Below are 53731 nucleotides of genomic sequence, written 5' to 3'. Positions count from 1 at the left end.
CCTGTGGCTCCTGCGGAGCCACCACCTGAACGGGCGTAGTCCCGGTCACGCGCCAGGCTCGAGCACCCGGATCCGGACGGCGCGGAAGCGCTGGGGCGTCTCCTGGAGGACGGCCAGCCTGGGGTCGGGGACGTCGAGGAAGGGGCCGGTCTCCAGGGCGAACACCCCGGCGAGCCTGCGGTCCGCGCGAAGCGCGTCGACCGCCCTGCGGTCCCCGCCGAACACGACGGCGGCCAGCGTCCCCACCTCCGGGACGAGCACCCGTACGGCGACGTCCGCCGCCGCCTGCGACGCCTCGCTCGCCTGCTTCTCCCTGCGCCGCGCGAAGCGGTGCTGGGACCAGCCGCCCGCCGCGCTGCGCCCGTGGACGAGCCGTGAGCCCACCTTGGAGGCGACCAGCCGTCCCCCCTCGAACACGCCCGCCGCGTGCCCTCCCAGCCGTACCAGGAGCACCCCCACCCGGCGATCCGTCCCCGCGTGCCCGACCAGCGCCGCCGCGAGCCCCTCGGCGGCGGTGAGCGGGGGGAACGGCACGTGACACTCGGCCACGGAGCCGTCCTCGGCGCGCAACCGTACGACGTCGCCGCTCAGGGCCGCCTCCACCGGGCCGTGCCGGTCCTGGAACCTGCGCAGCCAGCCTTCGAGGCGCTCCGGCTCGACCGACACCCATCGGCCCCCGCCCGCCGCCGGTCGTGACGTCATACCCGGCGACAGTACCGGACCGCCCCCACCTCGACACCGGCCGCCGCGGCCGCCCCTCCGCCTTGTGCTAGCCCCCACCGCAGTGGCGCATATCGCCCCCGGCCGGGATCGTTCATGCGGGGAGGGCGTCTCCGGGGAAGCCGTGGCACGGGTGGACCTCACAGCGGATCATCCCGGCCCGCACGCAGGGGTCCCCGGCCATGATCTCCGCGGCCTCTCCGGCCGGCACGGTCATGATCGCGACGCCGGCCACGGTGTCGGAGGCGACCGGGCACAGGATCGCGATCACCCCCTCGGCGCGCAGCGACACCATGCGCCGCTGGTGTTCGAGTTCGATCGCGCCCGCGCCTTCCATGGTCCGCTGCGGCCCCCAGTGAAGGAGCGCCAGGCTGTAGGGCTTCGCGGTCGCGGCCAGAGCCCGGATCTGTTCGTCGGTCACGGTCGTGCTCATGACGTCTCCCTACTTCTCGATGCGCTCGGCCAGCGAGACGATGATGCCTTCGGGCCCGCGGACGTAGGCCATCCGCCACACGCCCTCGTATTCGCCGACGCCTCCCACCAGGCCGTAACCACCGGCCGCGGCGTGACCGACCGCGGCGTGGAGGTCGTGCACCTCGAAGGCGACGTTGCGCAGGCCCAGCTCGTTGGCCGGCGCGGCGGGCGAACCCGGGAGGTGGTCCGGCCGCGTGAAGCTGGAGAGCTCCAGCGTCGTGCCTCCGCCGGGCGGCCGCAGCATGACGATCTCGGTGCGGGCGCCGGTCGTGCCGATCACCGTGTCCAGGAACTCGCCTTCGACGGCCATCTTCCGGTCGGCCTCCAGACCGAGGCCGACGAAGAACGCCGTCACGGCGTCGAGGTCGGCGACGGTGATGCCGACGTGGTCGAAGCGTCTTATGAATGTCATCGGATCCCCTTCGAGGTTTCTTTAAGAGACGCTGTGGAAGCTAGCACCCCCGGGTTCCGTAAGGGAACCCCACTTGCTAGATTGCTGCCATGCAGCGAACGCGGTTCGGGGAGATGGCGTGTTCCATCGCGCGCACCTTGGACGTGATCGGCGAGCCCTGGTCGCCGCTGATCCTGCGCGACGTGTGGGCCGGGGTGCGCCGCTTCGACCACATCCAGGCCGACCTCGGGATCTCCCGCAAGGTACTCACCGAGCGGCTCAACCACCTGGTCGAACAGGGCGTGCTCGAACGGCTGCCCTACGACGCCCGCCCCCGCCACGAGTACCACCTCACCGCCAAGGGCGCCGACCTCGTCGAGATGCTCATGGTGATGGCGCGGTGGGGTGACCGCTGGCTCGCCGGCGAGGCCGGGCCTCCCGTCCTGTACCGCCACCACGCCTGCGGGCAAATCGGCCACGTCGACCCGCGCTGCAGTCATTGCGGAGAGCCGATGCACGCCGACGACGTCGACCTTCTCCCAGGCCCGGGTTCGGCCTGATGACCATAGGCCGTGACGCCGGCTTCCATCGGCGCCTTATTGACGCGCGAGGATCGACGTCGCGCTCAGCACCACGATGAGGGAAGACGCCTTCGCATGCACGAAGGCGTCCAACGACGACCATCGCCCCAGGCCCGGCGTCGTTTCAGTCAGATTCCCCCTACCGTCCTGTCACGTTCCCGTGTCCGGTTCCCATGGAGGAAACCCCCCATCCAACAGACCGGGAAATGTCGGTGAACTTCATTCCGCCTGAGCGCTATAAAGCCTGATCAAGCAGCACAATCCCTACGTGACGGTCCCCCGACCCGCTCCCCCGGCCACCCCGCTCCCCGCGCCGGCCGCCCCCTTCCCCCGATCCCCCGAAGGCCCTCCCGGCTCCGGGGGACCCGCGACCTTCCTGCCCATCGTCGACCTCGACAGCGGCGGCGTGATCGCCGTCGAGGCCACCGCCGAGCCGTCCCCCACCGGCATGTCCCGGGACATCTCGCCGACGATCGCCGCCGCGTACGCGGCCGCGCGCGAAGAGGCGCTTCTTCCTCTCGTCCTGACCGTGGCCTCGGGGGTCGTGATCCAGGGCCTGGCCGCGCTGGCACCGCTCCACGAGGCGATGCGGGCCACGAGCCGGCGGCCCCGCGAGGTGATCCTGGTCATCTCCGGCGACTTCGCCTCCGAGGACCGCCGGGCGCTGCTCACCGGCATCGACGGCCTGCGCACCATCGGCTACCTGGTGGCCATGGGCGGCCTCGGCACCTCGCACGTGCCCCTCGACCTGATCGCCGACGCCGCGCCGTACGCGGTGGTCCTGTCGCCCGAACTGGTGGAACGCATCCCGCGCGACCCAAGACGCAACGCGCTCGCCGAGGCCGTCGCGCACATGTCCAGAGGCATGGGCGTGCACGTCCTGGCCCCGCAGGTGCGGAACGAGGCGCAGCTCAGCGCGCTGCGCGGGTGGGGCGTCCGGCTGGCCCAGGGCCCGCTGCTGGCCCCGCTCGACTGGCGCCCCTCACACGGCCGCGTCCACGTCCCCCTGCCCGTCCCCTCGGAACCCGAGCCGGCGGCGATCGACCTCGGCCCGCGCGTGCAGGAGTTCCTCATGCCCGCCGTGACACTGGCCATGGGGGCCACGGCCGAGCACGTCGTCGACGCCCTCGGCACCGAACCGTCCATCACCAGCGTCGTCCTGGTCGACGAGTACCAGCGCCCGCGCGGCAGCGTCGAACGCAGCCGCTTCCTGCTGTCCATCGCCGGACCGTACGGGCACGCGCTGCACGCCAAGAAGCCCGCGCACCGCCTCGCCGACCCGCCGCGCGTCGTCCCCAAGACGACCCCGGCCATCGCCGCCATGCAACTCGCGGGCAAGGACGCCGCACGCGTGTACGACGACCTGGTCGTGGTCGACGAGGTGGGCCGCTGCATGGGCGTCGTCCACGTCAGCGACCTCATCCGCCACGTCGCCGACCTCAGATCGACTCCCCGCTGACCTGAGGCCGATGGGGGTCTGTCTGGGTGTGCTGGTGGGGTCGGGGCTTGGGTCGGTGGGCGAGTCGGTGCCACCCACCCGTTGCCGGGTTGGGTGGGCCAGAAGGTGTTGCCCACCCAACCCCGTAAGTCGCCAGGGGCGGTGGGTGTGGTTCGCCAGCAGTGGTGGGTGCGGTTCGCCAGGGGCGGTGGGGTGTGGTTCGCCGGGGGTGGTGGGTTGGGTTGCGGGCCCGGCCGGGTCACGGGCGCGGGCACAGGGCGCCCCCGCCGGGATCAGTGGTCGAGTCGGGTGCCCCCACCCGTTGCCGGATTCGGTGGGCCAGAAGGTGTTGCCCACCCAACCCCGTGAGTCGCCGGGGGGTGGCGGGGGTGTGGTTCGCCGGGGATGGTCGGTTAGGTTGCGGGCGCGGCCGGGTGGCGGGTGTGGTTCGCCGGGGATGGTCGGTTAGGTCGCGGGCCTGGCCGGGGTGGTGGATGTGGTTCGCCGGGGGTGGTGGGTTAGGTCGCGGGCCTGGCCGGGGTGGTGGATGTGGTTCGCCGAGGGTGGTGGGTTAGGTTGCGCACGGCATTCCCAGGTCATGGGTTCCCCGGCAGGCGCATCTCCCTCCGGTGAGGGGGAGCGGGCCGTGGCGGAATGTCGAAGTAGGTACCTATGTTGTGTCGCCTGCAAGTTCTGGTCTGAGAAACGGATGCGGCATGCGTGGATTCATCACCGACCCGGGCGGGCGCGCCGGACTGCGGCTGGCCGACGATCTGCCGGAGCCGTCGCCGGGACCTCATGAGGCCGTGGTCGAGGTGCGGGCGTACGCCGTGAACCACGACGAGCTCAATCTCATCGCCCGTCGTCCGGACGGCTGGCGGCCGGGGCAGGACGTGGCGGGTGTCGTCGTCCGGGCCGCCGCCGACGGCGGCGGCCCGGTCGCGGGCACCAGGGTGGCCGGTTATCTGGACTGGGAGGGCTGGTCAGAGCGGATCTCGGTACCCGCTCACTGCCTGGCCGCCCTCGACGACCGCGTCTCCTTCGAGGAGGCGGCTACCCTGCCCATCGCCGGGCTGACCGCGCTGCGAGCCCTGCGCGTGGGCGGTGCGGTGCTCGGCCGCAAGGTGCTGGTCACCGGCGCCACCGGGGGGGTCGGGCAGTTCGCGGTGCAGCTCGCCGTCGCGGCGGGGGCCCACGTCACGGCCCAGGTCAGTGACCCGGAGCGGGAGGCCGAGGCACATGCGTTGGGTGCCCATCAGGTGGTCACCTCCCTGGAGGACGACACGCTCGGCCCCTTCCACCTGGTTCTGGACGGCATCGGTGGCCCGCTCACCGCGCAGGCCGTACGGCGGATCGCCCCCGGTGGACATCTCGCCTGGTACGGCAACATCGGCGGCGCGGCCGAGCTGCGCCTGGCCGACTTCTACGCCCAGGGCTGGAACGCGCACATCGTCGGCTTCATCAGCCCGGTACCGGAGGAGACCAAGGGCGAGGACCTGGCCATCCTCACCGCCCTTGTCGCCGACGGGCGGCTCACCCCCCGGATCGGCCTGGCCCTCCCCTGGGAGAAGACCCCCGACGCGCTCGACGCCCTGGCCCGCCGCGAGATACGCGGCAAGGCCGTATTGACCGTGGGAGACGGCCGGTAGGGCTCCTGCCTCCAAGGTCGGGAGAGCTGCGACGCGGAAGGCCGCGCCTGCTACAACGCCGTCGTCATCGCTGAGCAGGTTCGAGCATGATCCACGTCCTGACGTCCAACACCGGGAACAAGCGGTAAGCACGCTCCATCACAGCTTCATGGACACGGTAAGCACGCCATCACCGCTTCATGGAGCTTTGCGACAACCTCCACCCCCCTGACCACCTCGACTCCGGCCGGCCCTTGACCCTCTAGGGTGGTGTCCCGCGAACGCTGACGGGTCCTCGCCGTCGTTCCGCCGTGACGCTCCTTGACGCTCCTTTAGAAGGCGCCAACGCGGTGGGGTGGGAAACGGCGACGTCGGCGCCTTGTGCGGCGGGAAGCCGGTGAACGTTCGCGGGCCCTGCAGCAAGCCGTCCGGTCACCACCCCCGGCCCGGACGATCGCTCGACATCCGGGAGCCTTGATGATCAAGGTCGTGCTCGCCGAGGACCAGGCGATGGTCCGGGGCGCGCTCGCGTCCCTGCTCGGGCTGGAGCCGGACATCGAGGTCGTGGGTGAGGCGTCCACCGGCGAGGAGGCCCTGGCCGTGGTGCTCTCCGTGCGGCCCGACATCGCCCTCCTCGACATCGAGATGCCGGTGATGGACGGCATCACCGCGGCGGCCCGCATCTCCAAGGAGGCGCCGGGCTGCCGCGTCATGATCCTCACCACCTTCGGCAGGCCCGGCTACCTGCGGCGGGCCATGGAGGCGGGCGCCACGGCCTTCATGGTCAAGGACAGCCCCGCCCGTGAGCTGGCCGCCGCTATCAGGCGCGTCCTCGCGGGCGAACGCGTCATCGATCCGGCTCTGGCCGCCGCCGCGCTGAGCGCCGGGCCGAACCCGCTGTCCGTGCGCGAGCGAGACGTCCTGGACGCCGCCGCCGACGGCTCCACCATCGGCGACATCGCCCGGCGGCTCCACCTGTCGGAGGGCACCGTCCGCAACTACCTCTCCTCGGCCATCGGAAAGACCCACGCCCGCAACCGCATAGAAGCAGTCCAACGCGCCCAAGCCCAAGGCTGGCTCTGACCCCGCCCCGAACGACGTACTACCGGGCTCCTGAATGGCGTGCTACCGGCCCCTCACGCTGTCCAGAAAGACGGCCCATTCACCGGGTCCGAAGACGAGCACGGGCCCACCCGGCCACTTGGAGTCCCGCACGGCCACGGCCCCCGGCAGGTTGGTGGCCACTTCGACGCACATACCCCCGTCATCCCCCGACCGACGCGCCTTCCGCCACCTGGCCTGGCTCAGATCCATTTCCGCACCGCTTCCTCGATCATCTTCAAAGATAGGGACTGGGAGTGGGCCTCGCCCCGGATGGCGTCATACCGATTCACGATCTTTGTGATCAGGCTTCGCTCGTCGATCGTCCGTCCGTGTGGTTGACTCTCCACATAAACGGTATAAGGGATGCCTCGCATTTCCGCTATACCGAAGGCACCTAGAAGCCCTGCTCCGGCTCTAGCGCCGTATGGAACGACTTGAATGGTGACCTTGGGATGGCGTGCCATCTCAACAAGATGTTCTAGTTGCTCGCGCACGATTGACGTGCTTCCGACCGGTCTGCACAGAACGCCCTCGTCGATGACGGACCAGACCATAGGTGGATCATCGCCAAAAAGTGCTCTCTTGCGCTGCATTCTGCTGGATACACGTTGGTCCACCTCCTCAGAGGTGATGCCAGGGGCGCACTCGATGATCCATCGCGCGTACGTCTCAGTCTGGAAGAGGCCCGGGATGAGGAGGGGATCCCACAGACGGAGTGTGGTGGCTCGTAGTTCTTCGGCCGCCCAGTCACGGAAGTGCTCGGGAACCGGTGGAGGGGGTGGCCAGGCCTCTTTATAGAGCCCATATAGGACGCCGTCCAGGCGGAAGACACGGTCGCACAGGCGAGCGAAGCCCTCGGTGGGTTCACGTTTGAGCGTCTCGACCATGCCGATCATGCTTTCGGAGAATCCGATCCTGCGCCCAACCTGCCCCTGGGTAAGCCCGGCCATCAGGCGGTGTCGCCTGAGCTCGTACGCGAACCGTGCCGCCGCGGACGCTTCCGGGTCGATATCGACCATTTTCCCCATGTGATCTCCCGTGTCCCGTCACGCGAGTCCAGTCCCACAGACCCACTGGCAGCCCACCGGGACGGTGTAATTCCGTGCGGCGGACCGAACACTCAACGTAGTCGGACGCGTACACGATGGGGGATGAAATTCAGGATCCGGCAGGCCGGCGATAAGGGTCACCATCGATACGGCATGCCTGGGACCGGGAGCGAATCAGACGCGGATTACGGAGGCAGGGCATGGCGGGCGTCAGGGCGCGGGAGTTGTACGTGGAGATTCCGGCTCGGCTCGACGCCGCGTCCCTGGCGCGAGCGCATGTCAGGAGGGTCCTCTTGAAATGGCGGTGGGAAGAGCTCTCCGATCTCGCCGAGCTGGTTGTCTCGGAACTGGTGACGAACGCGGTCAAGGCCACAATGGAATCGAGAGGATCCGCAGTAATGGGAACGCGGAACGCGGGCGCCGGTCATATCTCAGTCGACGTGTACCGGGTCGCGGGACTTGTCGTGATCGAGGTGGGAGATACCTGCCGCACGCCCCCGATGCTCAAGGCCGCCGGTCCTGAGGACGAGGGCGGGCGTGGCCTCCAGTTGGTGGATGCGGTCGCGACAAGATGGGGGTATCGCCGGCCGGCCTCCGGCGGCAAGGTTGTCTGGTGCGCACTTCATCGCCCATCGAGAACGCGACGGTACGCGTCTGAGTGAGCCAAGTCCGGCTCCGGCACACTCGGATCGGGACATGCCGGAAACCGACTCGTCCCTCTGGCGACGGCCCCATGCCCTGGGTGGGGCGTATTTCCGGCCCGCTACCCCGTCACGGTAGAGCTTGCGGGGGGACGCCCCAAGCCTGGGACCCAGCCGGAACCGCGACATGACCCACCATCCCCAGCCAAGTACGGGGTTGGGTGGGCAACACCTCCTCGCCCACCCAACCCGGCAACGGGTGGGCAACACCGACACGCCCACCGACCCCAACCCCCGCACCCCAGACGCGGAAACGAGGACCGAAAGACCAAACGGCGGACACCGGGCAAGTAAGAATAGGTCGAGGTGGCGATGGATCACACGACCCCAGCGGGATCACCGCGCAGCCCGGCACGAGTGGGCTCGCGGGACACACCAAGCCCGCGACCCGGCAGCGACCGCAACCTGACCAACCGCCCCCGGCCACGCACGGGGTCGGGTGGGCAACACCACCTCGCCCACCCAACCCGGCAACGGGTGGGGAACACCGACAAGCCCACCGACCCCAACCCCGACACCACCAGCACACCAAACCAACCCAGAAGGCGGACGGCCAGGTTAAGGACGGGAGGGCTGAGGCGGGTCAGGGACGGGTTGGGAGGAAGGGGGCGAAGAGGCCGGAACGGCCGGGGAGGTGGGGCGAGGATAGGGGACGTCGATGCGGAGCTGGAAGCCCGGAGCCGAGTCAGGCTGCGGCCCGGAGCGTACGGTGCCGCCGGCGGCTTCGACGCGTTCGGTCAGGCCGGTGAGGCCGCTGCCGGGGATGTACGGGCCGGCGTTGCGGCCGTTGTCGGCGACGCTCAGGCTCGCGACGCCGTCCTCGCAGGTCACCGTGATGTCGCACCGGCTCGCCTTGGCGTGCCGCATGACGTTGGTGACCCCTTCGCGTACGGCCCAGCCGAACAGGCCGTCGAGGGCGTCAGGGAGCGGGGTGCCGGACGTGCGGACGGTGACGGTGACGCTGGCGGCGCTCAGCGCGGCGCGCGCGTTGTCGAGTTCTTCGGTGAGGCCGCGCTGGCGGTAGCCGGTGACGGCCTCGCGGACCTCCTGGAGCGCGAGGCGGGCCACCGACTCGATGTCGCGGATCTCGTCGCCCGCCTTGGCGGAGCCCTGTTCGAAGAACCGCCCGGCGAGCTCGCTCTTGAGCACGATGAGCGACAGGCTGTGCCCGAGCAGGTCGTGCAGGTCGCGCGCGATGCGCAGGCGTTCCTCGCCGGCCGCCAGCCGGGCCACCTCGCCTTGGGCTTCGCGCAGTTCGGTGTTCAGGGTGCGGGTGTTGCGAACGGTCATGAACAGGATCCCGAGGGTGACGACCTGCAGGACCAGCAGCCAGATGGTGGTCTCGTCGGCGTCGATGAGCATCCCGTCGCCGAACACGACCGCGGCCATCACCACGATCCCGGCCACCGCCGCCCTCGGCGGCAGGGCCATGCTGATCACGACGGTGACGTAGATGGGGAGCGCCAGCCAGCCGCCGCCGAACAGCAACGGGAAGATCGCGGACATCAGGGCCGTGGCCCCGAGCAGCGGGAGCGTCCACGGGCCGCGCTCCCCTTCGCTGCGGGGGCTCAGCGCGGTGGCGACGTAGGTCGCGACGAAGGCCAGCAGGGCGGCGACCTCCGCGTACGCCTTCGGCCCGGTGACCGACCCGGAGAGCAGGTCGGTCACCGGGGAGAACAGGTAGACCAGCCCGACGGACATGCCCGCCAGGCGCCGCCAGCGGTTCACCCCGCCGTCGGGCCCGCCGAAGGTGAAGACGTTGCGCAGGCGGCTCATGGCGTCAGGCCCGGACCGTGGCCCGGCGGTAAGCGAACAGCGCCAGGGCGCCGAGGGCCACCGCCCAGGCGAGGAGCCCGGCGACCGCGGACGCCGGTGGGGTGTGCCCGGCGACGATCTCCCAGCCGATGTCGGCGTAGTCGTAGGACGGCAGGGCGTGGGCGATGGTCTGCATGGTCTGGGGCAGCATGGAGACGGGGAACCACAGGCCGCCGAGGAGCGCCAGGCCGAACATGCTGATCATGGCGAGCGGCTGTGCGGTGTCCGGCGGCACGAGCGAGCCGATCATGAGGCCGAGGGCGGCGAACGGGATCGTGCCGATCCACATGATCGGGATGAGCGTGGCCCACTGACCGGCGCCGAGCGAGACGTGCTGGGTGACCACGGCGGCGAGGACGACCAGCAGCAGGGACGGCAGGACCAGCAGCAGCGACGCGATCAGCTTCGTCAGGATGATCATCCAGCTCGGCAGCGGCGTGATCTGGAGCTGGCGCAGCCAGCCGGTCTGCCGCTCCTGCGACCAGGGCACCGACGTCGACATGAGCGAGGCGGCCAGCGCGCCGTAGGCGGCCATGGAGACCATGAGGATGACGGTGGCCTTCACGCCGGTGCCGTCGTCGACCTGGTCGCCCCACAGGTTGGAGTACAGCAGGTAGAAGGCGACGGGGAAGGCCACCACGAAGATGATGTACCGCTTGTTGCGCAGCATCCGCTTGGCTTCGAACGTGATGTAGTTCAGCATGGTTCAGGCCTCCGCGGGCTGGGTCAGGGCGAGGAAGGCGTCCTCCAGGTCGGCCCCGTTGATCTGGAGATCGCGCACCTCCAGCGACGTTCCTCGGTAGAGCGCGGCGACGGTGGCGTCGGGGTCGGCGGTGCGCAGCGTCACCGATCCGGCGAGGATCTCGACCGCGGTGACCCCCGGCAGCGCGTCGAGACCGGCCGACGACTGCTCGCCGAGCGAGAAGCCCACGACGCTCCCGCCGACGCCCGCCTTGATCTCCGCGGCCGTGCCGTCGGCGACGACCTTGCCCCGGGCGACGACGATCACCCGGTCGGAGTTCTCGTCGGCCTCTTCGAGGTAGTGGGTGGCGAACAGGACCGTGCGGCCCTGCGCCGAGTAGTTCCGCATGTTCGCCCAGAAGGCCCGGCGCGACTCGACGTCCATGGCGGCGGTCGGCTCGTCCAGGACCAGCAGCGCGGGCGCCCCGGCGATGGCCAGGGCGAACCTGACGCGCTGGGCCTGCCCGCCGGACAGTTTGCCGGCCCGGCGCCCGGCCAGGGCGGTCAGGTCCGCCATCTGCAGGACCTCGTCGAGCGGCAGCGGCTCGGGGTAGAGGCGGCGGATGAAGTCGACCAGCTCGCGCACGGTCATCTCGGGGATCAGCGTCCCCTCCTGGAGCATCGCGCCGATCTCCCCGCGCCGCACCGCCTCGTCGGGGGTGTGCCCGAGGACGCGGATGTCCCCGGCGGTCGGCCGGACCAGACCGAGCAGCATGTTGATCGTCGTGGACTTGCCCGCCCCGTTGGGGCCGAGCAGGGCGACGGTGCGCCCCCGCTCCATGGTGAGGCTCAGGCCGTCGACGGCCAGGACCTCTCCGTAGCTCTTGCTCACGGCGCTGAGCGTGATGGCGTTCATGCGACCAACGGTAGGGAGACGTGCGGAAGATCCTCAGTGCCGCTCGTCCGGCCTTGCCGGTGACATTTGTCATCGGGCCCGGCCCCGGCGCGCCGGACGCGGGGACGTTCGCGAACGCCCCCGCGCACTCCGGCCGCCGGGACGGTCACACGCGGCAGGCGAAGATGGCGGTGGCCAGGACGGCCTTGGCGCCGATCTCCCAGAGCTGGTCCATGATCTGCTGGTGTCCCTTGCGGGGGACCATGGCGCGGACGGCGACCCAGCCCTCGCGGTGCAGCGGGGACACCGTGGGCCCCTCCATGCCGGGAGTGATCGCGATGGCCTCGTCGATGCGCTCGGCCCGGATGTCGTAGTCGATCATGACGTAGTCGCGGGCCACCAGCACGCCCTGCAGGCGCCGGATGAGCTGCTGGACGCCGTTGGCCTCCTTGGCCCCCACCTGCTTGATCAGGGCGGCCTGGGAGTGGGCGATCGGGTCGCCGAAGACCTCCAGGCCGACGTTGCGCAGGGTGGTGCCGGTCTCCACGACGTCGGCCACGGCGTCGGCGACGCCGAGGTGGATCGCGGTCTCGACGGCGCCGTCGAGCTTGATCACCCTGGCCTCGACGCCCATGTCGGCGAGGTGCTTGCCGAGCAGGCCCGCGTAGGAGGTGGCGACGCGCATGCCCTGGAGGTCCTTGACGGAGGTGAACGTGCCGGCCCTGGCCGCGAAGCGGAAGGTGGAGGCGCCGAACCCCAGCGGCATGATCTCCTCGGCGGGGGCGCCGGAGTCGGCGAGCATGTCGAGGCCGGTGATGCCCACGTCCAGCGTGCCCTCGCCGACGTAGACGGCGATGTCGCGGGGGCGCAGGAAGAACAGCTCGCAGGAGTTGTCGGGGTCGACGACCACGAGCTCCTTGGAGTCCTTGCGCGGGCGGTAGCCCGCTTCCCTCAGTATGGTCTGGGCGGCCTCGGTGAGGGCGCCCTTGTTCGGTACGGCGAGGCGGATCATGGTGTCGGTCCTTCTGATCGGAGCGGAACGAGGCCGGCGAGGCCGGGAGGCCCGGCCTAAAGATGCTTGTAGACCTCGTCGAGCCCGATGCCACGGGCGATCATGAGAACCTGCACGTGGTAGAGGAGCTGGGAGATCTCTTCGGCCGCCCGGTCGGTGGACTCGTGCTCGGCCGCCATCCAGCTCTCGGCGGCCTCCTCCACGACCTTCTTGCCGATGGAGTGGACGCCGGCGTCCAGGGCCGCGACGGTGCCCGAACCCGCGGGGCGGGTGCGCGCCTTGTCGGACAGCTCGGCGAACAGCTCTTCGAAGGTCTTCATGGTCTCTCTCACGTCGGTGTGCCTGCCCGTCAAGCGTAGTCGGCCATCGACGGGACACGTGCTAAGCACCCACTTCGCCGGATCGCGCCGTTCGCCGGGTTGACGAACGGCGTCCCCGATCACCTGGTTCAGCGGCGTCCCCCGGGGTCCGCCGCGCGCCTCACCGCCCGGCCTCGTTGACGCAGCGCAGCACCGGGTAGGCGGTCAGCGCGGCCAGGTCCAGCTCGCCCGGCGACCGGACCAGGAAGGTCGCCGCGGCACCCGGGAGCAGGGTCACCAGCATGTCGTCCACCTCGGCGGCCGGGTCGAGCCGGTCGGGGAACAGCGCCAGCTCGCGGACGAGCGTCCGCGCGGTCACCGTCACCCGCGCCCCGCCGGGGACCGGCTCGGCCGCCACGTCGAACTCCGCCTCGGGGAACGCCACCTGGGTGTCCTCGGCGTAGAACCGCAGGGCGGTCTCCTCGCCGAGGCGGGCCGTCAGGACCTCCCGGGCGGGGTCCCCGGCCTCGGCCAGCGAGGCGGGCAGCGGCACGGGCAGGGTGCCGCGCGCCGGGACGCTCACCGGGAAGGTGCCCTTGGCCAGCGGTTCCCCCGCCAGGCTCAGCCGGGCCACCGACAGCTCGCCGGTCCATTCGGCGCCGGTGTCGTTGACGACGACGACCGCCGCGTCCTGGACGGTCAGCAGCCGGTCGGCGTACACGCGGCGCAGCGCGTACCACAGGGGTTTGCGCCGCCCGTCGCCGTCGACGGCCGCCCAGGAGACGACGGGCCAGCAGTCGTTGAGCTGCCACATGATCGTGCCCATGCAGTACGGCGCGAGCGAGCGGAAGCGCTCGATGCCGAACGCGACGGCGCGGGCCTGGTTGAGCTGGGTCAGGTAGTGCCAGTCGTCGAACGTCGTGGGCGCGGGCAGGTGGGCGCCGAGGCCGCGCAGCAGCTTGGCGTCGCCGTCGGCCGCCTTCTGGTGGTGCGCCAGGGCCGGCGAGCCGACGGCCGGCGGCCCGCCGGTGAGCGCGCGGCGCAGGGTGGCGTACGCGGGCGGGCCCTGGAAGCCGAACTCCGCGACGAACCGGGGACGGTACTCGCCGTAGCGCAGGTAGTCCTCGCGGTTCCACACGTCCCAGATGTGGATGGTGCCCCGCGCGGGGTCGTTCGGCGGCAGGCCGGGCGCCCCGGAGTACGGGCTGCCCGCCCAGTAGGGCCGGGCCGGGTCGAGCTCGGCCACCACCCGGGGCAGCAGGTCGTAGTAGAACCCGGCGCCCCAGGTGCGCTCGCCGAGCTCCTCCCGCCAGCCCCAGTCGGCGTGACCCTCGATGTTCTCGTTGTTGCCGTTCCACAGCACCAGGCTCGGGTGCGGCGCCAGGCGGGTGACCGCCTCGCGCGCCTCGGCCTCGACCTCGGAGGCGAACGGCTCCTCCTCGGGGTAGGCGGCGCAGGCGAACGGGAAGTCCTGCCACACCAGCAGCCCGCGCCGGTCGCACCGGTCGTAGAAGTCGGTGCTCTCGTACAGGCCGCCGCCCCAGACGCGCAGCAGGTTGATCCCCGCATCGCACGCCTGGCCGAGCCGGTCGTCCAGCCGGGCGCCGGTGACCCGCGCGGGGAAGCAGTCGTCGGGGATCCAGTTGGCGCCCCTGACGAAGACCGGGACGTCGTTGACGACGATCGTGAAGCCCTCGCCGGTGCGGTCGAGCCGGACCGAGCGGAACCCGATGTCCCTGGTCCAGGTGTCGGCGACCGCGCCGTCGTCCTGCCCCAGGCGCACCTCCAGCGGGTACAGCGGCTGCCCGCCGTACCCCCGGGGCCACCACGGGTCGGGGCCCGGGACCTCCAGTGTCAGCACCGCCTCGTGCTCCCCGGGGCCCAGGCGCGTCTCGGCGAAGACGCCCGCGACAGACGCGGTCACCACCAGGGGGTCCTCGGACCGGCCCGCGCGCTCCACGGTGACGTGCGCCTCCACCCGGCCCCGGCCCCCGTCGAGGGTCACCACCGGGCGTACCGCCGCGACACGGGCGCCGCTCCAGGAGTGCAGGCCGATCGGGCGCCAGATGCCGGAGGTGACCAGCGTCGGCCCCCAGTCCCAGCCGAAGTTGCACGCCATCTTGCGGATGAACTGGTAGGGCTCGTCGTAGGGGCCGGGCCGGGGGCCGAGTTCGGCCTTCCGCTCCTCGGCGTAGGCGTACGGCGAGCCGAAGCGGACCTGGAGGGTGTTGGCGCCCTCGCGCAGCAGGTCGCGCACGGGGAACCGGTAGGAGCGGTGCATGTTGGCGGTGGCGGCCACCTCGGTGCCGTTGAGCACCACGGTCGCCACGGTGTCCAGCCCGTCGCACACCAGGTCGGCGCGGTCGGCGCCGTCCCCGGCCGCGTGCCAGGTGAAGGACGTCTCGTAGGCCCAGGTGGTACGGCCGATCCAGGTGAGCCGGGTCTCGTTGTCGTCCAGGTAGGGGTCGTCGATGAGCCCGGCCGCCAGCAGGTCGGTGTGCACGCATCCGGGGACGGTGGCCGGGACGCCGGCGATGCCCCGCTCGTCCGATACGGCGGTCACGGTCCAGCCGTCGTGCAGCGGACGGTACAAGCTCACGTGTGTCTCCTTCGAGGTCGGCCCTCGCGGCCGTGCCGCGCGACTCCGCGGGTGGGTGGCCGGTGGAGGGCCACGGCGGGAGCCGGAATTGATCCTCCCCGGAAACGACCGGTGCTGAACCGGATAAGTAACGCGAAAATACGGTCGCCTTGTCAGGGGTGCCGACGGGCGGGCGGCACCGCCTTGGACGCCGTGCCCACCCGCCCCGCCGCGCGGCCGGGCCGGTCGCCCACCTTGGCGGTAAAGAGCGCGGGCCAGGGCATTACCCCGGCCGGGGAGCATAGTAGGGTACGTGAAACCGCGGTGGTCTAGACCGGTTCAGCGAGGGGGGCCCGTGAAGCGACCGACGATCGCCGACATCGCCAGGCAGGCGGGGGTCTCCAAGGGGGCGGTGTCGTACGCGCTCAACGGGCAGCCCGGCGTGTCGGCCTCCACCCGTGAGCGCATCCTGGCCATCGCCGAGGAGATCGGCTGGCGGCCCAACAGCGCCGCCCGCGCGCTGAACGGCGCCAGGGCCAACACCGTGGGGCTCGCCCTGTGCCGGCCCGCCCGCTTCCTCGGCGTCGAGCCGTTCTTCATGGGACTGATCAGCGGCATCGAGGGCGAGTTGGCCGCCCGGTCGTACGCCCTGATGCTCCAGGTGGTCGGGAACCACGACGAGGAGATGGCGGTCTACCGGCGCTGGTGGGGGGAGGGCCGCGTCGACGGCGCGATCCTGGTCGACCTGCACTTCTCCGACTCCCGGGTGACCGAGATGGAGTCGATGGGGATGCCGGTGGTGGTGCTCGGCCACCCGTCGGAGTCGGGGTCGCTGCTGCCGGTCTGGTCCGACGACGGCATCGCGGTCCGCGAGACCGTGGAGTACCTCGCCGCGCTCGGCCACCGGCGCGTCGCACGGGTGGCCGGCCTGCCCAAGCTCGTGCACACCGTGCTGCGCGACCAGGCGTTCGCCGAGGTCTGCGCGGATCTGGGGCTGACCGAGGCCCTCACCGTGCACACCGACTACACCGGCGAGGAGGGGGCGCGGGCGACCAGGAGGCTGCTCAGCTCGTCCTCCCGGCCCACCGCCGTCGTGTACGACAACGACATCATGGCGGTCGCCGGGCTGTCGGTGGCCCAGGAGATGCGGCTCACCGTGCCGGGCGACCTGTCGATCGTGGCCTGGGACGACTCGCCGCTGTCGCAGGTGGTCCGGCCGCCGCTGACCGCCCTGAGCCGTGACATCCCCGCGTACGGGGCGCACGCCGCGCGGCGGCTGCTGTCACTGATCGCGGGCGAGCGGGTGACGGGGTTCGAGGACCACGCGGCCCGGCTCACCCCGCGCGGAAGCACCGCTCCCCCACCCGCCTAGATCACGTCCAGCGGCCAAGGCCCCGGCCGCCGGAGCGGTCGGGGCCTTGGCGTGAAGCGGTCGGTCAGCGGCCGTAGCCGCGGCCGCCACCGGAGCGGTCGGTCGTGCCGGTGCCGGGACGGCCGCCGCGGAAGCCCGAGCCACGGGTGCCGGGGGCGCCGCGGTTCTCCGGACGGCGCTCGGGACGGGCGTCGGGGCGGAACTCGCCGCGCGGCCCGCCGGAGCGGTACCCCTCGGCCGGGCGCTGCGCCGGCAGGCCGCCGTCGCGTCGCTCGCCGCCCTCGGCGGAGCGGTCGTGGAACCGGCGCGGACGCCGGTCGCCGCCGCCGTGGCCGCCGCCCTCGCGGCGGGGGCGCTTGGCGGCCGGGGCGGAGGGCTCCCACACGGGGATCTCCACGCCGCTCGGCTGCTGGGCGCCGGCCACCTCGGCCAGACGCGGGTGACCCGGCGTGGCCCTGAGCCGGAACGGCTCGACGCCGGCGCGGCGGGTCATCGTCTCGGTGGCCCGGCGCTCGTTCGGCAGCACCAGGGTCATGACGGTGCCGCGCTCGCCGGCGCGGGCCGTACGGCCGCCGCGGTGCAGGTAGCTCTTGTGGTCCATCGGCGGGTCGACGTGCAGGACCAGGCTGACGTCGTCGACGTGGATGCCGCGGGCGGCGACGTCGGTGCAGACGAGCACGCCGATGGTGCCCTCGCGGAACTCGGCGAGGATGCGGGTGCGCTGGTTCTGCCGCTTGCCGCCGTGCAGGCCGCCGGCGCGGACGCCGACCCGGGCCAGCTGCTTGACCAGGCGGTCGACGCCGTGCTGGGTGCGCACGAACATGATCGTGCGGCCCTCGCGGTTGGCGATCTCCGCGGTGATGGCGAACTTGTCGTCCCGGGAGACCTGGAGCACGTGGTGCTCCATGGTGACCACCGAGGAGGTGGCCGGCTCCAGGGAGTGGGTCACCGGGTCCTTCAGGAAGCGGCGGACGAGCTTGTCGACGTCGCCGTCGAGGGTCGCGGAGAACAGCAGGCGCTGGCTGTCGGTGGGGGTCTGCTCGAGCAGCGCGCTGACCACGGGGAAGAAGCCGAGGTCGCACATGTGGTCGGCCTCGTCGATCACGGTCACCCTGACGTCCTCCAGCGAGCACTCGCCCTGCTGGATGAGGTCGGTGAGCCGGCCGGGGGTGGCGACGACGATCTCGACGCCGCGGCGCAGGGCCTCGATCTGGCGGCCCATCGACATGCCGCCGACGACCGTCTTCATGCGCAGGTACAGGCCGCGGCCGAGGGGCTCGAGCGCGTCGGTGACCTGCATGGCCAGCTCGCGGGTGGGCACCAGCACGATGGCCAGCGGGCGGCGCGGGGCGGCCTTGGTGCCGGAGACCAGCGTCATGGCCGGCAGGCCGAAGGCCAGGGTCTTGCCGGAGCCGGTCTGGCCGCGGCCGAGGACGTGGCGGCCCGCGAGGATGTCGGGGATGGTGGCCCGCTGGATCGGGAAGGGGCTGGCGATGCCCTGGCGGGCGAGGCCGGTCACCAGGGGCTTGGGCAGGCCGAGCAGGGAGAACTCCGGCGGGCCGGCGGGGATCTCCTCCGCCGTCGCGGCCACCTCGGTGGCGGGGCCCGTCTTGGTGGACACCGCCTGGTCGGGCAGCGCGGTCGGCGCCACCTCATCGTGCCCGGGCCCGGTCGGGGCGGCGGCGGGCATGGCGGCGTTAATGCTGGTCACGATTTGTCGTGCCTTTCGATCGAAGGACATGGCACGTCACTTCTGCGAAAGGACGAGCCGGGGCGTACGGCATGGGCCGTACTCGAACACGTGGGCGTCCGGGGGGACGCCGAGTGGTGCGTTTCACGCGATATCGCGGGCACCACTCATCATGGGCGAGATGGAGTCTAACCCAACCTGGTCAGGCCGCGATCAAGCGGGTGCGGCCCGCGCCTGGCGATCAAGCCTCCGGCGTGGCCGTACCACGGTCAAGCAAGGGCCGGGAGAGACGCCCGTGTGAACGTCACGCGCAGGACCCGGCGGTCGAGCATCGTCCCGGAGATGACCGGGACATTCGTCGATCAGACGTTGAAGCCGAGCATGCGAAGCTGCTCGCGCCCCTCGTCAGTGATCTTGTCAGGCCCCCACGGGGGAAGCCAGACCCAGTTGATCTTAACGTCGGAGACCATGCCCTCCAGAGCGGAGTGCGCCTGTTCCTCGATGACATCGGTCAGCGGGCAGGCCGCACTGGTCAGCGTCATGTCGAGGGTCGCGACCGGCGCCGCGCCAGAATCTCCGGCGTCAAGATTCACACCATACACCAAGCCGAGGTCAACCACGTTGATTCCCAGCTCGGGGTCCACGACGTCCTTGAGGGCTTCGAGGACCTCGTCCAGCGTCGTCACCCCGTCGAACCCGGTGGGGGTCTCCACAGGCTTGCTCACGCGGCCTCCTGGCCTCTCAGCACTCCGGCCGTGCGTCGGGCACGGCCACCGTCGTCGGCTCGGTCATGTTCGCTCACGCCGAGCTCCTCACCACTGCGTCCTTGTAGGCCATCCAGGCGAGCAGGGCGCACTTCACCCTGGCCGGGTACTTGGCCACGCCGGCGAACGCCACGGCGTCACCGAGGACGTCCTCGTCCGCCTCCACCTGGCCACGGCCCTGCATGAGCCGGGTGAACTCGTCCACGACCGCCAGGGACTGGCTCACGGTCGAGCCGGTCGTCAGTTCGTGGAGCACCGACGCGGCGGCCTGGCTGATCGAACAGCCCTGGCCGTCGTAGGAGACGTCTTCGACCTTACCGCCATCACCCAGTTTCACCCGCATCGTCACCTCGTCGCCGCAGGTCGGGTTCACGTGGTGGACCTCGGCGTCGTAGGGCTCGCGCAGGCCGCGGCCCTGCGGATGCTTGTAGTGCTCCAGGATCAGCTCCTGGTAGAGCGACTCGGCGATCATGTCTATCCGAACACCTTCTGGACGTGGTGGAGGCCGCGGACCAGTGCGTCGATCTCGTCCGTGGTGTTGTACAGGTAGAAAGACGCCCGCGTGGTCGCCGGTATTCCGAAGCGGAGGTGCAGCGGCCGGGCGCAGTGGTGCCCGACCCGTACCGCGACGCCGAACCGGTCGTCAAGGATCTGCCCCACATCGTGGGGGTGGATGCCCGGGATCGTGAACGAAAGTGTGCCACCGCGCTCCTCGGCCGTCTCCGGGCCGATGATCCGCAGGCCGGGGACCTCTCCGAGCGCCTGGAGGCCGTAGACGGTGAGGTCGTGCTCATGTTGCATCACGTCGGCCATGCCGATGCCCGTGAGGTAGTCCACGGCCGCGCCGAGGCCGATCGCCTCGACGATCGGCGGCGTGCCCGCCTCGAACTTGTGCGGCACCGGGGCGTAGGTCGAGCGGTCCATCCAGACCGCCTCGATCATCTCGCCGCCGCCGAGGAACGGCGGCATGGCCTCCAGCAGCTCGCGGCGGCCCCACAGCACGCCGATGCCGGACGGGCCGACCATCTTGTGCCCGGTGAAGGCCACGAAGTCCACGCCGAGCGCGGCCACGTCGACCGCGCGGTGGGGCACCGACTGCGAGGCGTCGAGCATCATCAGCGCGCCTGTCTGGCGCGCCCGCGCGAGCACCTCGGCGACCGGGTTGACCGTGCCGAGGACGTTGGACTGGTGGACGATCGACACGATCTTGGTGCGCTCGTTGAGCAGCTCGTCCAGGCCGGACAGGTCCAGGCGGCCCTCGTCGGTGACGGGGAACCAGCGCAGGGTCGCGCCGGTGCGCTGGGCGAGGAGCTGCCAGGGCACGATGTTGGAGTGGTGCTCCATCTCCGAGACGAGGATCTCGTCGCCGGGGCCGAGGCGGAACCGCTCGTCGGTGCCGGTCGGGTTGCCGAACGCGTAGGCCACCAGGTTGATCGCCTCGGTGGCGTTCTTGGTGAAGATCACTTCGTCGCGGTCCGGCGCCCCGACGAAGGCGGCCACCTTGTCGCGGGCGCCCTCGTAGGCCTCGGTCGACTCGCTGCCGAGCACGTGCAGGGCGCGGCCGACGTTGCTGTAGTGCTGCTCGAGGTGGTCACGCATGGTGTTGATCACCAAGGAGGGCTTCTGCGAGGAGTTGCCCGAGTCGAGGTAGACCAGCGGCCTGTCGCCGGGCAGCTCGCGGGAGAGGATCGGGAAGTCCTTCCTGATCCTCTCCACGTCGAACATGCTGTGGGTCATGCATTCGCCTTCGTGTAATGCTCGTAGCCCTCGGCCTCGAGCTTGTCGGCGAGCTCGGGCCCGCCCTCTTCGACGATCCGCCCGGCCGAGAAGACGTGGACGAAGTCCGGCTTCACGTAGCGCAGGATGCGGGTGTAGTGGGTGATCAGCAGCACGCCGGTGTCGCCGCCCGCGCCGAACCGGTTGACGCCCTCGGACACGACGCGCAGCGCGTCGACGTCGAGGCCGGAGTCGGTCTCGTCGAGGATGGCGATCTTCGGCTTGAGCAGCTCCAGCTGCAGGATCTCGTGGCGCTTCTTCTCGCCGCCGGAGAAGCCCTCGTTGAGGTTGCGCGTGGCGAAGGCGGCGTCGATGGCCAGGGCGTCCATGCCCGCCTTGAGCTCCTTGGTGAAGACGCGCAGCTTGGGCGCCTCACCGCGCACGGCCGTCACGGCGCTGCGCAGGAAGTTCGACACCGACACGCCGGGGACCTCGACGGGGTACTGCATGGCGAGGAACAGCCCGGCGCGGGCGCGCTCGTCGACGGTCAGCGCCAGCACGTCCTCGCCGTCGAGGGTCACCGTGCCGGAGGTGATGGTGTATTTCGGGTGACCGGCGATCGCGTACGCCAGCGTCGACTTGCCGGAGCCGTTCGGCCCCATGAGGGCATGGGTCTCCCCCGCGCTGACGGTCAGATCGACTCCGCGCAGGATCTCCTTGTCCTCCACGGAGACATGCAGGTCACGAATTTCCAGGGTGGACACTTAAGACTCCCCATTTTCGGCATTGTCGGCGCTGTCCAGCGAGACGAACACGTCGTCGCCTTCGAGCTTCACTCGGTAGACCGGGACGGGCCTGACCGCCGGCGGACCGGTCGGCTTGCCCGTGCGGATGTCGAAGCACGAGCCGTGCAGCCAGCACTCCAGCGTCTCGTCGTACACGTCGCCCTCGCTCAGCCGTACCTCGGCGTGCGAACAGACGTCGTGCAGGGCGAACACCTCGCCGTCCTTGCGGACCAGCGCGACCGGCTTGCCCTCGACCTCGACCCCCGCGACGCCACCGTCGGGGATGTCGGACAGAGAACAGACATTCACGAACGTCATCGCGCGAGCTCCGCCTCCACCGCCGCGAGCACCCGGTCGCGGATCTCCTGGACCTCGATCTTCTCGATCAGCTGGGCGAAGTAGCCTCTGATCACCAGGCGGCGCGCCTCCTCGTAGGGGATGCCCCTGGCCTGGAGGTAGAAGATGTGCTCGTCGTCCATGCGGCCGGACGCCGAGGCGTGGCCGGCGCCGGCGACCTCGCCGGTGAGGATCTCGAGGTTCGGCACCGAGTCGGCGCGGGCGCCGTCGGTGAGGATGAGGTTGCGGTTCAGCTCGTAGGTGTCGGTGCCGGTGGCCTCGACGCGGATGATCACGTCGCCGATCCACACGGCGTGCGCCTGGTCGCCCTGGAGGGCGCCGCGGTAGTCGACGTTGCTCCGGCAGTCGGGCACGGTGTGGTCGACGAGCAGGCGGTGCTCGATGTGCTGGCCGGCGTCCACGAAGTACAGGCCGCTCAGGTCGGCGTCGCCGCCGCGCCCGGTGTAGGACACCGAGGGCGACAGGCGCACGAGGTCGCCGCCCATGGTGACCACGAAGCTCTTGAACGTGGCGTCGCGCCCGAGGTGGGCGTGGTGCTGGGAGACGTGCACGGCGTCGGGCGCCCAGTCCTGGAGGCTGACGACCTTGAGGGTCGCCCCGTCGCCCACGACGAACTCGACGTTGTCGGCGTAGATCGCGCTGCCCTGGTGGTCCAGTACGACCACGGCCTCGGCGAGCGGCTCCAGCGCGATCACGATGTGGCCGTAGGCGGCGCCGTCCCCCTCGCCGCGCAGGTTGACGACGGTGGCCCTGGAGGCCACGGCCTCCTTCGGCACCGTGATCACGGTGGCCTTCTCGAAGGAGGTGAACGCCTGGACGCTCACCCGGTCGGTCGGGGTGTAGGCCTTGCCGATGCGGGCGTCGTCGCGCGCGACGGTCTCGACGGAGACCTCCGGGGGGGCGTCCACGTGGACCACGACGTTGCCGGAGAGCGGCGCGGTGCCGTCGTGCAGGCCGCGCAGCCGCGACAGCGGGGTGAACCGCCACATCTCCTCGCGACCGGTGGGCACGGGGAAGTCCTCCAGCTTGAAGGAGGACTTCCCGCGCAGGGTCGAAAGAGGCTTGGAGTCGAGACCCATCGTCAGCCCACCGCTCCTTCCATCTGCAGCTCGATCAGGCGGTTCAGCTCCAGGGCGTACTCCATCGGCAGCTCGCGCGCGATGGGCTCGACGAAGCCGCGCACGATCATCGCCATGGCCTCGTCCTCGTTGAGGCCCCGGCTCATGAGGTAGAACAGCTGCGCGTCGGAGACCTTGGAGACCGTGGCCTCGTGCCCCATGGAGACGTCGTCCTCGCGGACGTCGACGTAGGGGTAGGTGTCGGAGCGGCTGATCTGGTCGATGAGCAGCGCGTCGCACTTGACGGTCGAGGCCGAGCCGTGGGCGCCCTCCTCGATCTGCACCAGGCCGCGGTAGGAGGTGCGCCCGCCGCCGCGTGCGACCGACTTGGAGATGATCGTCGAGGAGGTGTGCGGCGCGAGGTGCACCATCTTGGCGCCGGCGTCCTGGTGCTGGCCCTCGCCGGCGAATGCGACGCTCAGCGTCTCGCCCTTGGCGTGCTCGCCCATGAGGTAGACGGCGGGGTACTTCATCGTGACCTTGGAGCCGATGTTGCCGTCGATCCACTCCATGGTCGCGCCCTCGTACGCCACGGCGCGCTTGGTGACCAGGTTGTAGACGTTGTTCGACCAGTTCTGGATGGTCGTGTACCGGCAGCGGGCGTTCTTCTTCACGATGATCTCAACGACCGCGCTGTGCAGCGAGTCGGAGGAGTAGATCGGCGCGGTGCAGCCCTCGACGTAGTGGACGTAGGAGCCCTCGTCGACGATGATCAGCGTCCGCTCGAACTGGCCCATGTTCTCGGTGTTGATCCGGAAGTAGGCCTGGAGCGGGATCTCGACCTGGATGTTCGGGGGCACGTAGATGAACGAGCCGCCCGACCACACCGAGCTGTTGAGCGAGGCGAACTTGTTGTCGCCCACCGGGATGACCGACCCGAAGTACTCCTTGAACAGCTCGGGGTGCTCCTTGAGACCGGTGTCGGTGTCGAGGAAGATCACGCCCTTCTCCTCGAGGTCCTCACGGATCTTGTGGTAGACGACCTCGGACTCGTACTGGGCGGCGACGCCGGCGATCAGCCGCTGCTTCTCCGCCTCGGGGATGCCGAGCCTGTCGTAGGTGTTCTTGATGTCCTCGGGAAGCTCGTCCCAGGAGGCGGCCTGCTTCTCGGTGGAGCGGACGAAGTACTTGATGTTGTCGAAGTCGATGCCGGAGAGGTCGGATCCCCAGTTCGGCATGGGCTTCTTCCCGAACAGCCTCAGGCCCTTCAGGCGCAGGTCGAGCATCCACTCCGGCTCGTTCTTCAACGCGGAGATGTTGCGCACGACGTCCTCGGACAGGCCGCGGCGCGCCGTGGCGCCCGCCGCGTCCGAGTCGGCCCAGCCGAACTTGTAATTCCCGAGGCCGTCAAGCTCCGGGCGGTCGGTGACAGTCACCTTCCGGTCTCCTTGCTCTCGATCGCTTTGCGCGAAGTGCTCATGGTCACGCCGGAGCTCTCTGACGTGTCGGTTCTCATATTCACGCCGCTGCTCTGTGACGTGTCGGCGATCGCGCTCCGCCGGGGGTTCACCGGTGCGTTTCTCTGTGTCGCCAGGGCGCGCGGGCTCACGTGGGTCGTGCACACCCCGTCGCCGTGGGCGATGGTCGCCAGGCGCTGGACCGGCGTGCCGAGCAGCTCGCCGAACGCCTCCGTCTCGGCCTCGCACAGCTGCGGGAACTCCGCGGCGACGTGCGCGACCGGGCAGTGGTGCTGGCAGAGCTGGTCCCCGCCGGACTTGGCCTGGGTGGCCGAGGCGGCGTAGCCGTCGGTCGTGAGCGCCTCGGCCAGCACGCGGACCCGCTGGTCGGCGGGCACCTCGCGCATCGCGGGCGCGAGCCGGCGCACCAGGGCGCTCACCTGTGACCTGGCGAAATCGGCGACCGCCTCCTCGCCCACGCGCTCGGCCAGGAAGCGCAGCGCGCTCCCCGCGAGCCCGTCGTAGGCGTGCACGAAGGCGTTGCGCCCGGCGTCGGTGATCACGAACAGTTTGGCGGGCCGTCCACGACCCCGCTGCCCGCGTGGGCGCACCGTACGAGGCTCTATCATTTCTTCGGCGAGCAGCGTGTCGAGGTGCCGTCGCACCGCCGCCGGTGTCAGCCCGAGCCGCTCGCCCAGCGCGGCGGCGTTGATCGGGCCGTGTTCCAGGATCAGCCGAGCGACGCGCGCGCGGGTCCCGCGTTCGGCGCCCTTCTCGGCGTACGTCATCCCGGTCACGTTTTTCACAACATCAGTGTGCCGTAATTCCTTCCCATCAGACAACCTGATGTCCGCCTCGAACGGATGCAGTTAGTCACGCAGGTAAGGCTTACCTAACCTGCGGAAACGCCGAATCGGGGACGCGTTCGCATCAGCCCAGGCCGGGCACGCTTGACGGCATCGGAGAAGCGTGCTCGGGTCCGGCACCGGCCGCGCATGACCGGCGATGATGCCAACCCGTAAGGTCCCGGTTTTACTTCCCTAATTAGGGATTTTTGGGGTTATTGCGGCGAAAACCGCTCCCTGGGGATCGGCGAGGACCGCGTACCTTCCCATCGGGAGGTCCTGGGGCCGCTGGAGGATCTTGCCGCCCCGGTCCTCGGCCAGCGCCACCGTCACGTCGCAGTCGGCGACGGCGAAGAAGACCAGCCAGTGCGGCGGGTCGGGCAGAAAACGGTCGCCGGGCGGCCGCATCCCCGCCACGGGCCTGCCGTCCAGCAGCCACTCGGTGTACTCCCCGCCCGCCCCGTCACCGGCCGGGCGCGGGCTCCAGCCGAAGACCGCCGGGTAGAACGCCTGGGCGTCGGGGTCGTGGGAGTCCAGCGCGGTCCAGCACAGGGCCACCGGCTCGTTCACGATCCGGGCCCCGTAGTGCCCGCCGGGCTGCCACACCATGAAGACCGCGCCCGCCGGGTCCTTGAAGACCGCCATGGACCCCTCGCCGAAGATCTGGGCGGGCGTGACGACGACGCGCCCCCCGGCCAGCTCGACCCGCTCGGCCGCCGACTCGGCGTCATCGGTGGCGAAGTAGGTGTTCCACACCGAGGGGACGGCGTCGCCGAACGTCGGGCCGATCCCCGCCACCGGCTTGCCCCCCTGAGTGAACCGGCCGTACGCGCCCGCCTCGGGGCGCGGGTCGAACTCGGCCCGCCAGCCGAACAGCTCCTCGTAGAAGCCGGTCGAGGCGATCAGATCGGAGCTCGAAAGGTCCACCCAGCACGGCACGCCGGGCTTGTAACCGGTACGCGTGGGCATCCCGGGCCTCCTGTTCGGCGGGTGTTCGCGCCTCACGGCACGGAACATGGCCAGCGTCACACGCCCGAGGGCCCCCCGGCCCGACGGGCGCGCGGCTTGGCGGGAGGCGCCCTCAACCTTTACCGCCGCGCGGGACGGGGCCGTGGTCCGGCGCGGAGACCGGCGGTGACGGTCCCTAAACTCGTCAGCATGGACTCCCCAGCCGTCGCGCTCACCGATCTGGTCAAGCGATACGGCCGCACCGTGGCGATCGACGGCCTGACGCTGAGCGCGGGCCGCGGCGAGGTCACCGCCGTCCTCGGGCCGAACGGCGCCGGGAAGACCTCCACGGTCGAGATCTGCGAGGGGTTCAGGAGGGCCGACGCGGGCACGGTGCGCGTCCTCGGCCTCGACCCGGCGCGCCACGCCCGCGAGCTGCGCCCCCGCGTCGGGGTGATGCTCCAGTCGGGCGGGGTCCCCCCGGCCGCCCGCGCCGGCGAGTGGCTGCGCCTGGTCTCCCGCTTCCACGCCCGCCCGCTCGACCCGCCCGCCCTGCTCGACCGGCTCGGCCTCACCGACCACGCCCGCACGCCCTACCGGCGCCTCTCGGGGGGCCAGCAGCAGCGGCTGTCGCTGGCCGCCGCCGTCATCGGCCGCCCCGACCTGGTCTTCCTGGACGAGCCCACCGCCGGGCTCGACCCGCAGGCCAGGCACGCGTGCTGGGAGATCGTGCGGGAACTGCGCGCCCAGGGGGTGTCGACGGTGCTGACCACCCACCACATGGACGAGGCCGAGAAGCTCGCCGACAAGGTCGTCATCATCGACCGGGGGACGGTCGTGTCGCAGGGCAGCCCGCGGTCGCTCACCGGCGCCGAGCGGCAGCTCCGCTTCCGCGCGCGCCCCGGCCTCGACCTCGACGAGCTGCTCAACGCGCTCCCGGCGGGCAGCACCGCCAAGGAGTCGCCCAGCGGCCACTACGTCATCGAGGGCCACGTCGGCCCCGAGCTGCTCGGCACCGTCACCGCCTGGTGCGCGGCCGAGGGGGTCACCGCCGACGACCTGAGCGTCGAGCGCCGGACCCTGGAGGACGTGTTCCTGGAACTCACCGGAAGGGAACTCCGATGACCGCCGCCCTCGACTTCACCCCCTCGCCCGGGGCGGCGCCGCTGCCGCGCATGGTGCTCGCGCAGGCCGGCGCCGAAGTGCGGTCGGTGCTGCGCAACGGCGAACAGCTCCTGCTCACGCTGATCATCCCGATCCTGGTTCTGGTCGGCTTCTCGGCCGTCCCCCTGCTGGAGGTGCCGGGCAGGCGCGTCGACTTCGTCGCCCCCGGGGTGCTCGCGCTCGCGATCATGTCCACGGCCTTCACCGGCCAGGCCATCGGCACGGGGTTCGAACGCCGGTACGGGGTGCTGAAACGCCTCGGCGCCACCCCGCTGTCGCGGACGGGCCTGATGCTCGCCAAGACCCTAGCGGTGATCGCCGTGGAGGTGCTGCAGATCGCCGTCATCGCCGCCGTGGCGCTCGGGATGGGCTGGCGTCCCCAGGGGAACCCGCTGTGGGCCGCCCTGCTGGTGCTCGCCGGCACGGCCGCGTTCAGCGGGCTCGCCCTGCTGATGGCGGGCACCCTGCGCGCCGAGGCCACCCTGGCCGCCGCGAACCTCGTCTACCTGGTGCTGCTCGGCCTCGGCGGGGTGGTGGTCCCGCTGACGTCGTTCCCGCACGGGCTGCGCACGGTCGTGGAGCTGCTGCCGATCACCGCGCTGACCGGCGGGCTGCGCGAGGTGCTGGCGCACGGGAGCGGGCTGCCGGTCCGTGACCTGCTGGTCCTGCTCGCCTGGGCGGCCCTGACCCTCGGCCTCGCCTCCCGCGTCTTCCGCTGGGAATGAGCCGCCGCCTTCCCGGCGTTCCCGGCCGGGAAGGACGCCCCCGCCGGCCCCAGGAACCGGCGGTCCCCTCCCCCGACGCCCTTCCCCTTTCCCTTTCCCTTTCCCCCGATCGCACCCGCGTGTGCGAGGAACGTGAGCAGAACCGATGACCGTGCCGCAGCCGCCCGTGCCCGTCGCCGCGTCCGCGACGGGGTCGGCGGGTCCGTACCGCCCGGAGGGGTTCCGGCCGGGTGCCCTGGCGCGCGCGGCCGCCGGGGCCGTGCCGCCGTCAGGGCTGGTGGTGCTGGCGATCCTGTCGGTGCAGGTCGGCGCGGGGCTGGCCAAGAACCTGTTCACGCAGTTGCCGCCCAGCGCCGTGGTGTTCCTGCGCATCGCGACCGGCGCGGTGATCCTCGGCCTGGTGGCCCGGCCCCGGCTGCGCGGCCTGACCCGGCGTGACCTGGCCGTCGGTGCGGCGTTCGGCGTGACGCTCGGCGTGATGAACCTCTCGTTCTACGAGGCGCTCGCCCGGCTGCCGATGGGCATCTGCGTCACGATCGAGTTCCTCGGCCCGCTCGGGGTGGCGCTCGCGGCCTCGCGCCGCCGCAGGGACCTGCTGTGGGTCGTGCTGGCGGCCACCGGCATCGTCCTGCTGGCGCCGTGGGGCGGCGGCGACCTGAGCTGGTCGGGCATCGCCTTCTCGGCGCTGGCCGGGGCCTGCTGGGCGGGCTACATCCTGCTCTCGGCCGCCGCCGGCGGGCGGTTCCCCGGGACCACCGGGCTGTCGTTCGCCATGATCGTCGCGCTGGTCGTGATCGCGCCGCTCGGCATCGCCTCCGGTGGCGCCGGCCTGCTCAGCCCGGAGCTGATCCTGCTGGGCGCGGGCGTCGGCCTGCTGTCGTCGGTGATCCCCTACAGCCTGGAGCTGGAGGCCCTGCGCCGGATGCCCAAGCGGGTCTTCGGCATCCTGATGAGCCTGGAGCCGGCCGCCGCCGCGCTGGTCGGGCTGGTCGTCCTCGGCGAGCTGCTCGACCTGCGGGAGTGGGCGGCGATCGGCTGCGTGGTCGTCGCCTCCGCCGGCGCAACCCGCACCACCTGACCCGGCCCCACCCGTCCGGGGGCCCCGCGCCGGGGTGGGCTGGGTTCCGAGAATGGACTGTGGTCGAATGGCCGCATGAAGGTTCGGATCGGGATATCAGCCCCACCAGCCGACGGAGCCGGGCATTTCGCCGAGATCGTCGACCACGCCGAGTCGCTCGGCGTCGACTCGCTCTGGCTGTCGGAGATCGTCTACGGCCCGGCGGTCGAGCCCTTCGTCGGGATGGCCTACGCCCTGGCCCGGACGACACGGCTGAAAGTGGGCACCGGCGTCGCCATCCTGCCGGGCCGCCACCCCGTGCACGTCGCCAAGCAGCTCGCCTCGCTCGTCGCGCTGGCCCCCAAGCGGGTGCTGCCCGCGTTCGGCCTCCAGCCCGCCCGTACCCGGGAGAGGGACCTGTTCCCGGTGCCGGACGGTGCCAGGGGCGCGGTCTTCGACGAGTCGATGGAGCTGCTCAGGCTCCTGCTCGGCCAGGACGGGCCGGTCACGTTCAAGGGCCGCTTCCACAGCGTCGAGGATGCCGAGATCGGCCCGCGCCCGGCCAGGCCGCCCGACATCTGGCTCGGCGGGGCAGGCCCGATCGCCCTGCGGCGCGCCGGGCTGCTCGCGGACGGCTGGCTGGCGAGCTTCCTCACCCCCGAGGAGGCCGGGGCGGGCCGCGCGACGATCCAGGCGCACGCCGCCGACGCCGGGCGGGAGATCGAGCCCGACCACTTCGGCATCAGCCTCGCGGTCGCCGCGGCCGCCGTCCCCGACGAGATCGCCGCCGTCATCCTGCGCCGCCGGCCGGACGCCGACCCCGCCGAGCTGGTGCCCGTGGGCTGGGAGGCGGCCCGCGAGCTCATCGGGCGGTACGTCGCCGAGGGGATCACCAAGTTCGTCGTCCGCCCCGCCGGGCCCACCCCCCGTTTCGACACCTGGCTGGAGGACTTCGCCCGCGAACTGATGCCCCTGATGTCTGGAGAAGATGCGTGAGGACGCCGCCGACGCCGGCCGCTCCACCGCCACCCTGGACCGGGCGTCCTTGGCCTAGGTGGTGAACGCGGTGACGATCATTTCGCGCATCTCGGCAGTCGTCGCTCGCGCACTCGCGGATGCGCTCGGAGAACGGCCCGGACAACAGCTCGATCGTCTCCCGCGCCATCGCCGTTATATGACACCCCTTGGCACCCGCGACGACCCCACCGCGCCGTGGCGCCCCTGATCCAGCCGGTCGCGGGTGACGTCGGGTCGGTACCGTCCATCGACCCGGCGGCTCGCTCCGCTCATCGGTGGCGAACCGGACTCGGCCTGCTGGTCGCGGACCGGTCGCAGGCCCGGCGAGACACACGCCTTTAGTAGCCCAGGGTGAAACGGGCTTGGTGATGGGCCGGCTTTTCGATCTCGTCGGCGAACGCGGTGGCGAAGTCCGCACCTGAGATATCGGAATTTCCGTCGGCGCCGATGATGAGGACATCGGTTCCCAGGCGGAAGGTGCCGGTCTTCTTTCCGGGGTTGTGCGAGCCGAAGTTCCCGGGCGGGCTGAGGTAGAACCAGTCGACGATGGTGTCTGAGGCGTTCAGCGCGTCCAGTACGCGGGAATGGGCCTCGGCCTCGGCCTTGTACTCCTGCGGGAAGCCCGCGTCGATCACCCGCGGACCGCCTTCGGCGACCAGCAGGCTCGCGGCGCCGCCGACCACACCGAGACGCGCGCCGCCGGCCTCGGCCGCGCCCAGCAGCGCCGGAACGGCGGTCACCAGTTCGAGCCCGTCGCTTTGGCGGGGTCGGACGGCCACGACGATGGCGTCCGCTCCTGCCGCGGTTTCGGTGAGGAACGCAGAGTCGTAGAGGGATCCGGCCCGCACCTCGAGATGTTCCCTCGGGGCCATCTGTGTGGCGTTACGAGCGACGCCGACCACGTGGTGGCCGCGCTGGAGCAGTTCATCGGCGATATGGCCGCCGGCATAACCGGTGATGCCGAAAATGACGATCGTGGACATGGTTCTTCCTTTGCTGTGATCACTGGGTGGGCCTCGCCGGATGGCGGGAGTCAGGAGCCGGAGACGATGGCCTCGAACGCCGCGCTGTCGTAGATCAGCCGGCCGCTGGACACGCGCCCATCGGTGACGGTGAACCAACCGCCGGTGGTCAGCGGGCTCACACCGGCCGGACCTTGAAGCATGATTTCGTAGAGCGCCGCGACATTGTCGCCTTCCACGACCCACTGCGAGACCTCATGCCCGCGAACAATCCGCAGCAGGCCTTTGCCGAGCTGGAACAACTCGCCGGGGCCGCGCGCGCTGGCGAACGGCCCGGCCAAAGTGAAGTCCTGCGTGATGGTCTCGCGGGCGGCGTCGACGTCGCCCGAGTAGAAAGCGGCGAAGAAGCGTTCGACGACGGCCTGGGCGTGCATGGCGGTTCCTCCGGAAATCTGGATCTCGGTCGGGCGTTCCCGGCTCTGAGGAAGAGGCTAGGACGGGTCCAGGACAACTTCGGTCCTGGTCAGGGTGGGAGACTCGGGGTGTGATCGGTACCTCGGCCCGCCTGCTGCGACTCCTGTCGCTGCTGGCGGCGCGACCGTCGTGGACCTGCGGCGAACTGGCCGGACGGATGGAGGTCACCGACCGCACGGTGCGACGCGACATCGCCAAGCTGCGGGAGCTGGGATACGGCATCGAGTCCGACCCCGGGCCCTTCGGCGGCTACCGCCTTGGCCAGGGCACCCGGGCGCTGCCCCTGATCCTGGACGAGGAGGAGTCCCTGGCCGTGGCCGTCGCACTGCGCGAGGCCGCGCTCAGCGGCATCCTCGGAAGCGACCAGGCCGCGCTGTCGGCCCTGCTGAAACTGCAACAGGGCCTGCCGCGGCGGATCGCGGACCGGCTCAGCGCGATGGACGCCGCGTTCGTGCACACCTCCCGGTCCGACGAGCGGCACATCGCGCCCGGGATGCTGCTGGAACTGGCCACCCTGTGCCGTCGCAGTGAACGCACCCGTCTGTCGTACCGGACCCTGGGCGGGAAGGCCACCGTCCGGGACGTCGACCCCTACCGGCTCGTGCGCACCGGACATCGCTGGTACTTCGTCGCCCGCGACGTGACCAAAGGCGAGTGGCGCACGTTCCGGGCCGACCGGGTGACACAGGTCCAGCCGACCGGGCAGGTGGTGGACATCGCCGACCCACCCGACCCGGCTCTGCTGGTCGCGCGGGGTCTCACCAAAGGCGTGTACCCGCACACCATGACGATCCGGGTCCCGCTGCCCATGGATCGGGCGCTCCAGTTGGTCCCGCCCACGATCGGCACCCACCGCCCGGACGGCCCCGACGCCACCATCGTGGAGATCGGCGGCTCCACCGCCGACAGTCTCGCCCGATACCTGCTCGGCCTGGGTGTCCCGCTTCAGGTGCTGTCACCCGACGACGTACGGCAGGCACTGCTGCGCCGCACCCGGGAACTGTACGAAGGCAACGGAGGCGGTCAGCCCTGATAGACCGATGTCGGAGTGCCGCTACCACCCGCGCGGTGCCGGTTTCCGACCTTGGCCGCCGGCATGGGGTGGCTCGCGCCGGCCGCCGCCCGGTGCCAGGCGACCGTTTGCTGTCGGGCGCCGATCCGGTGCCGGGCGACCGTTCGGTGCCGCCGGTCACTCAGGGCGGTCGGCCCAGATTCCCCTGACGTGGTTGATGTGATGGTCCATGATCGCCCTGGCCGCGCCGGAGTCGCCGCGGACCAGGGCGTCCAGGAGGTCGAGGTGCTCGCGGGCCGAGTCGGCGAGCGTGCCGCGCTCGGACATGGTCCGCAGCCCGTACAGCCGGGCGCGGTAGCGCAGGTCGCGCGCGATCTCGACCAGGTGGCCGTTGCCCGCCAGGCCCAGCAGGTCCACGTGGAAACGCAGGTCGGCGTTGACGTAGGCGAGCAGGTCGCCGCGCTCGGCCGCCGACACGATCTCCTCGGCGATCGGGCGCAGCGGCGCGAAGTCGTCGGCGCGCGCGGCGTCGGCCAGGCGGGCGACGGTGGGGACCTCCAGGAGCTTGCGGATCTCGGTCAGCTCGTCCAGGTCGCGCTCCGACAGCTCGGTGACCCGGAAGCCCTTGTTGCGCACCGCCTCGACCAGGCCCTCCTTGGCCAGGTCGAGCATCGCCTCGCGCACCGGGGTGGCGGACACGCCGAACTGCGCGGCGAGCACCGGTGCGGAGTACACGACGCCGGGGCGCATCTCGGCGGCGACCAGCGCGTCACGAAGCGCCTGCGCCACCTGCTCGCGCAGGCTCTGGCGTCCGCTCATGACCGGCAGGTCGAGCCTGCCCTCCTCGCTCACACCCGGCCCCGCTCGGACCCGCTCGCCATGCCGGCACCCCTTCCCGGACTCATCGGCCCGTCCACGCGTCGTGGACGGCCACCGCCACCACCAAATCCTCCCAGGCCACGCCCACGCTCTTGAACACGCGAGGCCCGGGGCCCACCTCGACGGCGCCCGCCACCAGATCGGCGAGATCGCCGGCCAGATGGGCCGCGCCGACCAGGCCCGACCGGATGGCCATGACCACGTCACCGGCCTCCGCGAGGGCGGCGGGACGCGACTCGACGACCACGGTGGAACGGGCGACCAGGCCGCCGTCGATCTCGCGGGCGTCCGGCTCGTGCGACCCCATCGCGATCACCAGCGTCCCGGCGGCCACCAGCGCGCCGGGGAACAGCGGCTCCCTGGCGCTGGTGCAGCACGCGATCACGTCGGCGGACGCCACCGCCTCCTCCGCCGCTCCCCCTGCCGGAAGCGCCCGCGCGTCGAGCCCGAGCGCGGAGCAGCGGCCGGCGAAGGCCAGGGCACGTTCCCGGTCGCGGGCCACGACGGTGACCCGCTCGATCGGCAGTACGGCGCGGAGCGCCTCGACGTGGCCCCACGCCTGCGGGCCGGTGCCGAAGACGGTGAGCGCCCGCGCGCCGGGGCGTGCCAGCAGGCTCGCGGCGAGCGCCGAGACGGCCGGGGTGCGCAGCGTGGTGAGCGCGACGCCGTCCATCGCGGCGAGCGGGGTGAGGGTGGCGCCGTCGAGCAGCAGGTAGGTGCCCTGGATTCGCGGCAGCCCCCTGCCGGGGTTGGCGGGGGCGACGCTCGCCACCTTGACGCCGGCGTGGCGGCCGTGGGCGGCGGGCATCAGCAGCAACTGCCCGGCCGGCACGCCGACCACCGGGCGCGGCGGGACGTCCTCGGGGTCGAGCCCGGCGCGCAGCGCATCGGCGAGCGCCCGCACGGCCGCCTCCACCGGGACCAGCTCCCGCACCGCGTCCCCGCCGATGTACGGCAGCCCGGTCACCTCGGCGCCCCGCCCGTCGTGACGGCCCGTCCCGGAGGGCGGTGGCGGGGTCATCGGAGGGTGAATCCCGGGCCGACGGGGTCGCGCGGGTCCAGGGTGAAGCGGTGCTCGCCCGTGCGGTACGCCATCCCGGTGATCTCCGGGATCACCGCGCCGCCGCGCTCCTCGGCGACGCGGCCGGTGAACACGCTGCCGACGACGCTCTCGTGGACCAGCTCCCCGGTGAACCCGCCGGAGTGGAGCAGGGCGAGCCGGGCGGCCGTCCCCGACCCGCAGGGGGAACGATCCACCTCGCCGTCGGCGAACACGGTGACGTTGCGCTGCCGGCCAGGACCCAGCTCGTCGTAGAAGATCACCCCGTAGATGCCGGACAGCCGCTCGTCCTGGTGGTGCCGGGCGGCAGGGTGGCCGGCGAGCGACGCCTTGATCGAGCGGCCGAGCGCGATCAGCGCGGTCAGGTGCCGGGGCTCCACGGCGAGCCCGAAGGCGGCGGCCGGGACCGAGGCGTACATCGCCCCGCCGTAGGCGACGTCCACCGGGACCTCAAACGAGGAGCCGCCCGCCACGGCCGTCACCGGGACGTCGCGCGCGGTCACGTAGGAGGGCACGTTGCGGAACGTCACCGACTCGGTCGTCCCGCCCCGGCGGCGGACGCGCGCGGTGACCCGTCCCGAGGGCACGTCCACGACCACGTCGGTGTCCCCGTCGGCGTCCGCGGCGACCAGGCCGGACTCCACCGCGTGGACGCCGAGCGCGATCGTGCCGTGGCCGCAGGCGGTGGAGTAGCCGTCCTTGTGCCAGAACAGCGCCCCGAGGTGGGCGCCGCCGTCGTCGGGCGGGACGACGAAGCAGCCGTACATGTCGGCGTGGCCGCGCGGCTCGTGGCAGAGCAGGCGGCGCACCCGGTCGATCGCGGGGTCCGAGGCGTTCTCCCGCCGGCGTGCCACCGTGTCCCCGGGGATCTCCGGCACCCCCGCCGTGACGATGCGGAACGGCTCGCCGCCGGTGTGGTAGTCGACCGTGCGCACCTCGGCGAGGGGACCGGCCTCCGTGTGCCACGCCGGGGAGGGCCCGGTCATCACAGGCCGCCCAGGTAGGCCTCGACGACCCGGGAGTCGCCCCGCAGGTCCCGGGCGGAGCCGCCGAGGACGCAGGCGCCGCTCTCGATCACGTACCCCCGGTGGGCGATCTTCAGGGCGGCCTTGGCGTTCTGCTCCACCAGCAGCACCGAGACGCCCTCGGCGTTCACCTCGCGGACGAGCTCCATGACCGAGGCGACCACCAGCGGCGCCAGGCCCATCGAGGGCTCGTCCAGGAGCAGCAGCCGGGGGCCGGAGACCAGGGCGCGGCCGATGGCGAGCATCTGCTGCTCGCCGCCGGACAGCGTGCCGCCCTGCTGCGTCCGCCGTTCGGCCAGGCGCGGCAGCAGGGAGTACACCCGGTCGACGCGCTTGCGGATCTCGGCCTGGTCGCGGACGAGGTACCCGCCGATCTGGAGGTTCTCGTGCACGGTCAGGGTGCTGAACACCCGGCGCCCCTCCGGGACGTGCACCAGGCCGGCCCGGACGATCGCCTCGGGCCTGGCCCTGGTGACGTCGGCGCCGTCGAAGACGATCTTCCCGGCGGTGGGGCGGACGAGGCCGGACACCGCCGACAGCGTGGTCGTCTTGCCGGCGCCGTTGTTGCCGAGCAGGGCGACGATCTCGCCCTCGCCGACGGTGAGCGACATCCCCCGCAGGGCGTGCACGCCGCCGTAGTGGACGTCCAGCGCCTCCACCTCAAGCGTCGCCATCGCCGCCACCGTCCCCGTCGTCCGCGCCACCCTTGCCGTCCGCGCCACCCTTGCCGTCCGTGTCGTCCGTGTCGTCCGTGTCGTCCGTGTCGTCCGTGTCGTCCTCGTCGTCCTCGTCGTCCCTGCCGAGGTAGGCCTCGATGACGGCGGGGTCGCGGCGGACGTCCTCGGGGCGGCCGTCGGCGATCTCGCGGCCGAAGTTGAGCACGACCACCCGCTCCGACACCTCCATGACCAGGCCCATGTCGTGCTCGATCAGCACGGTCGCGATGCCCAGTTCGCGGATCCGGCGGATCAGCGCGAGCATCTCGGCCTTCTCGCCGTGGTTGAGCCCGGCCGCCGGTTCGTCGAGCAGCAGCAGCGCGGGACGGCGGGCCAGCGCGCGGGCGATCTCCACCCGGCGCTGCTCCCCGTACGGCAGGGCGCGCGCCTCGCCGAACCGGTCGCCGCGCAGGCCGACGAAGTCCAGCCAGTGGTGGGCCTGCTCGGTGCACTCGCGCTCGGTGCGGCGGTAGCGCGGGGTGTGCAGCAGCGCGTCGACGAAGTTCTGCCTGAGCCACAGGTGGGCGCCGGCCCGGACGTTGTCCAGCACCGACATCTCGCCGAACAGCCGCAGGTTCTGGAAGGTCCGCGACACGCCGAGGCCCGCGATGCCGGACGGCCGCATGCCGGTGATCTCACGGCCCGACAGCAGGATCCGCCCGGCGGTCGGCCGGTAGAACCCGGTCACGCAGTTGAACGCGGAGGTCTTCCCGGCGCCGTTCGGCCCGATGACCGAGACGATCTCGGCCTCGCCGACCGTGAACGACAGGCCGTCGATGGCCAGCAGGCCGCCGAAGGAGAGCCGCAGGTCCTCGACCGACAGCAGGCTCATGAGCTCGCCTCCCGTGACCGGTGCGGCCACAACCCCTGCGGGCGGACCAGCATGACGATGATCAGCAGCACGCCGAAGGCGAAGAACCGGTAGCCGGCGAAGTCGCGCAGCACCTCGGGGAGCAGGCTGATGACGATGGCGCCGACGACGACGCCGGGGGTCGAGCCCATGCCGCCGAGCACCACGGCCATCAGCACCAGGGCGGACTGCAGGAACGTGAAACTGCCCGGGGAGATCGCCGAGAGCTGCCCGGCGAACAGCACCCCGGCCAGCCCGCCCCACACCGCGCCCGCGATGTAGGCGGCCAGCTTGATCTTGTAGGTGTGCACGCCCATGGCCTCGGCGGCGTCCTCGTCCTCGCGGACGAACCGCCAGGCCCGCCCGAGGCGGGACCTGCCGAGACGGGAGGCGCCGATCACCGCCACCGAGACGATCACGACAGTCAGGTAGTAGAACACGACCGGGCTGGTGGCCAGGCTGGGGATGCCGTAGATCCCCGAGGGGCCCCCGGTGACGTCCAGGTTGTTGGCCGTGATCCGGATGATCTCCCCGAAGCCCAGCGTGACGATGGCCAGGTAGTCGCTGCGCAGCCGCAGCGTCGGCGCGCCGATCACGACGCCCGCGATGACCGTGACCACGATGACGACGGGCACGGTCGCCAGCAGCGGCAGCCCGAGCCGGGTGCTGAGCACGCCGCTGGTGTACGCGCCGACGGCGAAGAAGGCGACGTACCCGAGGTCGAGCAGGCCGCAGAAGCCGACCACCATGTTCAGCCCGGAGGCCAGCATCACGAAGATGGCCGCGCTGGTCATCACCGACAGCGCGTACGGCGTGGCGATCACGAACGGGGCGAGAAGGGCGAGGACCAGGCCCGCGAGCCCGGCCCACCTGCTGTCCAGCAGCCGCGACGCCGCGCGGCCGAGCGCCGGCGCGCGCGTGGCGCCGGGGGCGGTCACACGCGCTCCGTCACGCGCTCGCCGAGCAGGCCGGTGGGCCGCACGGACAGGAACAGGATGAGCACCCCGAAGGCGAACACGTCACGCCATTCGCCGCCCAGCCAGAAGGTGCCGAAGGACTCCAGCAGGCCGAGCAGCAGGCCGCCCAGCATGGTGCCGGGGATGTTGCCGATGCCGCCGATGACCGCCGAGGTGAACGCCTTGAGCCCGATGAGGAACCCCATCAGGAAGTCGATCTTCCCGTAGTAGGCCCCGGCCATCACGCCGGCCGCGCCCGCGAGCGCGGAGCCGAGGAAGAACGTCCGCGAGATGACGGCGTTGACGTTGATCCCCATGAGCGCGCTGGTGCGCGGGTCGAGCGCGATGGCCCGCATGGCCCGGCCCTCGCGGGTGCGGGTGACCAGGAGGTTGAGCCCCACCATGAGGGCGACGGCCACGATGATGAGCGCGATCTGCTGCAGCGTGATCCGGGCGCCGAGGATCTCGGCGGAGGTGCCGCCGAGCCGGAGCGGGTACACCTGCGGGTCGGCGCCGGCGGCGGCCCGCATCCCGTACTCCAGCGTGAACGACGCGCCGACGGCGGTGATGAGCAGCGACAGCCGGGGCGCGTTGCGCAGCGGGCGGTAGGCGACGCGTTCGAGCAGGACGCCGGACAGGCCGGTGACGCCCATCGTGACCACCAGGACGCCGAGCAGCGCGGGCAGCGCCATGCCCGGCGAGATCCCGCCCACGGCGCCCAGGATGGCGAAGCCGGTGAACGCGCCGAGCATGTAGATGTCGCCGTGGGCGAAGTTGAGCAGCTTCATGATCCCGTAGACCATGCTGTAGCCCAGCGCCACCAGCGCGTAGAACGAGCCGACGAACAGCCCGTTCCAGATCAACTGTGACATGTCAGTTTTCCTTTGGAGCGGACGCCCGGACGCCCCGCCTGGGCGAGGGCGACCGGCACGCCGGAGCGGCCGGCGCCCGCGCCCCGGCGCCGGGTGGGCGCGGGGCGGGTACCGGCCGTTCTGGGGAGAGCGGGGGGCAGGGTCACTTGAGCGCGTCCTGCAGGGCGAACTTGCCGGACTTAACGACCAGGATCTGGAAGCCGCCGGCCGACAGGGTGTGGTCGGGGGTGAACTTCAGCGGGCCGGAGAACATCTGGAACCCGTCGATCCCCTCCAGGGCGGCGATGACCTTGGCGCCGTCGGTGGCCCCCGCGTTCTTGATCGCCTCGGCGGCGAGCCGCACGCCGTCGTAGGCCTGGTTGGTGTAGGGGCCGGGGGCACTGCCGAACTTCTTGGTGTAGCTGGCGACCCAGCCTTCGGCGCCCTGGAGGGTGTCGGGGGTCTGGGTCATCGTGGCGAACACGCCCTCGCCCGCGTCGCCGGCGATGGACGCGAGCTTCTCCGACACCGAGCCGTCGCCGACCATGATGGCGCCCTTGTACCCGGACTGGCGGAGCTGGCGGATGATCAGGCCGCCCTCCTGGAAGTAGCCGGTCCAGTAGACGAAGTCCGGCTTCTTGGCCAGGATGTTGTTGATGTTGGCGCTGTAGTCGCTCTCCTTGGGGGTCACCGCCTCCAGGATCGCGGCCTCGGGCCCGCCGGGCTCGTCGAGCAGCTTCTGCGTGCGTACGGCGATGTCCTTGGAGTAGCTGGTGTTGTCGTGCACCAGCGCGACGCTCTTGGCGCCCCGCTTGGTGATCCACGCCATGGCGGCGGTCGCCTGCTGCGAACCGGTGCCGTTGATCAGGAAGACGTGCTTGAGATGCTGGTCGACGAGTTCCTGCGAGTTCGCCGCCGGGATGATCATCGGGATGTTCGCCTTGCCGAAGATCGGCAGGGTGGGCAGCGTGGCGCCGGAGCAGTAGCCGCCCACCGACACCTGGACGCCCTCGGTGACGAGCTTGTTGGCGCCGGCGACGGCGGTCTGGGCGTCGCACGCGTCGTCGGCGACCTTGAGCTCCAGCTTGCGGCCGAGCACGCCGCCCTTGCCGTTGATCTCCTCGACGGCGAGGTCCGCCGCGTTCTTCATGTACGGGCCGATGGCCGCCTCGCTGCCGGACTGCGGGATCAGCATGCCGAGGACGATGGGGCCCTTGCCGTCCCCCGCCTGCGAGTCACCGCCGAGCAGGCCCTGGCCGCACCCGGCCGTCAGCAGCCCCACGGCCGCCGCGAGCGACATGACCGCCGCTATACGCGATTTGCCCATCATATTCTCCTAGCGGAACAACGCCGTCTCAGCATGGTGTGTGACATTGCACATTCCGGCCAAAGCCACCGTCAAGGTCCGAGACCAGACCGTTAGCAGGCTGTACGACGGGATCGGGAGCCCGAAAGGATCATCACCGGCACCCCGGGCCCGGCGTGAGACCGGGCACGGGGGACGGCGTGAGACCGGGCACGGGGGACGGCGACGCGGAACCATCGGCGGACGCGAGGACCTCCGGCGGACGGGCGGGACCCACCGGCGGACCCGGGAACCTCAGGCGGACGCGGGACCTCGGCCGTCAGCCTCCGGCAGGGCCGAGGGCGACGGTGTGGGTGGAGGTGTAGAACTCCTGGGCCGCCTTGCCCTGCTCGCGCGGGCCGAAGCTGGAGTCCTTCTCCCCGCCGAACGGCAGGTAGAAGTCGACGCCGCTCGTCGGGGCGTTGACCTTGATCAGCCCGGCGTCCAGGCGCGCCGAGACGTCGAGCGCGCGGTCCAGGTCGCGCGTGTACACCGCCGCCGACAGGCCGTACCGCACGCCGTTGGCCAGGGCGACGGCCTCGTCCACCGACCCCGCGTCCTGCACCAGGCAGATCGGCCCGAACACCTCGTCGCGGGCCAGAAGGTGGTCGCCGGGCACGCCGTCCACCAGCGTGGGGGCGGCGAACCAGCCGTCTCGGGCGAGCGCCTCTCCCCCGGCGAGCACCCTGCCCCCGACCGTGGCGGCCACGACCCGGTCGCGGGCGGCCTCCTCGATCAGCGGGCCCACGGCGGTGCCGGGGTCGGCGGGGTCGCCCACGCCCAGCTTGGCGATGGCGGCGACCAGCGCCTCGCGCACCTCGGCGGCGTTGCCCACGGTGATGACGCGCTTGGTCGCGGTGCACTTCTGCCCGGCGTACCCGTACGCGGCGGCGGCGATCTGCGCGGCGGCCGTCTCCAGGGCGGCGTCGTCCAGCACGATGGCGGCGTTCTGGCCGCCCATCTCCGCCTGCACCGGGACGCCCCGGCCCGCGGCGGCCACGCTCACCGTGCGCCCGACGGCGGCAGAGCCGGTGAACGACACCACGTCGACCGCCTCGATCAGCGCGGCGCCCTCCTCGGCGTCGCCGGGGACGACCTGGAAGACGTCCTCGGGCAGGCCGAGCAGCTCGGCCAGGCGCAGCGCGCAGCCGAGCGCCTGCGGAGCGGGCTTGAGCACCACGGTGTTGCCGAAGGCCAGGGCGGGGGCGGCCTTCCACAGGGGGATGGCCAGCGGGAAGTTCCACGGGGTGATCAGCCCGGCGACGCCGCGCGGGCGCCTGCGGGTGTAGGCGAGCCCGGCGCCCGACGGCTCGTGCAGCGCGCCGATCGGGTCGAAGACCTGCTGGGCGTAATAGCGCAGGATGGCGGCCGATCTGGCCACCTCGCCGCGCGCCTCGGTGACCGGCTTGCCGACCTCGCGGACGACGAGCGCGCTCAGCTCCGCGGCGGCGCCGGCGACCGCGTCGGCCGCCGAGACGAGCGCTGACGCGCGCTCGGCGGCGTTGGCTCCGGCCCAGCCCCGCTGGGCGGCACGCGCCCGCCGCACGGCCTCGGCGACCCCCGCGCCTCCGGCGGCGGGGGCGTTCGCGACCACGTCGGCCGGGTTCTGCGGGGATCTGCTCTCGGCAACGCTCATCGTGCATCCCTCTCCGGACGCGGGGCGGGAGACGCCCCGCACCGTCCAATTGTCCCGCTACATGAAACTCTGATCCACGTCATAGAATCCTAACCGGAGACGTGCCCGGCTCACATGAGAAAACCCTCCGGGAAGGGGTCGGACGGATCCAGGAAATGCTGCGCGGTGCCGGTCACCCACGCCCTGCCGGTGATCGTCGGCACGACCGCCGCGTGGCCCGCCACCTCGGTCCGCTCGACGAGCCGCCCGGTGAACCGGGTGCCGATGAACGACTCGTTGACGAAGTCCTCGCCCAGCTCCAGCTCGCCGCGGGCGTGCAACTGCGCCATGCGGGCGCTGGTCCCGGTGCCGCACGGCGAGCGGTCGAACCAGCCCGGGTGGATGGCCATCGCGTGCCGCGACAGCCGGGCGTCCGACCCCGGGGCGACGAACTGGACGTGGTGGCAGCCCCGGATGCCCGGGTCGAGCGGGTGGACGGGCTCGTCCGCCTCGTTGATCGCCGCCGAGACGGCCAGCCCCGCCTCGAGGATCCGCTGGCCCTGCGCGCGGTCGAACGGCAGCCCGACCGACTCGATCGGCAGGATGGCGTAGAAGTTGCCCCCGTAGGCCAGGTCGTAGGTCACCTCGCCGAAGCCCGGCACCTTGACCGTGCGGTCCAGGCCGACGCTGAAGGAGGGCACGTTCTGGATCGTCACCGCGCTGGCCACGCCGTCCCGCACGGCCACCGACGCGACGACCGGCCCCGCCGGGGTGTCCAGCCGCACGGTGGTGACGGGCTCGGTGACCTCCACCATCCCGGTCTCGACCAGCACGGTCGCCACCCCGATGGTGCCGTGGCCGCACATCGGCAGGCAGCCGGACACCTCGATGAACAGCACGCCGTAGTCGGCGTCCGGCCGCGTCGGCGGCTGCAGGATCGCCCCGCTCATCGCCGAGTGGCCGTGCGGCTCGTACATCAGCAGCTTGCGCACGTGGTCGAGGTTGGCCATGAAGTACTCCCGGCGCTCGGCCATGCTCGCGCCGGGGATGACCCCGACGCCGCCGGTCACCACGCGGGTGGGCATCCCCTCGGTGTGCGAGTCGACCACATGGAAGATCTTCCGGGTGCGCACCACGACCTCACCTCATCCCTTCGGCCAGCGCCTTCTCGGTGGCCGCGCGCACGATGGCCTCGTGCTCGGGCGACAACGGCACGCGCGGCTGCCGGCACGGGCCGCCGTACCGGCCGGCCAGGTCCATCGACAGCTTGATGGCCTGGACGAACTCGACCTTGGCGTCCCAGCGCAGCAGCGGGTGAAGCGTACGGTACAACGGCAGGGCGGCGGCCGGGTCCCCCGCGCGGGCCGCGCGGAACAGCTCGGCGCAGGAGGCGGGCAGCGCGTTCGGGTACCCGGCGACCCAGCCCACCGCGCCGGCGAGCGCCAGCTCCAGCACCACGTCGTCCGACCCGATCAGCAGGTCGAGGCCGGGGGCGGCCTCCGCGATCTCGTAGGCCCGCCGCACGTCGCCGGTGAACTCCTTCACCCCGACGATCAGCCCCTCGCCGTACAGCTTCGCCAGCAGCGCGGGGACCAGGTCCACCTTGGTGTCGTAGGGGTTGTTGTAGGCCACCACGGGCAGCCCGGCCTTGGCCACCTCGCGGTAGTGCGCGAGCACCGCGCGCTCGTCGGCGCGGTAGGCGTTCGGCGGCAGCAGCATCACCACCCGGCAGCCCGCGTCCCTGGCCTGCTCGGCCCAGCGGCGGGCCTCGGCGGCGCCGTAGGCGGCGACGCCGGGCATCACGCGGTCGGCGCCGACGGCCGCGACGGCGGTCTCGACCACGCGGGCGCGCTCCTCGGGGGTCAGCGTCTGGTACTCCCCGAGCGAGCCGTTGGGCACCACCCCGTCGCAGCCCTGCTCGACCAGCCACCGGCAGTGCCGGGCGTAGCCCTCCTCGTCGACGCTCAGGTCCGCGCGCAGCGGCAGCGCCGTCGCGACCATCACTCCCTGCCAGGGCTTCTCACGGGTCGTCATCGGGGGTCCTCTCCTGCCGCGAAATCCGGTCGTCCCGCAGGCTCAGGTGGCCCTGCGAAGTCTGGTGGGCCCGGCTCGCCCGCGAGGTCGCCGAGCCGTACGGGCTGGGCGATCGGCCGGCGCGGCGGGGCCGGGTCCTCGCCCGCCAGCCGCGCCACCGCGTACCCGCACATGCGCCCCTGGCACCAGCCCATGCCCGGCCGGGCGAGCAGCTTCAGCGAGCGGGCGTCGGTGGCGCCGAGCGCCCGCGCCTCCTTGATCCGCGCGTACGGCACCTCCTCGCACCGGCAGATCAGCGTGTCGTCCAGCAGCCAGCCCTGCCAGCCGTCGCGGACGGGGTAGGCGCGCGTCATCGCGGCGGCGAAGGCCGTCAGCGCGGCCCGCCGCCGGGCGCTCCCAGGCGCCCGGCCGGCGTCGCGGCCGAGGTCGGCGGCCAATGCGCGGCCCGCGATCCCGCCCTCGACCTCGGCCAGCTCGGCGCCGCCGACGCCGGTCGGCTCGCCGGCCGCGTACACGCCCGGCACGCTGGTGCGCATCCCCTCGTCCACGACGACGGCCGGGCCGTCCCCGCCGCCGCGGGTGGCGCAGCCGAGCTGGGTGGCGAGCTCGATCTGCGGGACGAAGCCGTAGCCGACGGCCAGGGCGTCGCACTCGATCGTCCGGCGCGCCCCCGGCGTCCAGTCGCGGCCGAGCCGCGCCACGGTGACGTGGGTCAGCTCATCGCCGCCGTGCGCGGCGACCACGGCGTGCCGGCCGAGGTAGGGCACGCGGTGCGCGGCCAGGCGGCGGGCGTACCCTGCGGCCTCCACCAGCTTGCCGGGGTGGGCGAGCACGGCGGGCGCGAGGCCGAACCTGCCGTTGGCCTCGAAGACCCCGGCGACCCGGGCCCCGGCGGCGGCGAGCCCCGCGGCGACGGGCAGCAGGAACGGCCCGGTGCCCGCGACGACCACCGTGCGCCCGGCCACCACCAGGTCGCCCTTGAGCAGCGCCTGCGCGCCGCCCGCGGTGAACACCCCGGGAAGGTCCCAGCCGGGGAACGGCAGCGGCCGGTCGTGCGCGCCGGTCGCGATCAGCAGCCGCCGGGCCAGGACGGTCTCGCGCCGCTCGTCCCGCTCGCCCGCCAGGCAGTGCACGGCCACCAGGTCGTCCTCGCCGGGGCCGGTGACCTTCTCGACGGCCCAGACCCGGCGGCCGAGCCGGACCTCGGCGCCGCTCGCGTCCAGGGCGGCGGCCATCCGGGTGAACCGCCGGAAACCGTGGTGGAGCGCCCCGGGGCGGCGGGCGTGGAACCCCTCGGGGGCGTGCCGGTAGTACTGGCCGCCGAGCCGGGCGCCGGAGTCGACCAGCACGACGGCGAGCCCGGCGCGGGCGGCTTCGACGGCGGCCGCCATGCCCGCGGGCCCGGCGCCGACGACGGCGAGATCGGCCGGCGGGCCGTCGTGGTGTCTCATCCGGTCGTGACCTCGTCTCCGGGGCGGGCCTCGGTCCGGCAGGCGCGCAGGGACGCCTCACCGTTGACGGTGACCAGGCAGTCGAAGCAGACCCCGATGCCGCAGAACAGGCCACGGGGGCGGCCCGCGCGGGTCGTGCGCCAGGACCTGATCCCGTTGGCGTACAGCACCGCGCCGATCGTCTGGCCGGGGACGGCGGTGACCGGCCGCCCGTCCACTCTGATCGGGAAGCCCGGCTCGGGGCGGGCGCTCACCAGGTGCCCGGCGTGCGGCGGCCCCGGCTCGCCCGGATGTCCGGGGCGCGGCGTCCCTGGCTCGCCCTGGTGTCCGGGGTGCGGTGGCCCTTCGCCCGGGTGTCCGGGTGCCGGCGGCCCTGGCTCGCCCGGGTGGCCGGCGGTCATGCGGCGAACCTCTCCGGGCGGAAGGGCGTGGCGTCGAACGCGGGGGCGGCGCCGGTGAGCAGCCCGGCGATCAGGTGGCCGGTGGCCGGGGCCAGGCCGATGCCGGCGCCCTCGTGGCCGCAGGCGTGGTAGAGGCCTGGCGCCCGGGGGTCGGCGCCGATCACCGGCAGGTGGTCGGGGCAGTAGGGCCGGAAGCCGCAGTAGGCGCGGATCACCCGGCGGGCGGCGAGCACGGGGAACAGGGCGACGGCCTGGCGGGCCAGCGTCTCCAGCACCGGGATCGAGGTGGTCCGGTCGTGGCCCACCCGCTCGCGGCTCGCGCCGATGAGGATCGGCCCGGCGGGCGTCCCCTCGACCACGGCGCTGGCCGACAGGCCGGCCGAGTCGCTGGCGACGTCGGTGACGTAGGCGGCGGTGTACACCTTGTGCCGGACGAGCGGCACACCGAGGCGCCCGGCGGCGGGCTCGGTGACCAGGACGAAGCCCCGGCGCGGCAGGATCGGCAGGTCCAGGCCGGCGAGGGCGGCCACCTCGCCGCCCCAGGTGCCGGCCGCGTTGACCACGGCCCCCGCGGCGATGTCGCCGTGATCGGTCCGGACCCCGGTGACCCGGTCGCCGTCGCGCAGCAGGCCGGTGACGGTCACCCCGGTGCGCACGACGGCGCCGGGGGCGTGCTGGAGCAGGCGCGCGGCGGCGAGCATCGGCTGGACCTGGGCGTCCTGCGGGTAGAAGGCGCCGCCCGCCAGGCCGTGCGCCAGGTGCGGTTCGTAGCCGTGCAGCTCGCCGGCGGCGACCGGGGTGTGCCGCACCCCGTGGAGCTCCTGCTTCCCGGCCAGGGCGGTGAGCGCGTCGAGGATCTCGGGGGTCTCGGCGACCACCAGGCCGCCCTTGGCCTCGAACTCGAAGCCGCCGAGATCGGCGAGCTCGCGCCAGAGGCGGTTGGACAGCAGGGACAGTTCCAGCTCGGGGCCGGGCTCCTTGTCGGAGACCAGGATGTTGCCCTCGCCCGCCCCGGTCGTGCCCGACGCGACCGCTCCCCGGTCGACCACGGTGACCGACAGGCCGGCCCGCGCGGCGTAGTAGGCGCAGGCGGCGCCGACGACGCCCGCGCCGACCACCACGACGTCGGCCATCCCCACCCCCACGCCCGCTCTCCCGGTCGCCAGTAATATGTCACATACCCGCAGAACCAATCAATCCTGCTTTTTGCGTTTTAGCGTGATATACCCCGGTGGGTGCGGTGCCGGCCGCCGAGCGGAGGGTTCGGGACGGGGGCGGCGGCCCGGCCGCCTACGATGTGTGCCGTGACCGCAGACCAGCCTCAGAGCCGCGCCGGGGAAACGCGGCCGCCCACCCTCGCCGACCGGCTCCGCGACCGCGCGCTCGTCCTGTTCCATTCCGCGTGGTCCCCCACCCCGGGCAGCGTCAGGCGGTGGGCGCTGGCGGGCGTGGTCGTCAACGCCGGCATCACCGTCACCGGCGCGGCCGTGCGGCTCACCGGCTCCGGCCTCGGCTGCCCCACCTGGCCGCGCTGCACCCCCGGCAGCTTCGTCCCCGCCCCGCACGACGCGCACTCGGCGGCGAACATGGCGATCGAGTTCGGCAACCGCCTGCTGAGCTTCCTCGTCCTGGCCGTCGCGGTGGCGATCGTGGTGGCCGTGCTCCGCGTCACGCCCCGGCGGGCCGTGCTGGTGCGCCTGGCCTGGATCCAGCCGATCGGCGTCGGGGTGCAGGCCCTGTGGGGCGGGGTGGTCGTGCGCAGCGTGCTCAACCCGGTCACGGTCAGCGTCCACTTCCTGCTGTCCATCGGCATGATCGTCGCGGCGTTCGCCCTCTACGCCCGCTCGGGGGAGGGCGACGCGCCGCCCCGGCGGCTGGTCCACCGCGACATCCGCACGCTCGGGTTCGTCCTGGTCGCCGCCGTGCTGGTGCTGCTGGTGGCCGGCGTCGTGACCACCGGCACCGGGCCCCACTCCGGCGACGAGGCCGCCTCGCGGTTCGGCTTCGACATCGAGACGGTCGTCCGCCTGCACACCGACGCCGTGTGGATCGTGCTCGGCCTGACGTTCGCGCTGCTGTTCGCCCTGCACGTCACCGACTCCCCGGGCCGGGCGCGGCGCGGCGCGCTGATCCTGCTCGGCGTGGAGCTGGCGCAGGGCGTGATCGGCTACGTGCAGTACTTCCTGGCGGTGCCAGCGGTGCTGGTCGGCCTGCACGTGTTCGGGGCGGTCCTGGTGTGGATCGCGACGCTGCGGGTGGTCTACCTCATGCGGTCGCGCGGCCCGGCGGGGGCCTCCCCCACCGGGCAGGACGAACTGGACGTGGTCGGCGTCTGACCGGTGATGGCCCGCCTCCGCGCCCCCCGGCGATCGTCACCGTCGTGGTCCCGCCTTCCCGCGCGGCTCCGCCCGCCGTGGTCCCGCCTTCTCGCCCGGCTCCGCATGTCGTGGTCTCGGCTGCGCGCCTCCAGGACCGGGCTGCGGCGCGCGTACCTCGGGGCCGTCGCGCTCAGCGTGCTGGCCCTGGCGCCGATGACCTGGGCCTGGCTGTCGGCGGCCGGCCACCGGCTCACGGCGGGCACCGGGCCCGGGTGGACGCGGGAGGTCCCCTCGGCCCCGGTGGGCCTGGTGCTGGGGGCGGGGCTGATCAACGGCGTCCCCACCCCGATGCTGGCCACCCGCCTGGACATCGCCGCCCGGCTCTACCGGGACGGCAGGGTGCGGGCGCTCCTGCTGTCCGGCGACAACGGCCGCGCGGGGTACGACGAGCCGTCGGTCATGCGCGACTACCTGCTCGCCCGGGGGCTGCCGCCGGACCGGCTGGTGCTCGACTACGCCGGGTTCGACACCTGGGACTCCTGCGTGCGCGCCCGTGACGTCTTCGGGGTCCGGCGCCTCACCGTCGTCACGCAGGACTTCCACCTGCCCCGCGCCGTCGCGCTGTGCCGCGCGGCCGGCATCGACGCCTTCGGGGTCGGCGACGACTCCTCCGGCCGGTGGCCCACGGAGACCTACGCGTACGCGGTCCGGGAGTTCGGCGCGACGGCCAAGGCGCTCCTGGACTCCGTCGTGCTCAGGTCCCCGCCGGTGTTCCCCGGGCCACGGGAGACCTCGCTGGACCGGTTCCTCACCCCCGGGCCGTGAGCCGGCCGGCGGCGGCGCGAAAGTTTCAGCCGCCGCACACCGGCCCGGCCCCGGGAACTGCGCCTTCGCCCCGGCGGCCGGGGGCGCGGCGGGCGCCCGCTTCGGATCACGCGCGCGGCGGGATAAGGTCCGTTCCGCGCATGGGAGCGCTCCCAATCACGTCCCGTCCAGCGAGGTGGAGGTGACGCCTCTCGGAGACCCCGCCACGACACCGCGTATCACCGGCCCGGACGCGCGGGCCGGGGAGCGGAAGTGCCTCCGCTCCCCGGCCGGCGTCCGGGCCGTTCGCGCGCCCGGTCCCGCCGCCGGGCCGCTAGCCGCAGCCCACCCCCGTGAAGGTGGGCGCCGTGGCGCCGGTCATGCTGCCGAGGAATCCCGCGGTCGCGGTCGCGCCCGGCGCGAGCTGGGCGTTCCACGCGGCGGCGTGGATCATTCCGGTGGTGCCGCTCTGCATGGAGGTGCCGTTCCACGCCTGGGTGATCGTGACGCCGGTCGGCATCGTCCACTGGATGTACCAGTTGTTGATGGGCGCGTCACCGGTGTTCTTGATGGTCGCCGAGGCCTGGAACCCGCCCGACCACGAATTCGACAGCGTCACCTCCGCCGTGCAGAAGGTGGGCGGGGGGATCGTGGGGGTCACGGTCGGCGTGGGCGTCGGCGTGGACGGAGGAGGCGTCCCGGTGCCACTGAAGATCACGTCGGAGCAGCCGTAGAAGGTCTCCTGGCTGTCGGAGCGGTACCACACCGAGTAGATGACGTGCCGGCCCGACTTGTTGGGCAGCGTCCCTGAGAACCGGTAGGCGCCGTTGCTGACCGCGGGCTCGGGGTCGGCGGTCAAGAAGGGCTGCTCCTCCATGTCGTCCCAGGTCAGCGGCTTGGTCGGGTTGTAGCCGTCCTTGGTGACGTACAGCTTGAACCCTCCGGGATGCGGGACCCAGGCCCCGTAGACGAAGTTGAACGCGGCCCCCGCCTGGAGCACGCTCGCCGGCCAGTCGGCCCTGGCGGCGTCGTAGGCCGCGTACTTCGCGAAGCCGCCGCTGCACAGCTTGCCGTCCGGGATGAACCCGCGCGTACGGCCGGCGCCGTCCGAGCGCAGCACCCCGTACCAGTCGTAGAGCGGCTGGGTGCCGCCGGCCGCGACGGCCTGCGCGCACGCGGGGTTGGTCGGCCTGATCTCCCCCGACGAGGTGAGGCCGTCGGTGTAACAGGCGTAGGTCCTGCTGGCGGGCGCCTGCAGGGCTCCGTGGGCGAGGGCCGCGTGTTGCAACGCGAGCGTCGTCAGCCCAGCGGCGATGACCGCGAGCGCGGTGATGATCGCCACTTTTGCCGTGGTTCTCACAGTGCTTCCTCTTCAGGTCGCGGACGCCGTCAGGGGACGGCGGTCGGTGCGATCGTGAGGGCGCCGCGTCCTTGCCGGAGATCGGCGTCGCGGGACGGCGCGGCGCGCCGGGGCGCGCTCGCAGGCCTCCTGGTCGGCCGTCCGGAAAGGTCCTCGGAAAACGGCCACCGACATCCGCGTACCGCGATTGAAACACGGCCCCCGCCCACCGGCAAGGGCCGGTCCGGCGCTAGCGCTCGGGGCCCGGCTCGCCGGGGGGCGGGCCGTGCGGGGTGCCGCCGGGCGGCGGGGTGTACCGGCCCCACTCGCCCGAGGGCGGGGGCTGCGGCGGGTGCGAGGGCCAGGGGCCGTCCGGCGGGTAGGGATCGCGCGGGACCTCGTCGCGGGGCGGGTAGGGCGAGGAGGAGTGCCGGGTGTCGTGCCCGGGGGCGTACCCGGGCGGGGCCATGCCCTTGGCGATGGTGGCCTGGTGGCGCTCGGGGACGGGGAACGCCGCTTTGGCCGCGCTCATGCAGGCCAGCAGGGCCTCGCGCTGGGTCTCGAAGGTGTCCCTGTCGATGACGCCGCGCACCGCCCGTTCGTGCAGCAGCCCGAGCTCGGTGGCGGCGAGCTGGTAGTCGCGTATCGCGTGCAGGCCGGGCGGGCCGCCGTAGGCCTTGGCCCACTGGCGGGCCTGCCGCCGCCCCTGCAGCGAGGACAGCATGAAGACGTCGACGTCGGTGACCAGCCCGAGCCCGCCGTAGGGGGGCAGGTAGCGCTGGATCAGGCCCACGATGCGCTGGCGGTCCTTGACGATCACGCCGAGCTCTACGAAGAAAAGGATCATCAGCAGCAGGTAGGCCAGCGCCAGGCCCTGGAACCCGCCGTAGGAGGTGAAGCCGTTCCACACGCCGTGCAGGATGATCGCGCCGATCCAGCCGAGGAAGACCACGCCGCCGCGCACCGGGCCCCGGCCCTGCGCGGCGTACGCCACCGCGACGCCGATCATGGAGGTGAACAGCGGGTGGGCGAACGGCGACAGGATCCCGCGCAGCACGACCGTCACGGCGAGGCCCTGCACGCCGTGCTGGTCCTGCGCCATGATGTAGTAGCTGACGTTCTCGCTCATGGCGAAGCCGAGGCCGACCATGCTGGCGTAGATGATGCCGTCGGTCAGGCCGTCCAGCTCGTGGCGGCGCCAGCGCAGCAGCCCGAGGAGCACCAGCCCCTTCATGGTCTCCTCGACCACGGGCGCCACGAACGTCGCCACCAGGTTGCGCGCCCCGGCCGGGTCCTGGGTGGCGATGGTGACATATCTCAGGTTCAGGCTGTTCAGCACGCCCGCGACCAGCACGGCGACCCCGGCGCCCCACATGAACGCGAAGGCCAGGTCCTTGCGCGGCTCGGGTTCCATGCGGTCCAGGGCCAGCACCCCGGCGAGCAGCAGCGGCACGGGGGCCAGCGCGAGGGTCAGCGCGATGAAGAACTGGACGGGATCGCCGTTGAAGATGTCGAAGGAGAACGACACCAGAGCGCAGATCCCGGCGACGACGAGCCCGATGATCAGCCCGACGGAGGGGCGCTCCTTGAGCACCCAGCGGGGATCAAGGTTCGTCATGTTCGCGAGCGTAATCGACCGGGCACGACGTGTCCGCGCCGCCCCCACCGCACCCGTACGGCCCGCGTTCTGAGATCACCGCACCACCCCGCACCGACCGCCCACCCGGCCAGTCAGACGTTCCCCCGGAACGACCCTCCCACACCTCCGCGAGGGGGCCCAAACCACCCGGCCGCCTCCGGCGCGCACCCCCCTGTCTCCCGCGCCGCCTCCCCAGCGATTCTCGACTTCGGCCTGTTTTAGTGTCGACCATTGCTGGGAACGACGTCTGAGGTCCTCGTCCGCCGTCACGCCGGAGGGTCACGCGTGGCCTCCCCACCCTGGACGCGGCCGTGGTGAACCCCACCCCGGAGGCGTACGGCGGGGACCGCCGCACTGGTCAGCCGGGTGGCGAACGTGGAGAATGCGGCCGAGGCGTTCGCGAACTGCCCGACCGGCGTCCCGCCGAGGTGCTTCAGCTCGTCTTCGAGTTCACGAAGGGGGAGACGCGGTGAGGCTCGCCGTACAGGAACGGCTCCTGCCGGGGCGCACGCTCCAGGAGAGGTTCGGCTTCGCGGTCGAGGCCGGGTTCGACGCCGTCGAGCTGCGCGGCGAGGGGGACCTGCGGTTCGCCGGGCGGCGGGCGGAGCTGCGGCGGGCGCTCGCGGACGGCGTCGTCATGCCCGTGGTGGCCGCGGACCTGCCGCACCTCGTCGGCGACCCCGACCCTGGCGGGCGCGAGGAGGCGGTGCGGCAGCTCTGCTCACAGCTGGAGGTGATCGGCGAGCTGGGCGGCCTCGGCGTCACGACGCCGGTCTCCCGGAGCCGGCCACCTCGCCCTCCCGGGCACGACAGGGAGGCGCTGGCCCGCGCCCTCGGCACCCTCGGCGAGCACGCGGCGCGCCACGGCGTGCTGATCATGCTGGAGCCGCTGAACCGCTACGAGGACCACCTGGTCAACACCCTGGCGCAGGCGGTGGACCTGTGCTCCATGGACTCGGTCAGGGTCGCGGGGAACACCTTCCACATGAACATCGAGGAGGACGACCCCTGCCGATCGCTGGCGGAGGCCGCGCCCTGCCTCGCCCACATGCGGATCGGCGAGTCCAACCACCACCAGCCGGGCACCGGGCACCTCGACTGGGCCGCGCAGCTCGGCACCCTCTCCGCCATCGGCTACGAGGGCCACCTCGCCCTGGACTGCGACCTGCGCGGCGACCCCGAGGCCGTCCTGCCGCGGACCTCGGCCTTCGTGAGGAAGTTCCTGTGAGCGCGCGCGACCCCCTGCCGCCGGTCGGCCCCGAGGAGGCCCGGGCGATCACGCGGGACGCGGTGCGCGTCCTGGTGGCCAACTGGGAGGGCTGCCACACCGTCCCGTCCCGGCGGCTCTACCCGCACCAGTGGAGCTGGGACTCCGCCTTCATCACGATCGGCAACGCCCGCTGGGCGCCGCGCCGGGCCCGCTCGGAGCTGCTGGCGCTGTTCGGCGCGCAGTGGCGGGACGGCCGCGTGCCGCACATCGTGTTCAACCCGGACGTCCCGGACACCTCCTACTTCCCCGGTCCCGCCTTCTGGGACGTGCGCGCCCCCTGCGGGGCCGCCACCTCGGGCATCGTGCAGCCGCCCGTGCACGCGCTGGCCGCCTGGCGGGTGCACATGGCCGACCCCGACCCGGCCTTCCTGCGCAGGATCTACCCGCGCCTGGTCGCGCAGCAGGAGTT

General features: G+C 72.2%; 54 protein-coding genes (1 of these 54 running past the window's edge). 15 read left to right on the top strand and 39 right to left on the bottom strand.

The genetic code is table 11. The features are described from left to right. Positions 1-45: 45 nt before the first annotated feature. The 3 genes from NYZ98_RS17675 to NYZ98_RS17665 all read right to left on the bottom strand — a co-directional run bounded on the left by NYZ98_RS17675 (position 46) and on the right by NYZ98_RS17665 (position 1606). Positions 46-702 (bottom strand): acVLRF1 family peptidyl-tRNA hydrolase, encoded by a 657-nt coding sequence (locus NYZ98_RS17675; protein WP_262843893.1) that lies wholly within the window; start codon positions 700-702, stop codon positions 46-48. A gap of 112 nt (positions 703-814) precedes the next feature. Next, the gene (locus NYZ98_RS17670) at positions 815-1153 is read right to left on the bottom strand and encodes a YciI family protein (protein WP_262843892.1); all 339 of its coding nucleotides are present in this window, start codon (positions 1151-1153) and stop codon (positions 815-817) included. A 9-nt stretch (positions 1154-1162) separates the two neighbouring features. Continuing rightward, positions 1163-1606 carry a VOC family protein gene (locus NYZ98_RS17665; protein ID WP_262843891.1) on the bottom strand — a complete coding sequence of 148 codons (444 nt, stop codon included), beginning with the start codon at positions 1604-1606 and terminating at the stop codon, positions 1163-1165. 89 nt (positions 1607-1695) lie between these two features. Between NYZ98_RS17665 and NYZ98_RS17660 the strand changes: the two genes are divergently transcribed. The 4 genes from NYZ98_RS17660 to NYZ98_RS17645 all read left to right on the top strand — a co-directional run bounded on the left by NYZ98_RS17660 (position 1696) and on the right by NYZ98_RS17645 (position 6315). After that, positions 1696-2145, top strand: coding sequence for a winged helix-turn-helix transcriptional regulator (locus NYZ98_RS17660; RefSeq protein ID WP_262843890.1), 450 nt, complete (start codon positions 1696-1698; stop codon positions 2143-2145). 289 nt (positions 2146-2434) lie between these two features. After that, complete coding sequence (locus NYZ98_RS17655; RefSeq protein ID WP_262843889.1) at positions 2435-3625, top strand: EAL domain-containing protein; 1191 nt, start codon at positions 2435-2437, stop codon at positions 3623-3625. 695 nt (positions 3626-4320) lie between these two features. Beyond that, positions 4321-5253, top strand: coding sequence for a zinc-binding dehydrogenase (locus NYZ98_RS17650; protein ID WP_262843888.1), 933 nt, complete (start codon positions 4321-4323; stop codon positions 5251-5253). Between the two features lie 456 nt (positions 5254-5709). Then, positions 5710-6315 (top strand): response regulator transcription factor, encoded by a 606-nt coding sequence (locus NYZ98_RS17645; protein WP_262843887.1) that lies wholly within the window; start codon positions 5710-5712, stop codon positions 6313-6315. 42 nt (positions 6316-6357) lie between these two features. On the opposite strand, the gene NYZ98_RS17640 is transcribed toward NYZ98_RS17645, so the two are convergent. Beyond that, positions 6358-6546: a DUF397 domain-containing protein gene (locus NYZ98_RS17640; RefSeq protein WP_262843886.1), complete on the bottom strand. Its 189-nt coding sequence runs from the start codon at positions 6544-6546 to the stop codon at positions 6358-6360. Further along, positions 6537-7355, bottom strand: a complete 819-nt coding sequence (locus tag NYZ98_RS17635) for a helix-turn-helix domain-containing protein (RefSeq protein WP_262843885.1) — start codon at positions 7353-7355, stop codon at positions 6537-6539. Before NYZ98_RS17635 ends, NYZ98_RS17640 begins: the two co-directional genes overlap by 10 nt. A 230-nt stretch (positions 7356-7585) precedes the next feature. Here NYZ98_RS17635 and NYZ98_RS17630 point away from each other — a divergent pair, with 230 nt between their 5' ends. Continuing rightward, entirely contained in the window at positions 7586-8047 is a 462-nt protein-coding gene (locus tag NYZ98_RS17630; protein WP_262843884.1) for an ATP-binding protein, read from the top strand. A 597-nt stretch (positions 8048-8644) separates the two neighbouring features. On the opposite strand, the gene NYZ98_RS17625 is transcribed toward NYZ98_RS17630, so the two are convergent. The 6 genes from NYZ98_RS17625 to NYZ98_RS17600 form a co-directional block, all read right to left on the bottom strand. After that, the gene (locus NYZ98_RS17625) at positions 8645-9862 is read right to left on the bottom strand and encodes a sensor histidine kinase (protein ID WP_262843883.1); all 1218 of its coding nucleotides are present in this window, start codon (positions 9860-9862) and stop codon (positions 8645-8647) included. A 4-nt stretch (positions 9863-9866) separates the two neighbouring features. Then, positions 9867-10604: an ABC transporter permease gene (locus tag NYZ98_RS17620; protein ID WP_262843882.1), complete on the bottom strand. Its 738-nt coding sequence runs from the start codon at positions 10602-10604 to the stop codon at positions 9867-9869. A 3-nt stretch (positions 10605-10607) separates the two neighbouring features. Next, positions 10608-11498: an ABC transporter ATP-binding protein gene (locus tag NYZ98_RS17615; protein ID WP_262843881.1), complete on the bottom strand. Its 891-nt coding sequence runs from the start codon at positions 11496-11498 to the stop codon at positions 10608-10610. A gap of 145 nt (positions 11499-11643) precedes the next feature. Continuing rightward, positions 11644-12489 carry an ATP phosphoribosyltransferase gene (gene hisG / locus NYZ98_RS17610; RefSeq protein ID WP_262843880.1) on the bottom strand — a complete coding sequence of 282 codons (846 nt, stop codon included), beginning with the start codon at positions 12487-12489 and terminating at the stop codon, positions 11644-11646. 56 nt (positions 12490-12545) lie between these two features. Further along, positions 12546-12809, bottom strand: coding sequence for a phosphoribosyl-ATP diphosphatase (locus NYZ98_RS17605; protein ID WP_262843879.1), 264 nt, complete (start codon positions 12807-12809; stop codon positions 12546-12548). A gap of 160 nt (positions 12810-12969) precedes the next feature. Beyond that, a complete protein-coding gene (locus NYZ98_RS17600) occupies positions 12970-15387 on the bottom strand; it encodes a glycoside hydrolase family 2 protein (protein WP_262843878.1) in 2418 nt (805 codons plus the stop codon). A gap of 334 nt (positions 15388-15721) precedes the next feature. Here NYZ98_RS17600 and NYZ98_RS17595 point away from each other — a divergent pair, with 334 nt between their 5' ends. Further along, positions 15722-16738: a LacI family DNA-binding transcriptional regulator gene (locus NYZ98_RS17595; RefSeq protein WP_262843877.1), complete on the top strand. Its 1017-nt coding sequence runs from the start codon at positions 15722-15724 to the stop codon at positions 16736-16738. 64 nt (positions 16739-16802) lie between these two features. On the opposite strand, the gene NYZ98_RS17590 is transcribed toward NYZ98_RS17595, so the two are convergent. The 10 genes from NYZ98_RS17590 to NYZ98_RS17545 form a co-directional block, all read right to left on the bottom strand. Further along, positions 16803-18449 carry a DEAD/DEAH box helicase gene (locus tag NYZ98_RS17590; protein ID WP_262843876.1) on the bottom strand — a complete coding sequence of 549 codons (1647 nt, stop codon included), beginning with the start codon at positions 18447-18449 and terminating at the stop codon, positions 16803-16805. A 341-nt stretch (positions 18450-18790) separates the two neighbouring features. Further along, positions 18791-19153 (bottom strand): metal-sulfur cluster assembly factor, encoded by a 363-nt coding sequence (locus tag NYZ98_RS17585; RefSeq protein WP_262843875.1) that lies wholly within the window; start codon positions 19151-19153, stop codon positions 18791-18793. 73 nt (positions 19154-19226) lie between these two features. Continuing rightward, complete coding sequence (gene sufU, locus NYZ98_RS17580) at positions 19227-19664, bottom strand: Fe-S cluster assembly sulfur transfer protein SufU (protein ID WP_262843874.1); 438 nt, start codon at positions 19662-19664, stop codon at positions 19227-19229. A gap of 2 nt (positions 19665-19666) precedes the next feature. After that, positions 19667-20929, bottom strand: coding sequence for a cysteine desulfurase (locus tag NYZ98_RS17575; protein WP_262843873.1), 1263 nt, complete (start codon positions 20927-20929; stop codon positions 19667-19669). Next, positions 20926-21672 (bottom strand): Fe-S cluster assembly ATPase SufC, encoded by a 747-nt coding sequence (gene sufC, locus NYZ98_RS17570; RefSeq protein WP_262843872.1) that lies wholly within the window; start codon positions 21670-21672, stop codon positions 20926-20928. The genes NYZ98_RS17575 and sufC overlap by 4 nt, the downstream gene beginning before the upstream one ends. Then, positions 21673-22011, bottom strand: coding sequence for a non-heme iron oxygenase ferredoxin subunit (locus NYZ98_RS17565; RefSeq protein ID WP_262843871.1), 339 nt, complete (start codon positions 22009-22011; stop codon positions 21673-21675). Continuing rightward, entirely contained in the window at positions 22008-23129 is a 1122-nt protein-coding gene (gene sufD, locus NYZ98_RS17560) for a Fe-S cluster assembly protein SufD (protein ID WP_262843870.1), read from the bottom strand. The genes NYZ98_RS17565 and sufD overlap by 4 nt, the downstream gene beginning before the upstream one ends. A gap of 2 nt (positions 23130-23131) precedes the next feature. Further along, positions 23132-24544 (bottom strand): Fe-S cluster assembly protein SufB, encoded by a 1413-nt coding sequence (sufB, locus tag NYZ98_RS17555; protein ID WP_262843869.1) that lies wholly within the window; start codon positions 24542-24544, stop codon positions 23132-23134. Beyond that, positions 24541-25353, bottom strand: coding sequence for a helix-turn-helix transcriptional regulator (locus NYZ98_RS17550; RefSeq protein WP_262843898.1), 813 nt, complete (start codon positions 25351-25353; stop codon positions 24541-24543). Before NYZ98_RS17550 ends, sufB begins: the two co-directional genes overlap by 4 nt. Before the next feature lie 252 nt (positions 25354-25605). Continuing rightward, positions 25606-26379 carry a VOC family protein gene (locus NYZ98_RS17545; RefSeq protein ID WP_262843868.1) on the bottom strand — a complete coding sequence of 258 codons (774 nt, stop codon included), beginning with the start codon at positions 26377-26379 and terminating at the stop codon, positions 25606-25608. A gap of 189 nt (positions 26380-26568) precedes the next feature. Between NYZ98_RS17545 and NYZ98_RS17540 the strand changes: the two genes are divergently transcribed. The 4 genes from NYZ98_RS17540 (at position 26569) to NYZ98_RS17525 (ending at position 30300) form a co-directional block, all read left to right on the top strand. Then, complete coding sequence (locus NYZ98_RS17540) at positions 26569-27483, top strand: ABC transporter ATP-binding protein (RefSeq protein WP_262843867.1); 915 nt, start codon at positions 26569-26571, stop codon at positions 27481-27483. Further along, positions 27480-28247 carry an ABC transporter permease gene (locus NYZ98_RS17535; protein ID WP_262843866.1) on the top strand — a complete coding sequence of 256 codons (768 nt, stop codon included), beginning with the start codon at positions 27480-27482 and terminating at the stop codon, positions 28245-28247. Before NYZ98_RS17540 ends, NYZ98_RS17535 begins: the two co-directional genes overlap by 4 nt. A gap of 145 nt (positions 28248-28392) precedes the next feature. After that, positions 28393-29325 (top strand): EamA family transporter, encoded by a 933-nt coding sequence (locus NYZ98_RS17530; protein ID WP_262843865.1) that lies wholly within the window; start codon positions 28393-28395, stop codon positions 29323-29325. A 75-nt stretch (positions 29326-29400) separates the two neighbouring features. After that, positions 29401-30300 (top strand): TIGR03854 family LLM class F420-dependent oxidoreductase, encoded by a 900-nt coding sequence (locus NYZ98_RS17525; protein WP_262843864.1) that lies wholly within the window; start codon positions 29401-29403, stop codon positions 30298-30300. A gap of 359 nt (positions 30301-30659) precedes the next feature. Here the strand turns inward: NYZ98_RS17525 and NYZ98_RS17520 are convergent, their stop codons facing one another. Further along, complete coding sequence (locus tag NYZ98_RS17520; RefSeq protein ID WP_262843863.1) at positions 30660-31304, bottom strand: NAD(P)-dependent oxidoreductase; 645 nt, start codon at positions 31302-31304, stop codon at positions 30660-30662. Positions 31305-31354: 50 nt separating this feature from the next. After that, a complete protein-coding gene (locus tag NYZ98_RS17515) occupies positions 31355-31717 on the bottom strand; it encodes a nuclear transport factor 2 family protein (protein ID WP_262843862.1) in 363 nt (120 codons plus the stop codon). Positions 31718-31827: 110 nt separating this feature from the next. Here NYZ98_RS17515 and NYZ98_RS17510 point away from each other — a divergent pair, with 110 nt between their 5' ends. After that, positions 31828-32790: a helix-turn-helix transcriptional regulator gene (locus tag NYZ98_RS17510; RefSeq protein ID WP_262843861.1), complete on the top strand. Its 963-nt coding sequence runs from the start codon at positions 31828-31830 to the stop codon at positions 32788-32790. Positions 32791-32946: 156 nt separating this feature from the next. Here NYZ98_RS17510 and NYZ98_RS17505 read toward each other — a convergent pair whose 3' ends face one another. The 14 genes from NYZ98_RS17505 to NYZ98_RS17440 all read right to left on the bottom strand — a co-directional run bounded on the left by NYZ98_RS17505 (position 32947) and on the right by NYZ98_RS17440 (position 47097). Then, positions 32947-33621 carry a GntR family transcriptional regulator gene (locus NYZ98_RS17505; protein ID WP_262843860.1) on the bottom strand — a complete coding sequence of 225 codons (675 nt, stop codon included), beginning with the start codon at positions 33619-33621 and terminating at the stop codon, positions 32947-32949. Positions 33622-33670: 49 nt separating this feature from the next. Then, positions 33671-34669 carry an ornithine cyclodeaminase family protein gene (locus tag NYZ98_RS17500; protein ID WP_262843859.1) on the bottom strand — a complete coding sequence of 333 codons (999 nt, stop codon included), beginning with the start codon at positions 34667-34669 and terminating at the stop codon, positions 33671-33673. Beyond that, a complete protein-coding gene (locus NYZ98_RS17495; RefSeq protein ID WP_262843858.1) occupies positions 34666-35694 on the bottom strand; it encodes a proline racemase family protein in 1029 nt (342 codons plus the stop codon). The genes NYZ98_RS17500 and NYZ98_RS17495 overlap by 4 nt, the downstream gene beginning before the upstream one ends. After that, the gene (locus NYZ98_RS17490) at positions 35694-36407 is read right to left on the bottom strand and encodes an ABC transporter ATP-binding protein (protein WP_262843857.1); all 714 of its coding nucleotides are present in this window, start codon (positions 36405-36407) and stop codon (positions 35694-35696) included. The genes NYZ98_RS17495 and NYZ98_RS17490 overlap by 1 nt, the downstream gene beginning before the upstream one ends. Next, positions 36394-37281, bottom strand: a complete 888-nt coding sequence (locus NYZ98_RS17485; RefSeq protein ID WP_262843856.1) for an ABC transporter ATP-binding protein — start codon at positions 37279-37281, stop codon at positions 36394-36396. The genes NYZ98_RS17490 and NYZ98_RS17485 overlap by 14 nt, the downstream gene beginning before the upstream one ends. Beyond that, positions 37278-38237, bottom strand: coding sequence for a branched-chain amino acid ABC transporter permease (locus NYZ98_RS17480; protein ID WP_262843855.1), 960 nt, complete (start codon positions 38235-38237; stop codon positions 37278-37280). Before NYZ98_RS17480 ends, NYZ98_RS17485 begins: the two co-directional genes overlap by 4 nt. Then, the gene (locus NYZ98_RS17475; RefSeq protein WP_262843854.1) at positions 38234-39127 is read right to left on the bottom strand and encodes a branched-chain amino acid ABC transporter permease; all 894 of its coding nucleotides are present in this window, start codon (positions 39125-39127) and stop codon (positions 38234-38236) included. The genes NYZ98_RS17480 and NYZ98_RS17475 overlap by 4 nt, the downstream gene beginning before the upstream one ends. Positions 39128-39269: 142 nt before the next feature. Beyond that, positions 39270-40433 (bottom strand): branched-chain amino acid ABC transporter substrate-binding protein, encoded by a 1164-nt coding sequence (locus NYZ98_RS17470; protein ID WP_262843853.1) that lies wholly within the window; start codon positions 40431-40433, stop codon positions 39270-39272. A gap of 298 nt (positions 40434-40731) precedes the next feature. Continuing rightward, the gene (locus tag NYZ98_RS17465) at positions 40732-42087 is read right to left on the bottom strand and encodes an aldehyde dehydrogenase family protein (RefSeq protein ID WP_262843852.1); all 1356 of its coding nucleotides are present in this window, start codon (positions 42085-42087) and stop codon (positions 40732-40734) included. A gap of 110 nt (positions 42088-42197) precedes the next feature. Further along, positions 42198-43199, bottom strand: a complete 1002-nt coding sequence (locus NYZ98_RS17460; protein WP_262843897.1) for a proline racemase family protein — start codon at positions 43197-43199, stop codon at positions 42198-42200. Positions 43200-43206: 7 nt separating this feature from the next. Beyond that, complete coding sequence (locus tag NYZ98_RS17455) at positions 43207-44100, bottom strand: dihydrodipicolinate synthase family protein (RefSeq protein WP_262843851.1); 894 nt, start codon at positions 44098-44100, stop codon at positions 43207-43209. Further along, a complete protein-coding gene (locus NYZ98_RS17450; RefSeq protein ID WP_262843850.1) occupies positions 44097-45551 on the bottom strand; it encodes an FAD/NAD(P)-dependent oxidoreductase in 1455 nt (484 codons plus the stop codon). The genes NYZ98_RS17455 and NYZ98_RS17450 overlap by 4 nt, the downstream gene beginning before the upstream one ends. Next, the gene (locus tag NYZ98_RS17445; RefSeq protein ID WP_262843849.1) at positions 45548-45952 is read right to left on the bottom strand and encodes a (2Fe-2S)-binding protein; all 405 of its coding nucleotides are present in this window, start codon (positions 45950-45952) and stop codon (positions 45548-45550) included. The genes NYZ98_RS17450 and NYZ98_RS17445 overlap by 4 nt, the downstream gene beginning before the upstream one ends. Beyond that, the gene (locus NYZ98_RS17440; RefSeq protein ID WP_262843848.1) at positions 45949-47097 is read right to left on the bottom strand and encodes an NAD(P)/FAD-dependent oxidoreductase; all 1149 of its coding nucleotides are present in this window, start codon (positions 47095-47097) and stop codon (positions 45949-45951) included. Before NYZ98_RS17440 ends, NYZ98_RS17445 begins: the two co-directional genes overlap by 4 nt. Positions 47098-47256: 159 nt before the next feature. On the opposite strand from NYZ98_RS17440, the gene NYZ98_RS17435 reads away from it, so the two are divergent. Then, positions 47257-48288, top strand: a complete 1032-nt coding sequence (locus NYZ98_RS17435; RefSeq protein ID WP_262843847.1) for a COX15/CtaA family protein — start codon at positions 47257-47259, stop codon at positions 48286-48288. 105 nt (positions 48289-48393) lie between these two features. After that, positions 48394-49095: a SanA/YdcF family protein gene (locus NYZ98_RS17430; protein WP_262843846.1), complete on the top strand. Its 702-nt coding sequence runs from the start codon at positions 48394-48396 to the stop codon at positions 49093-49095. Positions 49096-49408: 313 nt separating this feature from the next. Here NYZ98_RS17430 and NYZ98_RS17425 read toward each other — a convergent pair whose 3' ends face one another. After that, positions 49409-50434: a lytic polysaccharide monooxygenase auxiliary activity family 9 protein gene (locus NYZ98_RS17425; protein ID WP_262843845.1), complete on the bottom strand. Its 1026-nt coding sequence runs from the start codon at positions 50432-50434 to the stop codon at positions 49409-49411. 229 nt (positions 50435-50663) lie between these two features. Continuing rightward, positions 50664-52031, bottom strand: coding sequence for a PrsW family intramembrane metalloprotease (locus NYZ98_RS17420; RefSeq protein WP_262843844.1), 1368 nt, complete (start codon positions 52029-52031; stop codon positions 50664-50666). A gap of 490 nt (positions 52032-52521) precedes the next feature. On the opposite strand from NYZ98_RS17420, the gene NYZ98_RS17415 reads away from it, so the two are divergent. Both NYZ98_RS17415 and NYZ98_RS17410 read left to right on the top strand, forming a co-directional pair. Beyond that, the gene (locus tag NYZ98_RS17415) at positions 52522-53280 is read left to right on the top strand and encodes a sugar phosphate isomerase/epimerase family protein (protein ID WP_262843843.1); all 759 of its coding nucleotides are present in this window, start codon (positions 52522-52524) and stop codon (positions 53278-53280) included. Further along, positions 53277-53731, top strand: partial view of an MGH1-like glycoside hydrolase domain-containing protein gene (locus tag NYZ98_RS17410; RefSeq protein WP_262843842.1) — the 5' end (the start) only. The gene runs 910 nt beyond the window's last position; the window shows 455 of its 1365 coding nt (coding positions 1-455); the start codon lies at positions 53277-53279; its stop codon lies beyond the right edge, outside the window. The genes NYZ98_RS17415 and NYZ98_RS17410 overlap by 4 nt, the downstream gene beginning before the upstream one ends.

The organism is Sphaerisporangium corydalis (assembly GCF_025506355.1).
In the GTDB taxonomy this organism is placed as follows: domain Bacteria; phylum Actinomycetota; class Actinomycetes; order Streptosporangiales; family Streptosporangiaceae; genus Sphaerisporangium; species Sphaerisporangium corydalis.
This window is presented reverse-complemented; position numbering and strand designations above follow the sequence as displayed.

What these genes read in the sequence shown, in the direction of transcription:
- NYZ98_RS17675 (WP_262843893.1), bottom strand. Translation starts at nt 702, where the DNA reads ATGACGTCACGACCGGCGGCGGGCGGGGGCCGATGGGTGTCGGTCGAG.
- NYZ98_RS17670 (WP_262843892.1), bottom strand. Translation starts at nt 1,153, where the DNA reads ATGAGCACGACCGTGACCGACGAACAGATCCGGGCTCTGGCCGCGACC.
- NYZ98_RS17665 (WP_262843891.1), bottom strand. Translation starts at nt 1,606, where the DNA reads ATGACATTCATAAGACGCTTCGACCACGTCGGCATCACCGTCGCCGAC.
- NYZ98_RS17660 (WP_262843890.1), top strand. Translation starts at nt 1,696, where the DNA reads ATGCAGCGAACGCGGTTCGGGGAGATGGCGTGTTCCATCGCGCGCACC.
- NYZ98_RS17650 (WP_262843888.1), top strand. Translation starts at nt 4,321, where the DNA reads ATGCGTGGATTCATCACCGACCCGGGCGGGCGCGCCGGACTGCGGCTG.
- NYZ98_RS17645 (WP_262843887.1), top strand. Translation starts at nt 5,710, where the DNA reads ATGATCAAGGTCGTGCTCGCCGAGGACCAGGCGATGGTCCGGGGCGCG.
- NYZ98_RS17640 (WP_262843886.1), bottom strand. Translation starts at nt 6,546, where the DNA reads ATGGATCTGAGCCAGGCCAGGTGGCGGAAGGCGCGTCGGTCGGGGGAT.
- NYZ98_RS17635 (WP_262843885.1), bottom strand. Translation starts at nt 7,355, where the DNA reads ATGGTCGATATCGACCCGGAAGCGTCCGCGGCGGCACGGTTCGCGTAC.
- NYZ98_RS17630 (WP_262843884.1), top strand. Translation starts at nt 7,586, where the DNA reads ATGGCGGGCGTCAGGGCGCGGGAGTTGTACGTGGAGATTCCGGCTCGG.
- NYZ98_RS17625 (WP_262843883.1), bottom strand. Translation starts at nt 9,862, where the DNA reads ATGAGCCGCCTGCGCAACGTCTTCACCTTCGGCGGGCCCGACGGCGGG.
- NYZ98_RS17620 (WP_262843882.1), bottom strand. Translation starts at nt 10,604, where the DNA reads ATGCTGAACTACATCACGTTCGAAGCCAAGCGGATGCTGCGCAACAAG.
- NYZ98_RS17615 (WP_262843881.1), bottom strand. Translation starts at nt 11,498, where the DNA reads ATGAACGCCATCACGCTCAGCGCCGTGAGCAAGAGCTACGGAGAGGTC.
- hisG (WP_262843880.1), bottom strand. Translation starts at nt 12,489, where the DNA reads ATGATCCGCCTCGCCGTACCGAACAAGGGCGCCCTCACCGAGGCCGCC.
- NYZ98_RS17605 (WP_262843879.1), bottom strand. Translation starts at nt 12,809, where the DNA reads ATGAAGACCTTCGAAGAGCTGTTCGCCGAGCTGTCCGACAAGGCGCGC.
- sufU (WP_262843874.1), bottom strand. Translation starts at nt 19,664, where the DNA reads ATGATCGCCGAGTCGCTCTACCAGGAGCTGATCCTGGAGCACTACAAG.
- NYZ98_RS17575 (WP_262843873.1), bottom strand. Translation starts at nt 20,929, where the DNA reads ATGACCCACAGCATGTTCGACGTGGAGAGGATCAGGAAGGACTTCCCG.
- NYZ98_RS17565 (WP_262843871.1), bottom strand. Translation starts at nt 22,011, where the DNA reads ATGACGTTCGTGAATGTCTGTTCTCTGTCCGACATCCCCGACGGTGGC.
- sufD (WP_262843870.1), bottom strand. Translation starts at nt 23,129, where the DNA reads ATGGGTCTCGACTCCAAGCCTCTTTCGACCCTGCGCGGGAAGTCCTCC.
- NYZ98_RS17550 (WP_262843898.1), bottom strand. Translation starts at nt 25,353, where the DNA reads ATGACGTACGCCGAGAAGGGCGCCGAACGCGGGACCCGCGCGCGCGTC.
- NYZ98_RS17545 (WP_262843868.1), bottom strand. Translation starts at nt 26,379, where the DNA reads ATGCCCACGCGTACCGGTTACAAGCCCGGCGTGCCGTGCTGGGTGGAC.
- NYZ98_RS17540 (WP_262843867.1), top strand. Translation starts at nt 26,569, where the DNA reads ATGGACTCCCCAGCCGTCGCGCTCACCGATCTGGTCAAGCGATACGGC.
- NYZ98_RS17535 (WP_262843866.1), top strand. Translation starts at nt 27,480, where the DNA reads ATGACCGCCGCCCTCGACTTCACCCCCTCGCCCGGGGCGGCGCCGCTG.
- NYZ98_RS17530 (WP_262843865.1), top strand. Translation starts at nt 28,393, where the DNA reads ATGACCGTGCCGCAGCCGCCCGTGCCCGTCGCCGCGTCCGCGACGGGG.
- NYZ98_RS17525 (WP_262843864.1), top strand. Translation starts at nt 29,401, where the DNA reads ATGAAGGTTCGGATCGGGATATCAGCCCCACCAGCCGACGGAGCCGGG.
- NYZ98_RS17520 (WP_262843863.1), bottom strand. Translation starts at nt 31,304, where the DNA reads ATGTCCACGATCGTCATTTTCGGCATCACCGGTTATGCCGGCGGCCAT.
- NYZ98_RS17515 (WP_262843862.1), bottom strand. Translation starts at nt 31,717, where the DNA reads ATGCACGCCCAGGCCGTCGTCGAACGCTTCTTCGCCGCTTTCTACTCG.
- NYZ98_RS17500 (WP_262843859.1), bottom strand. Translation starts at nt 34,669, where the DNA reads ATGACCCCGCCACCGCCCTCCGGGACGGGCCGTCACGACGGGCGGGGC.
- NYZ98_RS17495 (WP_262843858.1), bottom strand. Translation starts at nt 35,694, where the DNA reads ATGACCGGGCCCTCCCCGGCGTGGCACACGGAGGCCGGTCCCCTCGCC.
- NYZ98_RS17490 (WP_262843857.1), bottom strand. Translation starts at nt 36,407, where the DNA reads ATGGCGACGCTTGAGGTGGAGGCGCTGGACGTCCACTACGGCGGCGTG.
- NYZ98_RS17485 (WP_262843856.1), bottom strand. Translation starts at nt 37,281, where the DNA reads ATGAGCCTGCTGTCGGTCGAGGACCTGCGGCTCTCCTTCGGCGGCCTG.
- NYZ98_RS17475 (WP_262843854.1), bottom strand. Translation starts at nt 39,127, where the DNA reads ATGTCACAGTTGATCTGGAACGGGCTGTTCGTCGGCTCGTTCTACGCG.
- NYZ98_RS17470 (WP_262843853.1), bottom strand. Translation starts at nt 40,433, where the DNA reads ATGGGCAAATCGCGTATAGCGGCGGTCATGTCGCTCGCGGCGGCCGTG.
- NYZ98_RS17465 (WP_262843852.1), bottom strand. Translation starts at nt 42,087, where the DNA reads ATGAGCGTTGCCGAGAGCAGATCCCCGCAGAACCCGGCCGACGTGGTC.
- NYZ98_RS17455 (WP_262843851.1), bottom strand. Translation starts at nt 44,100, where the DNA reads ATGACGACCCGTGAGAAGCCCTGGCAGGGAGTGATGGTCGCGACGGCG.
- NYZ98_RS17450 (WP_262843850.1), bottom strand. Translation starts at nt 45,551, where the DNA reads ATGAGACACCACGACGGCCCGCCGGCCGATCTCGCCGTCGTCGGCGCC.
- NYZ98_RS17445 (WP_262843849.1), bottom strand. Translation starts at nt 45,952, where the DNA reads ATGACCGCCGGCCACCCGGGCGAGCCAGGGCCGCCGGCACCCGGACAC.
- NYZ98_RS17430 (WP_262843846.1), top strand. Translation starts at nt 48,394, where the DNA reads ATGTCGTGGTCTCGGCTGCGCGCCTCCAGGACCGGGCTGCGGCGCGCG.
- NYZ98_RS17420 (WP_262843844.1), bottom strand. Translation starts at nt 52,031, where the DNA reads ATGACGAACCTTGATCCCCGCTGGGTGCTCAAGGAGCGCCCCTCCGTC.